The sequence below is a fragment of the Streptomyces sp. NPDC032940 genome (genome assembly GCF_040636935.1).
Taxonomy (GTDB): Bacteria; Actinomycetota; Actinomycetes; order Streptomycetales; family Streptomycetaceae; genus Streptomyces.
Genome location: NZ_JBEZVJ010000021.1, coordinates 83,424 through 124,030, shown reverse-complemented (window position 1 = coordinate 124,030; position 40,607 = coordinate 83,424). Strand labels below are relative to the sequence as shown.

Below are 40,607 nucleotides of genomic sequence, written 5' to 3'. Positions count from 1 at the left end.
TTTTGTGTTGTCCGGGGGTGGGCGCGGGTGGCCCGCCCCCCCGCCGCGGCCCCCCCCGGCGGGGGTGCGGTTACGCCGAGGCGCGGGTGTCCCGGCGGCGGCCGGCGAGGACGCCGTACGCGACGCCCGCCGCGCCGACGACGATGCCGGCGATGCCGAGGACGCGGGCGGTGGTGTCGCTGCTGTCGCCGGAGTCCGCTGAGCTGTCGGCCGCGGTGTGCTGGGCGGTGGACTCGGCGTCGGCGCCGGCCTTCGCGCCCGCCGCGCCGTGGGCGTCGTCCTCGGCGGCGGTCAGTTCGAGCACGGGCGCCGGGTTGTCGGGCTCCTCCTGGCCCTCCTGCGGCACCTCGATCCAGCGCACGACCTCCTTGTTGGAGTACGTCTGGATCGCCTTGAAGACCAGCTGGTCGGTGTCCTCGGGCAGCGCGCCGACGGACAGCGGGAACTTCTGGAAGTAGCCGGGCTCGATGCCCTTGCCCTCGGCGGTCCAGGTCACCTTGGTGACGACCTCGGTGATCTGCTTGCCGTGCGACTCCAGCGGCTTGGCCGGCTTGGCCTTGGTGACCTCGGCCTTCCAGCCGGCCACCGGCTGCGGCATCACGGACGCCAGCGGGTGGTCGGCGGGGATGGTGACCTCCAGCTTGGTGGTGGAGGCGTTGTCCCGCTCGTTGGGGACCTTGAAGTCGACGACCGCGTAACCGCCCTTGGCGGCCTTGCCCTCCGGCTGCACGCTGACGTGCGCGAAGGCGGGGGCGGACAGCGCGAGGACGGCGATGCCGGCCGCGGTGCCGGCGGCGGCGATACGGGAAACGTTCATGGACGGACTGCTCCGCTTCGTGTGTGACCGGCCAGGAGCCGGTGTCGGAGGTGCTGGGAGGAAGGCGCGCACGCGCGCGCGGGCCGCACGACGGCGGCCCCCCCTCCGTCACTCCGGCCCGTGAGGCGGAAGCGGTACGGCGGTCGGTGGTCGCGTCGTGTCAGGCGGCGAGGGCGAGGGCGCTCGGCGGACCGCGCCTGATCACGGTGTGCTGGAGAGCGGCGGTGTGCGGTCGCGGCGGCACGAGCAGGTAGGTGCGCGGCGGGCGCGGTCCCGTGCGGGGTGCGCCCGCGAGACCGCCGTGCAGGGCGCGTACCAGGGCGAGCGCGGCGCGCAGGGCGCGGACGAGCGCTCCCTCGGCCATCGACTGGGCCGAGTGCGCCGACAGCGTGACGAGCCGCGCCACGGCCAGGTCCCCGCGCCGCAGCAGCCAGCCCGCGGCGAGGGCCGCGAGGACGTGGACGAGCAGCATCGGCAGGGACGGCAGCAGCGAGACGGAAGGGCCGGCTGCCGCGGACAGGGCGTCCGCCGGGTGATGTGCCGCTCCGGTGTGGGCGCCGGCACCCGGTGCGAGCCGTGCGTCGGTGAGGATCCGCTGCGCCTGGGCCGGGCTGATCGCCGCCGCGGTGGTCCCGCAGACCAGGCGCGCGGCCTGCTGGACCAGCGAGGTGTCGGACAGCGCGCCCGCCCCGCCGGCGGAGGCCGTCGTCGTGACCGCGGCGGCCCCGTGCTGGCCGAGCCCGAACACCGTGTGCAGGGCGGTCTGTCCGACCGCCAGCAGCACCGCGATCCCGGGCAGGGAACGCTCGCGCCCGGCGAGGGGCGCGGCGACCAGGACCGCCCCGAGGAATCCCGCGCCCAGCGTCCACAGGGGAACGGTGGCGCAGGAAGCGAAGGTGTGCCCCGCCGCGGCCAGCACGACGCAGACCGCGGCGAACACCGCGGCCCGCAGAATCCGGAGGTCGTTCCCGGAGCGTGCCGAAGGCGGGTGGGGGGCAGTCATGGCGGCCTCATCATCGCACTGGCGACCCCCGCGCCGTACGGCAGGTCCGCAAGATGCGGTACGACCGGATGGCCGGTCTTGATGAGAGCTGTCCCACATACACCGTTCGGCGGGGCGCTCGCATCCGCCGTCCGGGGGTTCCGGTGCGGACACTGCGCTTACGCCCGGGGACAGGGGGCAATACGTAACGGTATGTCGAGCCGCGGCCGGGAGGCTGGAGCATGAGCATCTGGTGGTCACTCCATTTGCGGTGCGAGGCTGCGAGCGTGCCCCTGGCCCGCCGCCTGCTGCTCGGCACGATGGAGACCGCGGGCGTCGACCCCGACATCTCCTTCGACCTCTCCGTCGCGCTGAGCGAGGCCTGTGCGAACGCCGTCGAGCACGGCGGTGACGGCTCTTCCGGCGACCCCGCGCAGGCGTACCGCGTCACGGCGTACCTGGACGGCGAACGCTGCCGCATCGAGGTCGCCGACACGGGTCCCGGGTTCGAGCCCGCCCCGGGCCGCACCCGGGGCGCGCCCCGTCCGGTGCCGGCCGACGCCGAGCACGGCCGGGGGCTGTGCCTCATCCGGGAGCTGGCCGACCACGTCCACATCGGCAGCACGCCGGGACGGCCGGGCGCCGTGGTGAGCTTCGACAAGATTCTCAAGTGGCGCGAGGACGCGCCCCTCGTGGCGGTCTGACGCACGGGCGACAGCGCGAGCACGCATGCACGGGCACGGAAAGGGCCGGGCACCCGGTCGGCGCCCGGCCCTCGAAGACCCGCGGGACGTCAGCCCTTGAGCGAGGCCATCCACGCCTCGACCTCGTCCGACCGGCGCGGCAGGCCGGCGGAGAGGTTCCGGTTGCCGTCCTCGGTGACGAGGATGTCGTCCTCGATGCGGACGCCGATGCCCCGGTACTCCTCGGGCACGGTCAGGTCGTCGGCCTGGAAGTACAGTCCGGGCTCGACGGTGAGGACCATGCCGGGCTCCAGGGTGCCGTCGACGTAGGACTCCACGCGCGCGGCGGCGCAGTCGTGGACGTCCATGCCGAGCATGTGACCGGTGCCGTGCAGCGTCCAGCGGCGCTGCAGGCCCAGCTCCAGCACACGCTCGACCGGGCCCTCGACCAGGCCCCACTCGACGAGCCGCTCGGCCAGGACACGCTGCGCGGCGTCGTGGAAGTCGCGGTACTTGCCGCCCGGCCGCACGGCCGCGATGCCCGCCTCCTGGGCGTCGTACACCGCGTCGTAGATCTTCTTCTGGAGCTCGCTGTAGCGGCCGTTGACCGGCAGCGTGCGCGTGACGTCGGCCGTGTAGTACGTGTGCGTCTCCACGCCCGCGTCGAGCAGCAGCAGGTCGCCGGAGCGGACCGGGCCGTCGTTGCGGACCCAGTGCAGCGTGCAGGCGTGCGGGCCGGCGGCGGCGATGGTGCCGTAGCCGACGTCGTTGCCCTCGACGCGGGCGCGCAGGAAGAAGGTGCCCTCGATGTACCGCTCGCTGGTCGACTCGGCCTTGTCGAGGACCTTCACGACGTCCTCGAAGCCGCGCACGGTGGAGTCGACGGCCTTCTGCAGCTCGCCGATCTCGAACTCGTCCTTGACGAGACGGGCCTCGGAGAGGAAGACGCGCAGCTCCTCGTCGCGCTCGGCGGTGACCTTGTCGGTCAGGGCCGCCTCGATACCGGCGTCGTACCCGCGCACGACGCGCACCGGGCCGGTGGCCTCGCGCAGCGCGCCGGCGAGCTCGCGCACGTCGGAGGCGGGGATGCCGTAGAGCTTCTCGGCCTCGGTGAGGGAGTGGCGGCGGCCGACCCACAGCTCGCCCTGGCCGTCCAGCCAGAACTCGCCGTTCTCGCGGTCGGAGCGCGGCAGGAGGTAGATCGTCGCGGCGTGGCCGTCGGTGGTGGGCTCCAGGACCAGGACGCCGTCCTCGGTCTGGTTACCGGTGAGGTACGTGTACTCGACCGAGGCGCGGAAGGCGTACTCCGTGTCGTTCGAGCGGGTCTTCAGGTTGCCCGCGGGGATCACCAGGCGCTCGCCCGGGAAGCGGGCGGACAGCGCGGCGCGGCGGGCGGCGGTCTCGGCGGCCTGGGCGATCGGCCGCAGGTCGTGCAGCTCTGTGTCGGCCCAGCCGGACTTCATGTTCTCGGCCAGCTCGTCGGACACGCCCGGGTACAGGCCGTTCTTCCGCTGCTTGATCGGCTCGTCGGCCTCGTCCGGGGTCTCCGGTGTGAGCTCCTCCGCCACGGTCATCCTCCTTGATACGGCACTGGACCACCCCCATCGTACGGTCGTGCGGAAGGGGGCCCAGGGCCGAAGGACCTGTTACACCGTGCGGCGGCGCCTCACTGGTCGAAGCGGACGGCCAGCAGGACGACGTCCTCCTCGGAGTCCGTCTCGTCCGCGCCGTCCGGCAGCACCGTGCGCAGTACATGGTCGGCGACGGCGTCCGGGTCGTGCCGCTTGGCCCGCGGTACGCCGGCCGCCGCGGCGTGCAGGCGGGCGAAGGCGCGGTCGATCGGGTCGCCGGTGCGGTGCAGCAGCCCGTCGGTGTACAGCAGGACCGTCTCTCCAGGCGCGGCCTGGAGCTCGGCGCTCGGCGCCTCCCAGCAGGCGAGCATGCCCAGCGGGGCGGAGACGGAGGTCTCCACGAACTCGGTGCGCCGCTCGCCGATCAGCAGCGGCGGGCTGTGGCCCGCGCCGGCCAGGGTGATCCGGCGCAGTGCGGGCTCGCAGTAGCCGAACAGGGCGGTGGCCGACCGGGCGGGCTCGGTGAGCCGCAGCAGCAGCTCCAGGTCGGACAGGACCGCGACCGGGTCCTCGCCCTCCATCACGGCGTACGCCCGCAGGGACGCGCGCAGCCGTCCGGTGGCGGCCACGGCGCTGGGGCCCGAGCCGGTGACGGAGCCGACGGCCAGACCGAGCGCGGCGTCCGGCAGCGGCAGGGCGTCGTACCAGTCGCCGCCGCCGCGCGGGCCGGTGCGGCGGCGGGCGGCGAGCTGCACACCGGGCACCCGGGGCAGGCGCGAGGGCAGCAGTTCCTCGGCCATGGTCGCCATGTCGCCGCGTGTGCGCTCGGTCTCCAGGAGCCGGGTCAGGTGCTCGGCGGCGTACCGGGCGTACAGCCCGACGAGGTGGCGCTGCCGCTCGCGCGGTTCGGCCGGCTCGTCGTAGAGCCAGACGGCGGCGCCGAGGCGGCCGGCGCGGTCGGTGGACAGGGGCAGGGCGTAGCTGGCGGCGTAGCCGAGGCGGGCGGCGACCTCGCGGTGGCGGGGGTCGAGGCCCTCCTCGGCGAAAAGGTCGGGTTCGGCGATGCCGCCCTCGGCGACGGGCAGGCCCTCCAGGATCCGTCCGTACGACAGGGAGCTGCGCGGCACCGTCTCGATGTGGCCGAGGTCGGCGCGGGCCAGGCCGAGGCCGATGGTGCTGTCGGGGCCGAGCCCGTCGGCCGGTTCCAGGACGACGAGACCGCGCCGGGCACCCACCAGGGCGGCGCCGGCGCGGAGCAGTTCCTGGAGCGCTTCGGAGAGGGAGTCGGTGCGGACGAGGCGCTCGGTCAGCTCGTGCAGGGTCGTCAGGTCCGACACCCAGCCGGCGAGCCGGTCCTGGAGCAGGGCGCCCGGCCCACCCGGTGCGCCCGGGTCGTTCGGCGGGGCGGCGGGTGAGGTGCCTGCCGCGGCGGGCGGGACAGTGTGTGCGGGGGACGGCACAGTTGAATCGATTCCGGCCACTTTCGCAGGGTGCGGGGCGTTCATGGCGTCCGGCTTTCCGACCGGTGCTTACTGCTCAAAAGCATCGCAAACCCCCATGTCATTCTGCGCCGCTAGCAGTGTCTCCACATGTACACGCACTCGTAAGGAGATGTCCAGCATTGTCCTGCTGGGATTCCTGGTGTCCGTGGGGTGCGAGCGGCCTCCTTTCCGAACCCCTTGCGGAAAAGCAAAGTTGGCTTGAAACTGCCCCAGAGGACGTCTTGTTGCGGTCTTCTGGGGGTGCTCCACGGAGCGTCACAGCGGTCGTGATGGGTACGTACTCGGTGAAAGCCAGGGGTGGCTGGGGGCCACCCGGAACCTGGCGGTGGACCCGGGCGTCCTATCCACCGACGACCGTGCCCCATCCTCCCGTGGCGGAGGCGGAGAGAAATACGCGGGACGGCAAACGCCAGACTTCGCCACCCCCGCGCCAGGCCCATGCTTTTGATGGACGCAGTATGGACGCCGGCCGCCGCGGACGCAGTCAGAGTTCGGACCACAGGGGTTCCCCTTGCCCGCGGCAGGGGTGTGATGCGCCACCAGCTACGCACAGCGAGTGATCGACACATGGTGTGAGACGACCACGGTGTTGCCAGGCGTGCAACGGAAAGGAACGAGCGCTCATGCGCGAGATCCTCGGAAGGCGACGCAGGCTTCTGTCCCGGCGAGGCCGCGGACGGCCTGAGCTGATCGGTGCGGCCCTGACCTACGCGACGCAGTGGCGGTGGCCCGTACTCCCGGGCGTGGCGCCGGACCCGCAGGCCCGCTCGCGCTGCGCCTGCCCCGACCCCGAGTGCACGGTGCCCGGCGCGCACCCCTTCGACCCCGGCCTCCTCGCCGCCACCACCGACGAGCGCATGGTGCGCTGGTGGTGGACCAACCGGCCGACGGCGCCGATCGTCCTGGCCACCGGAGGCAACGCCCCGTGCGCCGTCTCCCTGCCCGCCCTGCCGGCCGCCCGCGCCCTGGCCGCGCTCGACCGCGCGGGTCTGCGGCTCGGCCCGGTCGTCGCCTCGCCCACCCGCTGGTCGCTGCTGGTCCGGCCGTACTCCATGGAGCAGCTCGGCGAGCTGCTCTACGCCAAGGACTTCGTCCCCGGCTCCCTGCGCTTCCACGGCGAGGGCGGCTATCTCGCCCTGCCCCCGTCCGAGACCGGCCGGGGCGTCGTCCGCTGGGAGCGGGCACCGCTGCCCGGCTCCGCCTCGCCCTGGGTGCCCGACGTGGAGGCCGTGGTGGACGCGGTCGTCGAGGCCCTCACCCGTACGGGTGTGAGCGCGCCCGAGTTGTAGGGGTGTCGGGCGCGCGCGGAAGTCGGCGCCCGCCCGGGTCGTTATCGTCCGCTCCATGCCGCTTCAAGCTGGGGACCACCGCGCCGCGAGGCCGCGTCGCGGTGGACTGCACCGCCGCCGCCCGGCCGGCCGCGGGTTCCGTCTCCACGGCCTCGCCGGTGCCGTGGTGTGCGCGGCCGTCCTGCCGTTCGCCGTGGCGTCCGCGGGGCCGGTGCCCCACGGGGGCAAGGACGACGACCGGGCCCCGGGCGTGGTGCGCCTGCTTCCGAGCGACGGTGACGGCACGGCGCCCGGACGGTCCGGTGGCGGCGCCACGCCGTCCGAGGGCGGCGCCACGCCGTCCGGCGCCGGGCCCGACCCCGCCACGCTGCCGCTCGGCCTGGCCACCGCCGTGCGCTGCGGCCCCGAACTCGCCTCGCCCGAGGGCGTCGAGGCACAGACCTGCGTGCTGACGCAGGGCACCGGCACCTGGGCGCGGACCTACTACCGCAACGCGACCGGTGGGGCGCTGGAGATGGTGCTGAGCCTCCTCGGGCCCGACGGTCACAGCCTGCGGATGCGCTGCGCGGTGGGCGCCGAGGACGCGCCGGGCATGTGCGAGACGCCCCGTGAGCCGTTGCGGGGCGAGCCGGCCGGGTACACCGCCGTCGCGGAGTTCGTCGGCCGGGTGGGGCAGGGGCCGCTGCTGTTGCGTACCGGCAGCAACATGCCTGCGGGAAAAGGCCGTTGATGCGAAGACCGGGACCGCGTGCACGTCGGCGGGCATGGAAAGACCCGGTTGCTGGCGACGGGGGATGCACCAGCAACCGGGCTACTGGAACGGTAACAAGAGATCGGCTGTTAGCAAATTCGATCTCTTGTATTCCGGTCACCGACTGGCCTGTCTTCGCCGGGAGTTGTGACTGGAGTCACCCCTTCCGGGGCCGGTGCTCCGGCTGACCGGTCGGTCAGCCGGACGGACACCGAGGCGTGCCGGCCGTGACTCAGCTGAGAGTGACCTGCCGGTTGACCAGGCCGCCGCGTGCCCGGCGCTCATCGGGCGTGAGCGGCGCGTCCGTGGCCAGGGCCTCGGTGAGGCGCTCGGCGAACTCGGCCGCCGGCTTCTCGACGTCTGCGGCGGTGACCCCGCTCGGCAGGTCCCAGACCGGGACGGTGAGCCCGTGAGCACGGAAGGAGCCCACGAGCCGGGTGCCCTCACCGAGGCTCGACCGGCCCGCCGCGTGCAGCCGGGCCAGAGCGTCCAGAAGCTGCTCCTCCCCGTACGGCATGACCCACCGCAGGTGGTTCTTGTCCGGCGTCTCGCACCAGTAGGCGGCGTCCACGCCCTGGAGCCGGACGGTCGGGATCGCCGCGGCGTTCGCCCGCTCCAGGGAGGCGGCCACCTCCGGCGTGGCGTTCTCCGCGTCCGGGACCCAGAACTCGAAGCCCTCGTGCACCACCGGCTCGAAAGCGCCCTCGGGCGCGAGCAGGTCCTGCAGCCGGGGACCGTCGGCCGGCGCCCGGCGACCCTGCACCGGCGTGCCCGGCGCGGCGGTGAGGGCCCGCTGGAGGGTGTCCGCGAGGTCGCGGCTGATGTCGCCCGACGCCGTGTCGTTCTGCAGGCCGAGCAGCACCGAGCCGTCGTCGCGGCGCAGGGCCGGCCAGGCCATCGGCAGCACCGTGGCCAGCGTGACCGACGGAACGCCCTCGGGCAGGCCGTCCTTCAGCGTCAGCCCGACCGTGGCCGCCGGCACCAGCTCGCGCAGCGCCACCCAGTCGCACTCGCCGGGCAGTCCCTCGAAGGGGCGCTGCACCAGCTCGGTCGTGGCCTGTGCGGCCGCCCGTCCGTGGCAGGCCTTGTAGCGGCGGCCGCTGCCGCAGGGGCAGGGCTCGCGGGCGCCGACGACCGGGACCTCCCCGTCGGTGAGCTGGGGCCGCTTGGCCTTCGTCTGGGGTCGCTTCTTGGCCATCTGGGTGTCTCCCGGTTACGGCTCTACTCGTACGGGCGCGAGCCTAGCCGTTCGCGCCCCGGCCGACGGGACCCTGTGGACGACGGGCCGCGTGTGGACACCGCCGGGACAACTCCCCCGGCGCGCCGTGCCGGACGCGTCCTGTGGGGAGTGGGTCGCCTGCACCACGCGGCCCTCCACGCGCGGAACCCGGACCCCACCGCCCCGCAGCCCGGGTGCGGCGCCCGGCCCCGCCGCGTACGGCCGGTCTCAGCCCAGCTCGTCGAAGGCGTCCGCGAAGTCCAGCCCGGGGATCTCCGACACCGCCGGGGCCGCGACCCGCGTGGCGAAGTCGTCGCGCCGGCGCCCCGCGTCCGGGTCGTGCACGTCGTCGTGGACGACGACCCAGACCGTTACGTCTCCGCAGGCCTCGTCCCGTACGCCCCAGTCGTCGGCGAGGGCCGTGATGATGTTCAGCCCGCGGCCGCCGTGCGCGGTGACCGACGGGGTCGCCGGGGCCGGACGGGTCGGTCCGCCACCGTCCGTGACCTCCACCAGCAGCCGGCCTCTCGCGTCCACCTGCCAGGCCGCGCGGACGTCGCCGTCCCCGGCCAGTGCGTCGCCCAGCGGACGGCCGTGCTTGCACGCGTTGCTGAGAAGTTCGGAAAGGACCAGCACGGCGTCGTCGATGACCGATTCCGCCACACCGCCCCTGCGCAACTGCTCCCGCATCCGGTGCCGTGCTTTCCCCACGCCCGCAGGGCCATGGGGAACGGCCATGCTCGACGACGTGGGCACCTCCTGTGCCACCACCAACGCCACCCCCGAGACCTCCTTCGCCCCACGCCACGGTGTGGATGCCCTTCTGGCCTGAACCGGAAACCGGCCCGTCCCCGCCCAGTGACGCATTCGACACGGTCGAACACGCACCGAACGCGCCGGAGCACTCCCCGTAATCGTGTGGCTGGATTTCGTCGGTGTGGCCGAGACCGGAGAATGGGGCAGACGGCTCGCCGGGTCAAGGTCTGCGGACGAATCAGCGGCCGAGATGCTGCAGGACCGCGCGTGGCCGGTTGGTGATGACGGCGTCGACGCCCAGGCCGGCGCAGAGATCCACGTCGGCGGTCTCGTTCACGGTCCAGACGTGCACCTGGTGTCCGGCAGCCTTCAGACGCTCGATGTAGGCGGGGTACCGGCGCACGATCCGGATCGAGGGGCCCGCGATCCGGACACCGGCCGGCAGCCGTCCGTCGCGCAGCCGGGGTGAGACGAACTGCGACAGGTAGACCGTCGGCAGCGTCGGGGACGCGGCCCGCACCCGGTGCAGCGAGCGGGCCGAGAAGCTCATCACCCGCACCGGCGACTCGGCGGCCGAGACGGGCGCGTCGAGACCGAACCGCTTCAGCAGCGCCAGCAGCCGCTCCTCCACCTGCCCCGCCCAGCGCGTGGGGTGCTTGGTCTCGATGGCCAGTTCCACCCGCCGCCCCGCGTCCGACACCAGCTCCAGCAGCCGCTCCAGGGTGAGGACGGAGGTCTCCTCCCGGTCCTCGGGCCGGTGTTCCCAGTCGGGCTGCTCGTCGCGCGTGCGCCAGAACTCCCGGGTCCTGCGGGCGCCGAAGTCCAGGGCCGCCAGGTCGGAGAGCTCCAGCGCCGAGACCGCGCCGCGGCCGTTGGACGTACGGTTGACACGCCAGTCGTGGACGCAGACGAGGTGGCCGTCGGCGGTCAGGCGCACATCGCACTCCAGGGCGTCCGCCCCGTCCTCGATCGCCTTCCGGTACGCGGCCAGGGTGTGCTCGGGAGCGTCCTCCGAGGCCCCGCGGTGGGCGACGACCTGAATCGGTTGCTGTCGTACGTGGGTCACCGCGTCATGGTGCCACCCGTGCGCGGGCGGACGTGCCGTCGGACCGATCGGTCCCGTGCCCGTTTAGTCTTGGATGGCCTGTGTAAGGAACAGCCGCGACGCACAGCATCCGCTTATGGTGCTCTGACGGCTCGTGGGAAAAGCTGATGGCCTGGACATGCACATGCACCACCACATGCGCAGCCGCGTCGCGCCGGGCCGTGGAGCGGCGCGCGTGTACGTGGCCGAGCACGACCCGTGCGCCCGAGCGGCAGTAGTGGATCGAGGAGAGAAGCTGTGAGCACCGAGAACGAGGGCACCGTGGTACCCCCGGCCCCGTCCGCACCCCCCGTGCCGGTGGCATCTCCCGCAGCCTCCGAGCCGGCCCCGCCGCCCCACCCGGACCAGCCGGCGCCTCAGCCGTCGTCCGCCGGCGCGGAATCGCACGGCGGTCACCCGACCTCCCCGGGCTTCGCGTCCCACCAGGCAGTCCCGGGCTCGTCGGCGCCCGACGCGTCCTGGCCGCCGCCCCCGCCGCCGGCCGGTCCGTCCTACGGCGGCGGAGGCGGGGACGGCTCCGGAGGCGGCTGGGGCGCCTCGTACCAGCCGCCGGCGCCGAAGTCCGGCCGCGGCGGCATGGTCGCCGCGCTCCTGATCGCCGCCCTGGTCGCGGGCGGGCTCGGCGGCGGCCTCGGCTACACGCTGGCCAAGAACAACGACGAGTCCGGTTCCACCACGGTCTCTGCCTCGGACACCGGCGGCTCGGTCAAGCGCGACGCGGGCACGGTCGCGGGCGTCGCCGCCAAGGCACTGCCGAGCACGGTCACCATCCAGGCCGAGGGCAGCAACGGCGAGGGCGGCACCGGCACCGGGTTCGTCTTCGACAAGCAGGGCCACATCGTCACCAACAACCACGTGGTGGCGGAGGCGGTCGACGGCGGCAAGCTCAGCGCGACCTTCCCCGACGGCAAGAAGTACGACGCCCAGGTGGTCGGCCACGCCCAGGGCTACGACGTCGCGGTCATCAAACTCGAGAACGCCCCGTCGGACCTGAACCCGCTGCCCCTCGGCGACTCGGACAAGGTTGCCGTGGGCGACTCGACGATCGCCATCGGCGCTCCCTTCGGCCTGTCCAACACGGTGACCACGGGGATCATCAGCGCCAAGAACCGGCCTGTGGCCTCCAGCGACGGCAGCGCGAGCAGCAAGGCGTCCTACATGAGCGCCCTGCAGACCGACGCCTCGATCAACCCGGGCAACTCCGGCGGTCCGCTGCTGGACGCGCAGGGCAACGTCATCGGGATCAACTCCGCGATCCAGTCCACGAGCGGCGGCGGCTTCGGCGGCGCGGGCCAGGCGGGCTCGATCGGCCTGGGCTTCGCCATCCCGATCAACCAGGCGGAGTTCGTCGCCAAGCAGCTGATCAAGACCGGCAAGCCGGTGTACGCGAAGATCGGCGCCTCCGTGTCGCTGGAGGAGACGACCAACGGCGCGAAGATCACCGAGCAGGGCGTCAGCGGCTCCGAGCCCGTCGAGCCGGGCGGCCCCGCCGCCGCCGCGGGCCTCAAGCCGGGCGACGTCATCACCAAGCTCGACGACACGGTGATCGACAGCGGCCCGACCCTGATCGGCGAGATCTGGACCCACAAGCCGGGCGACAAGGTCACGGTCACCTACGAACGCGGCGGCAAGCAGCACACGGCCGAGCTCACCCTCGGCTCCAAGACCGGCGACGACTGACCCACCCGCTCCCGCACGGACCCGCTACCCTGGTCCCGCGCGGCCGATCACCGGCCGACGCGGGGTGGGTTGCCCGAGCGGCCTAAGGGAACGGTCTTGAAAACCGTCGTGGCGCAAGTCACCGTGGGTTCAAATCCCACACCCACCGCACGGATTGACGGCCCCTGACCAGGCATCACGGTCGGGGGCCGTCGTCGTGTGCGCGGTGCCTCGGGGTGGGGGCCGGTACCTGGGTACGGCTGAGTACTTTCGCTCTGGTCGGTCCGGGGGCGGGCGGGAACCCTCGGGGTATGGGACAGGGACGATCGAAGAGCGTTGCGGAGCTGGTGTCGGGGCTCGTGGTCGCCGCGGTGGCGGTGGGGCTGTGGGCTGCCTGGCTGGGGTGGGACCAGGAGCGGGACGTGCACCCCGACGGGTCGACGACCGGGCCGTACGAGGCCTGGCAGGTGATCGGGCTCGTGGTGACGCTGCTGGTGCCGGTGTGCTGGGCGGCGTGGCGGGGGCATGGCGTGGGTGCCGTGACCGGGGTCGGCGTGGGGCTGACCGTTTCCGCCGGCTACGACTGGTCGGACGATGCCAGCGGGCTCTTCGTGGTCGGCGCCGGGATGGTCCTGGTGGGGAGCGTCGCCGTGACCAGTGCTCTGGTCGCGGTGGTCGGCGCGGTGCGGCGGAGGGGCGGGGCTGTGACACGGCTGTGACTGGAACTGTGGCTTCCGACACGGTCGGTGCGGTGTGGGACTGGTGGGGTGGGGCGATGCGTACCCTCCCGCTCCGCACGCCGCTCGCGGTCTCCGGTGTCCTCGTCGCCAGTCTGCTGCTCGGTGCCTGCGGTACCCGGACCGCGGCCGGGGAGGGTGGCTCGGAGGGGTCGTGCGGGGGCGGGACCTCCAGTGGTTCCACTGACTCCGGCGCCTCCCCCGCCTCCGGTGCCGGGCAGGGGGACAGCGGGGTCCGGGTCGTCGGCATGGCCGAGAGGGGCGGCTCCGGTGGTGGAGGAGCGGCTTGCGTGGTCGCGTACGACGTGACCAATCAGGGGGACGAGCCCTTCACCTACACCGTCACCTTCACCCTCACCGACGATCAGGGCAGGGCGATGTCCAGCAGGGAGGAGACCGTCGCCTCCGTGGGTGCGGGGCGGACCGTGCGGCGCACGCTCGACGGTGCCGGGAGCGGTCTGGCCGGCGCCGGCCCTCTGGACCCCGCGCACGTGCGGATCACCGACGTGAAGCGGGTGCCCGCCGAGGAGGCGCCGGTGCCCGCGGGGTCCTGCCCGGCGTCGGGGCTGAGGCTCTTCGCCGACGACGGGGACGCGGCCATGGGGCTGCGTGTCGTGGGCCTGCATCTGGAGAACTGCGGGAACCGTCCGCACTCCCTGGAGGGCTATCCGGCGCTCCAGTTGCTCGACGAGGAGCTGGAGCCCGTCGACGGGATCCGGGTCGTGCGGGGCGGCGAGGGCGTGGCCCTGCTGGACGGGTTCGACGCACCGCCGCGGCCGGTGACGCTGCGGCCGGGCGAGTCGGCGCGGGCCGGGCTGATGTGGCGCAACACCACTCAGTTCGGGGAGGCGGTGAACGTCCCGTACGTCCGGCTCCGGGAGCGGGACGGCTCCGCCCCCGTGGTCGTGGCGCCCGGCCTCGACCTCGGCACCACGGGCAAGCTGGGCGTGAGCGCGTGGCGCAAGGACGACACCGCGGGTACGTCGCCCGGGGCGCCGTAGGGGCCCGCCAAGGGCCCGTCAGGGGCGCCTGCCCGTCATGCGGGCCGCCGACGCGACGGTCGCGCGGGCCTCGCTCTCCGTCAGGCCGGTCGCCCGGGCCGCCTCGACCAGGGGACCGACGAGAGCGGCGTCCAGGCCGTTCTCGTAGGCGCGGCACGCCGCCCAGAACAGGCGGGTGTTGCGCTGGCCCCGGTGCGCGGCGAGGACGAACTGGACGAGGCCGCGGCCGTGCGCGTCGGCCGTCGCCGGGGTGTGCCGGTGGGCGCGGGGCGGCGGGAGCAGGAGGCGCAGCAGCGCGGGCGGGCAGGCGGCGGGCGGCAGGTGGGCGGTGCCTGGTGCCGCGGCGTAGACGCCGTGCCGGGTGCGGGAGCCGGGGCCGACGAGGTAGCCGCCGGCGCCGCGGATGTCGATGCCGGGAGCGAGGCGGCCGGCCGAGTTGGGGACGACGGCGTCGGGCGGGCCGGTCAGCCAGAGGTGGCGGCCGCCGCTGGGGGTCAGTACCACCACTGTGGGCGGGATCGTGAACAGGTGCCGCAAAGCCAGCTCGCGCAGGGCGGCCGAGGAGTCCGTGTCGCCTTTCGTGTCCAGGTCCACGCCGATGAGGTGGTGCGGCGGCAGCCCGCAGGCGATGCCGTAGCCCGAGGCCCAGGGGGCCGCGGCGAAGAGTTCTCGGATGCGGGACGGGTCGGTGGAGGCGTCGTGGACGCCGTGGCCGGGGCGGCCGCACTCGCCGTGGCAGCGGGAGGGCGCCGGGTCGTCGTGGTGGGGGGAGCGCAGGGCCGGGAGCTTCGTGCGGGACAGGGGGATGACCGCCAGTCCGCGCTCGGCGGCGGACAAGGCGTGGGCGAGGGCCAGTGTCGTGGCCTGCCGGTCGGTGGTGGCCATGACTCCATGTTCGTACGTGCGTTCGAAAAAGGGAAGGGTGGGAGCCCGCGACGCGCCGGAGTGGAGTGGCGGATGCGGAAAGTGGCGGAACGCTTCACCTCTTGTGGGGCTTGAGGGGGAGCTGTCCGTACTGCCCGTGGTGCGGCAAAAGTGCAGGCAAAGGGGTTTATCGACTTGTCCTCACGCTTGAGGGCGAATCGGTGCTTCCGGGGTGGTTCCGCGGTGATCGCTGGGCAACTCTGATCACGCGACGTCGTGCACAGCGTCGGGGCGGTCGGCCAACTGCCCTGGCACCCAGGCTGGTTCGTAAGTGCAGGTACTTCTCGCGTTGTCGGCAGGAAGCCGGTGCGCACCGTGTTCTGGAGGAACTACATGGCAAGCATCCGTACCGCTCGCGTCATCGCCGCCGTCGCCGCGCTCCCGCTGGCCGTCGCCCTCTTCGGCGGCGTCGCGGCCGCGGACAACGGCGCCATCGCGGACGACGGATCGAGTGCGACCTCCGCGGAGGCCTTCGCGGGCATCGTCGGCAGCGGTGTCGGTGACGACAACAACGGCAACTCGTCCACCACGCAGCAGCAGGCGGTCGGCTCGGGTGCCTCGAACCAGAGCAACACCGCCCAGGTCGAGGGCTCCGCGTTCACGGCCGTCAACCAGGGCAACGAGAACGTGGCCGTCAGCTTCTCCCCGCTGTGGTGGTGAGCTGAGGGGCCGGGACGGGCCGCTCCGGCGCCGGTCCCCGGTCTCCGCGCGGGTGTGCTTCATGGGTCGTTCGGCGCCTGGGCGGCGGTACTCCGGTACCGCCGCCCAGGCGTTCGTCCGGCCGTCCGGGCCGGGAGACGCGGGGGTGGCAGGGCGGACCCCAGGGGTGAACCCGCAGTACCCCTCGCCCCCTCCTCCACCCAGAGGAGGTGAGGCTGACCCCACCCCTACAACCTGAGGCGGACTCCGCTTCGGGACCTGCGGCCGATCCGCCGCGCGCCCCTTCGCTCATAGCGTTGAGACATGACCGCACCCGTCTGCACCAGCGCTTCGAACGCCGCCACAGCCGTGGCGCAGACCTTCCCGTACCCGTCGTTCGCGTCGTACGTGAAGGCCCGCCAGCCGGTGCTGCTGCGTACCGCCCGGTCGCTGACCGCGAACCCGAGCGACGCGGAGGACCTGCTGCAGACCGCGCTCACCAAGACGTACGTGGCCTGGGAGCGCATCGAGGACCACCGTGCCCTGGACGGCTATGTGCGCCGGGCCCTGGTGAACACGCGGACGTCGCAGTGGCGCAAGCGCAAGGTCGACGAGTTCGCGTGCGACGAGATGCCCGAGCCGGAGCCGGTGCCCGGCGGGGACGACCCGGCGGACCGGCAGGCGCTGCGCGACGCGATGTGGCGGGCCGTCATGAAGCTGCCGGCCCGGCAGCGGGCGATGGTCGTCCTCAGGTACTACGAGGACCTCAGCGAAGCCCGGACGGCCGAAGTCCTCGGGGTCTCCGTGGGCACGGTGAAGTCGGCGGTGTCCCGCGCGCTCGGCAAGCTCCGCGAGGACCCTGAACTGGGGATTGTTCGGTGATGGATGTATTTGTGGCGATTCGATGGGCGGATCTGTCGGGCGTCGCGCACTGATCGATCACCGGGGAGTAGTGACATACCACGCGGTATGTGCGCAGAATCAGCGCACCCCTTACCGCCGCGTAGGCAATGTCGCCCCGGGAGGACACCGTGCTGAGCACGATGCAGGACGTACCGCTGCTGATCTCGAGGATCCTGACCCACGGGTCGACGATCCACGGCAGTTCGCAGGTGACCACCTGGACCGGTGAGGACGAGCCGCACCGCCGCTCCTTCGCCGAGATCGGCGTCCGCGCCGCCCAGCTGGCGCACGCCCTGCGCGAGGACCTCCGGGTCCAGAACGACGAACGTGTGGCGACCCTCGCCTGGAACAACGCCGAGCACGTCGAGGCCTACTTCGCGATCCCCTCCATGGGCGCGATCCTCCACACCCTCAATCTCCGCCTCCCGGCCGAGCAGCTGGCCTGGATCGTGAACCACGCCGCCGACCGCGTCGTGATCGCCAACGGCTCCCTGCTGCCGCTGCTCGCCCCCCTGCTCCCGCACCTCAAGACGCTCGAGCACGTCGTGGTCACCGGCCCGGGCGACCGCTCGCTGCTGGACGGCGCGTCGGTCGAGGTGCACGAGTACGAGGAACTGCTCGCCGGGAAGCCGGAGACGTACGACTGGCCCGAGCTGGACGAGCGGGCCGCCGCCGCCATGTGCTACACCTCCGGCACCACCGGCGACCCCAAGGGCGTGGTCTACAGCCACCGCTCCATCTACCTGCACTCCATGCAGGTCAACATGACCCAGTCGATGGGCCTGACCGACCAGGACACCTCGCTGGTCGTGGTCCCGCAGTTCCACGTGAACGCCTGGGGGCTGCCGCACGCCACGTTCATGACCGGCGTCAACATGCTGATGCCGGACCGCTTCCTGCAGCCCGCTCCGCTCGCCGCGATGATCGAGGGCGAACGGCCGACGCACGCCGCCGCCGTCCCCACCATCTGGCAGGGCCTGCTCGCCGAGCTGACCGCGCACCCCCGGGACGTCTCCTCCCTCGGCCAGGTCACCATCGGCGGCTCCGCGTGTCCGCCCTCCCTGATGGAGGCGTTCGACAAGCTCGGCATGCGGGTCTGCCACGCCTGGGGCATGACGGAGACCTCGCCGCTCGGCACGGTCGCCCGGCCGCCGGCCCACGCGGTCGGCACCGACGAGGAGTTCGCGTACCGCCTCACCCAGGGGCGTTTCCCGGCCGGAGTCGAGGCACGCCTCACCGGTCCCGGCGGCGAGCGCCTGCCCTGGGACGGCGAGTCCGCCGGCGAGCTGGAGGTCCGCGGCAACTGGATCGCCGGCGCCTACTACAACGGCCCGGACGCCGAACCGCTGCGCCCCGCCGACAAGTTCAGCGAGGACGGCTGGCTCAAGACGGGCGACGTCGGCACCATCTCCCCCGACGGCTTCCTCACCCTCACCGACCGCGCCAAGGACGTCATCAAGTCCGGCGGCGAGTGGATCTCCTCGGTCGAGCTGGAGAACGCCCTGATGTCCCACCCGGACGTCGCCGAGGCCGCGGTCGTGGCCGTCCCCGACGACAAGTGGGGCGAGCGCCCGCTGGCCACCGTCGTCCTCAAGGAGGGCGCGAGCGTCGGCTTCGAGGAGCTGCGCGCCTTCCTCGCCGAGGACGGCAAGATCGCCAAGTGGCAGCTCCCGGAGCGCTGGACGGTCATCGAGGCGGTGCCGAAGACGAGCGTCGGCAAGTTCGACAAGAAGGTGCTGCGCAGGCAGTACGCCGAGGGCGGGCTGGACGTCACCCGGCTCTGACCCGGGCGCACACGTACGGAGGCCGGGCGGTGTGCGCCGCCCGGCCTCCGTACTCGCCCGGCCTCCGTACCGCCCGCTCCGCTCACCGCTTCCGTACCGCCCGCTCCGCTCACCGCTTCCGTACGGCCGTCGTCGCCCACCCGAGGGCCAGCCACGCTCCCGCCACCGCGCACACTCCGCCCCAGCCCCAGTGGCTGAAGGCGGTCCCCGCGAGGGCGGAGGCCAGCGCGCCGCCGGCGAAGCCCGCCACGACGTACGCCGTGTTGGCGGTGGCCGGGGCGGACGTGGTGGTCAGGGCGAGGGTCTGGTTGGCGACGTGGGAGGCGACCAGGGCGGCGTGTACCAGGACGGCCGCCGCGCACAGGGCCGCCATCACGTGCCCGCCCAGCCAGAACAGCGGCACCGACAGGGCGGCGAGCAGATACGCGGACCGTACGGTCCTGGCGGCGCCGAACCGGTCGACCAGGCCGCCCGCGAGCGGCGCGACGACGCTCGCCGTCAGCCCGAACAGGCCGAACAGCCCGGCCGCGGCCGTGGCGAGGCCGTAGCCGTCGTTCTGGGTGAGGAGCAGTGCCAGCGAGGTCCACAGGGCACTCCAGGCGCCGTACATCCCGGCCTGGCGCACGCACGCCCGCCACAGGTCCGGCGAGCGGCGCACCACACCGGGCAGCGCGGCGAGCCCGGAGAACAGCGAGCCCTGCCGCCGCGGCCGCTCGGCCGGCAGCACGTACGCGGTGGCCAGGCCGAGTGCGGCGGTCAGCGCGGCGGCCCCGACGAACACCGCGCGCCAGCCGAAGGCCTGCCCCGCCAGCCCGCCGAGCACCCGGGCGGCGACGATGCCGGTGAACAGGCCCGCGATGACGGCCGCGACATGACGCGCCCTGCGGTCGGCGGGGGCGCGCGCGGCGACCAGCGGCACCAGGAGCTGCGGGACGACGGTCGCGGCCGAGGCGACCAGGACGGCGGCCGCGAGCGCCCCGGTCCCGGACGCCACCGCGCCCACCACCAGGGAGGCCGCCGCGACCAGCGCGAGGACGGCGACCAGGCGCCGCCGGTTCACCCGGTCCCCGAGCGGGGCGAAGAAGAGCAGGCCCGCCGCGTACCCGAACTGGGCGACCGAGGCGAGCCAGGACACCGCCGACGGGGTGGAGCCGAAGTCGTGGGCGATGAGGGGCAGCAGCGGTGCCGCGAGGTAGATGTTGGCGGCCGTCACGGCGGTGCAGACGGCGATCAGGGGGAGGAAGAGGCGGGAGGCGACGGACGGCGTCTGCCGCGGTGCGGTGCGGGGCTCGGCGGGCGTGGTCCGGACGGCTGCTGCTGACGGTGAGGACATGGGCGGAGCTGCTCCCTGGAGGCGGAGACGCTAGCAACTAACTGGTTGGTTATAAGGAACTCCCGGATTCTGCTCGGCATTCCCGGGTCCTGTCAACCAAACGGTTGGTTGCCTCCCGTGCCGCCGCTACCCTGTCCCCATGGCAGCAAGGGACCCCGAGGCCACCAAGGCCCGGATCTTCGAGGCGGCGGTCGCCGAGTTCGCCCGCCACGGCATCGCCGGCGCCCGCATCGACCGCATCGCGGCCGAGGCGAAGGCCAACAAACAGCTCATCTACGCCTACTACGGCAACAAGGGCGAGCTGTTCGCGTCCGTCCTCGAGAAGAAGATGCTCGACCTCGCGATCTCCGTCCCCGTCGACCCGGACGACATCGAGGGCTGGGTCGACCGCCTGCTGGACTATCACGCCGCCCACCCCGAGCTGCTGCGCCTCCTCTTCTGGGAGGGCATGGAGTACGGCGCCGCCGAACTGCCCGACGAGGCCGAACGCCAGGAGCACTACGCCCGCAAGGTCGCCGCCGTACGGGACGGCCAGGAACGCGGCGTGGTCACCGACGCCATCCCCGCCCCCGACCTGCTGTTCCTGCTGATCGCCATGGCCAACTGGGCGTCCGTCATGCCCCAGATGAAACGCATCCTGGTCGGCGGCGACGACACCGACGCCGACCGGCTGCGCGCCTCGATCAAGGAGGCGGCGCGCAGGATCGTCAGCCCCTAGGTCCGGCCCGGTGCGGCGTCAGTTGGTCCCGATCCGCGCGAGCAGCTCGACGATCCGGGACTGCACCTCGCCGCTGGTGGACCGCTCCGCCAGGAACAGCACGGTCTCGCCGGACGCCAGCCGCGGCAGGTCCGCCTGGTCGACGGCGGCGGTGTAGACGACGAGCGGGGTGCGGTTGAGCTGCCCGTTCGCGCGCAGCCAGTCGACGATCCCGGCCGCGCCCTCCTGGCCGCGCTGCACCCGCATCAGGTCCATCACGACCAGGTTCGGCCGGAACTGCCCCGCCAGCGTCACCGCGTCCGTGTCGCTCGCCGCCCGCGCCACCTGTATCCCCCGCCGCTCCAGCGTCGAGGTCAGCGCCAGCGCGATCTCCGCGTGCTCCTCGATCAGCAGGACCCGCGGCGGATGCTGCTCGCTGTCCCGGGGCGCGAGCGCCTTCAGCAGGACGGCGGGGTCGGCGCCGTAGGCGGCGTCGCGCGAGGCCTGCCCGAGCCCGGCCGTCACCAGCACCGGCACCTCGGCCGCGACGGCCGCCTGCCGCAGTGACTGGAGCGCCGTACGCGTGATCGGCCCGGTCAGCGGGTCCACGAACAGCGCGGCAGGGAACGCCGCCATCTGCGCGTCGACCTCCTCGCGCGAATGCACGATCACCGGCCGGTAGCCGCGGTCGCTGAGCGCCTGCTGCGTGGAGACGTCCGGCGCGGGCCACACCAGGAGCCGGCGCGGGTTGTCCAGCGGCTCCGGGGGCAGCTCGTCGTCCATCGGCTGCGGACGCGGCGGGTCCGCCACCTCCACGGCTCCGCCGGGCCCGTCCAGCGGCTCGGGCCCCTCGGCGGCGTTCCGGTCCGGCGCCCCTATGGCGTACGACCGTCCCGCGGCCTCGGTCGCCGGCGCGAGACGTCCCTGGCCGCCCGCGAGGGACGGCTGTTCCGGCCCCTGGGGGGAAGGAGGCTTGGGGGACGCGGCCGGGGCCGGCTGCTCCGCCGTCGGGTGCGGGCGGGCCGCCTGTTCCGGGCGGGCGGTGGCCGCCGGGTCGGGCGGGGTGCCCAGCTTGCGGCGCCGGCCGGACGCGCCCGGCTGATGCGGGGGCGGCGTGGCCGACGGCTGCTGCACCTGGAGCGCCTGCCGGTTGAACGGCACGCCCTGACCGAGCGTCCGCACGCTGATCGCGCGTCCCTGGGTGGAGTCGGGGTCGACCGGGACGGAGGCTTCCGCGGGCAGCGGCTGGGCCACGCGCGGTGTGCTCTCCGGGGGCAGGGGGGTGCCGCGGCTCGGCGTGGTGGCGGGGATCCGGGGGGCGGAGGGTGCGGCGGCGCTCGGCGGAGCAGGCGTGCCCGCCGGGGCCGCGCTGACCGGGGTGGTCGGGGAGGCCGTGCCACCCGCGTCGCCGGGCGGCACGGGCGTCCCGGCACCCGAGGTCTCGGCGGCTGCGGGCCACGGCTGCGGGGCCGGCGCGGGGGCGGCCGGGACCTGCGCGGGGGCGTCGGGCCCGGCGGCCTCGGCTGCGGCGGACGCGGGGCTTGCGGCGCCTGCCGCGGGGCCGAGGGGCTGGGCGGGGCCGGTCGGCGGGGCGGGTTCGACGGGCTGCTGCCCCGGCCCGACGGGCTGAGCGGGCACGCCCGGGTGAGCGGGTCCGGCGGCCTGGGCCGGGCCGACGGGCTGGCCGGGTGCGACGGTCTGGCCTTGGCCGGTCTGGCCCGGGCCGGTCGGCTGTGCGGGCCCGACGGGCTGGCCGGGGCCTGCGGGCTGGGGTCCGGTGGGCTGGCCGGGGCCGAGCGGCTGACCTGGCCCGGCGGACTGGGCCGGTCCGGTGGGCTGGACCGGGCCGAGGGGCTGACCTGGCCCGGCGGGCTGGGCCGGTCCGGCGGCGGGTGTCGGTCCCTGCGCGGCCTCCGGCGCGGTGGGTGCGCTCGGACCGGCTGCGCCGCTCTGCGCGGGTACCGCGGCACTCTGCCGGGGCACGGGCGCCCCCTGCACCGGACCGCCCTGGGCGGGGATGCCGTGGGCCTGTGCCGTCTGTGCCGTCTGCGCTGCCTGTGCCTGTGGTCCGCCGACGGCCCTGCGGCGGCGTCCCGTCGGCGCCTCGGCCGGGTGCGGCTGCGGCGGGGTGTGGTCGTCGGCCTGATCGTGCGGCACGGCGTCGTGCCGGCCCTCGTCGATCAGGGCGTCGCCGGAAGCGGCCGGACCGGGCACCTGGACCTGCCCAGGGGCGCCCACCGGACCGGCCGTCGCGGTCGCGCCGTCGGACGGACGGTCGGCCTCGGCCGGCGGCAGGGCGAACACCTGACGCGGCGCCGCCTCCTGCGCCGCGGCACGCTCGTTCGCGGAGGCCAGGGCACGCCGTCGGCGCCCGGTCGGCCGCGAGGCGTCCTCCGGGTCCGACTCGCCGGCCTGTGCGGGCAACGCCGCCGGCAGCGCGTGCTGCTCGTCCCCGGCCCGCCGGGCACGCCGCCCGGTGGGCGCGGGCAGGGCCTGCGCAGCTGCGGGGGCACCCTGCGGAGAGGCGGGCACGCCCTGCGGAGAGGCGGGCACGCCCTGCGGCGGTACGGTCCCGCCCAGGCCGGTGTTGGAGGCCGCGGCCCCCGCGCCGTGCTCGCCGGCCATGACGACGGCGCCCTCGGAGACACCGGCGGACGCCGCTCCGGACTGGGCGTCGCCCGCGCCCTCGGCGGGACGACCCCGCCGGCGCCCCGTACCACCGGAACCCTCCGCCGACGTCGCCTGTGCCGGCACCGGAAGGGCGACCGCCGCCGGCTCCTGGGCCGCGCGTCGCCTGCGCCGCCCGGTCGGCGTGCCCGGCTCCGCCTCGGGAGCGGCACCGCCCTCGGCGCCCTTGGCGGACGGACCCTCGGCCTCGCTCTCCAGGAAGGCGTCCACGGAGGACCGCCGGGCCCTGCGCCGCCCACCGCCGGCGGGCTCCTGGGCCGGGGCCTCCTGCGCGCCCTCCGCCTCGGCGGCCGGGGCCACGGCCGTGACGGCGCCCGCCCCGCCCCCGATCGGCACCTCCAGGACGTACGCGCTGCCGCTCATGCCCGGCACCTCGTGCGTCTGCAGCACGCCGCCGTGCGCCCGGACGATCCCGCGCACGACCGGCTCGTGCACCGGGTCTCCCCCGGCGTACGGCCCGCGCACCTCGATCCGTACGACGTTGCCGCGCTGCGCCGCCGCCACGACGACGGTGTTGTCCAGGTAACCGCCCGCCGACACCGGCGAGTTGCCGGTCGCGTCGACGCCCGCGACGTCCGCGACGAGATGGGCAAGCGCGGTGGCCAGCAGCCGGGCGTCGACCTCGGCCTCGATGGGCGGCGCGTGCACGGCGAACTGCACCCGTCCCGGCCCGATCAGCTCGACGGCCCCGTCGACACCGGAGGCGACGACGGCGTCCAGCATCACCTTCGTACGGGAGACGCTCTCGCTGCCGACGTCCAGGCGCTGGTAGCCGAGGACGTTGTCGATGAGGGTCGTGATCCGCGTGTATCCGGCCGACAGGTGGTGGAGCACCTGGTTGGCCTCGGGCCACAACTGCCCGGCGTCGTCGGCGGCGAGCGCGGCCAGTTCCTGGCGCAGCTCCTCCAGCGGCCCCCGCAGGGAGGTCCCGAGGAGGGTGAGGAGCTGCTCGTGCCGGGCGGCGAGTGCCTCGTACCGGTCCTTCTCCCGCTCGCCGAGCGCGGCGTAGCGGTCCTCGTTCGCGGCGAGCTCCTCCGCGTGCTTCTCGCGGAGCTCCTCCAGTTCGGTCACGTGCTGCTGGCGCAGCGAGGTCAGCTCGGAGCCGTGCTCCTCGGCCAGCCGCTCCAGCTCCTCGGCGTGCCGCTGCTGTGCCGCCTCGTGGTCCTTGACGAGGGCGTCGTAGGGCCGCCGGTCGGTGAACGTCATCACGGCGCCGACGAGCTGGTCGCCGTCGCGCACGGGCGCGGTCGTCAGGTCGACCGGCAGCTTGTCACCGCTCTTGGAGTACAGCACCTGCCCGCGCACCCGGTGCTTGCGCCCGGAGCGCAGGGTGTCGGCGAGCGGGGACTCGTCGTACGGGAAGGGGGAGCCGTCGGCGCGCGAGTGCAGGACGAGGGTGTGCAGCTCACGGCCGCCGAGGTCGCTGGCCCGGTAGCCGAGGATCTGGGCGGCGGCCGGATTGACGAGGACGATGCGTCCGTCGGTGTCCGTGCCCACGACGCCCTCGGAGGCGGCGCGCAGGATCATCTCGGTCTGCCGCTGGGAGCGCGCCAGTTCGGCCTCGGTGTCGACGGTCCCGGTGAGGTCGCGGACGACGAGCATCAGCAGCTCGTCGCCGGTGTAGCCGTAGCCGTCGTACGCCTGCTGCCCGTTCTCCAGGTTGGCGCTGGCGACCTCGACGGGGAACTCGGTGCCGTCCGTGCGCCGGGCGACCATCCGCGTCGGCTTGGTGCGCGCGCGGGGGTCGATGTGGTCCGGTCGCCGCATGGACCCGGGGATGAGCCGCGAGTCGAACTGGGGCAGCAGGTCCAGCAGCCCGCGTCCGACCAGCGCGGTGCCCGGCGCCTCGAAGGCCTCCAGCGCGATGGAGTTCGCGTTGACGACGGTGCCGTTGGCGTTGACCAGGACCAACGCATCGGGCAGGGCGTCCAGTATGGCTGCGAGGCGAGCAGCGCCTCGGGATGGCCTGCTGCTCACGAGACGCTTCCCTCCTGTTACCGCACTTGCCGACCGCCTGGGCCATCTTGCCAACCGGCCCGCAGCGTGTCACGCGAGGGAGTCTAAGCGCTGGGGCCCTGCCGGGGGCGCGGGACGGGAGGGAGGTCGCACGAGGAAGTGACGTAGAACGTGTGACCGGGTACCGACCCCTGCCCCGCACCCGGCTCCCCGCCCGGCCCTACGCCCCGCTCCGCGCCCGGAGATCGGGCAGCAGCGGCACCATGCGGTTCCAGCGGGAGACCTGGCAGCCGTCGCTCCGGTCGTAGCGCGCGTCGACGGGGCGCCCGGCCCAGGTGCCGGTGACGTGCGCGGTGGCCGGTCCGCCGTACTGCATGGTGCAGACGCTGCCCATGGGGACCGGCGCGAAGGTGTCCTGGCCCCAGCGCGTGCCCTGGTCGAGCGCGGCACAGGCGCCGGCCGGGTCGGGGTGGCTGCCGCCGTCCGGGTGGCAGTACAGCTCGTACGTGCCGTCCGCGCCCGGGCCGGCGTCCCGGACGGTGACCGTCAGGTGATCACCGGCCCGGTCCTCGTCGCGGACCGGCGGCGGCACCAGTGCGCCGGTGGTCCGGCCGGCGCGGGGGCCGCCGGTGTCGGCGTGCGCGGCCGTGGACACGGTGGCCAGGGAGACGAGGGTGGCGACGGAGGCGGCGGCCACGCCGAGAAGGCGGGCGGTGGCGTTGCGGGTGATCAGGAGCATGACCTGACTAACGCAGCGTCCGGCCGGACGTTGCGCGACCACGCCGAAAGGGCTTTGCCCTGCGCCCCGCCCGCCTAGTACCGTGGGGGTCGATTGGTGACAGCGCGCTCAACTGTGTCATCATCGGCACGCGCCACTCGCGCTCGCACGCGAGGGGTGATGTTGTCTGGAGGCGTCGCCTAGTCCGGTCTATGGCGCCGCACTGCTAATGCGGTTTGGGTCTTAAAGCCCATCGAGGGTTCAAATCCCTCCGCCTCCGCACATGATCGACGAAGCCCCGGCCCCTGCGGTCGGGGCTTCGTCGTTGTCCGGGGGCCGGTGGCCACGCTTGGTGCCCTGCGCGGGCCTGTGGAAGCGTTTCCGCAGGTCACAAGGGGTGGGGGAATCGGATTTCACATGACGGCGGCAGTCATGTAATGTTCTTCCTGTCGCCGCGAGCGGGCCGAAAGGACCGGGAACGGCGGGAAAACAGAAAAGACAAGCACTCGTAGCTTAACGGATAGAGCATCTGACTACGGATCAGAAGGTTGCAGGTTCGAATCCTGCCGAGTGCACACAGGTGAGAGGCCCCGGAGAGATCCGGGGCCTCTTGCGTTTCCGGGGCGTACAGCGGCGAAGTACGGCAACCGCGTCAACCGGTGGGGCGCACCGTGTCCGTCGGCTTGCCGGCGCGGGCCGCGGCCGGAGTCGTTGCCTCGGGCGGGGTGGCCGGATCCCTCACCCCCCGGCCGGCCGCCGACTCGACCGGACGCCGTTCGCCAGCAGCACCACACCGACGAGGACCATCACAGACCCGGAAAGGCCCGCGATCAGCCCTAGGGACGTCTCGCCGTCCGGATCGCCGACACCGCCGGGGACCGGGTCAGCGCCGAGCCAGTGCACCACTGCCCACGCCTGGGTCACGACCAGTGCGCCCGAGGCGACGAGCAGGGGACCCACGGACAGATCGTAAAGACGGAGAGGCCCGCCCTTCCGTGCGCGCGCCCGAACGACTCCACCGATCAGCGATGCCGGGACGGTGAGGAGTTGGCCCGCCAGCAGTCCCGTCAGCATGGCGAGACGCACGTGGCCGGGTCCGTCACCCCGGGGATCGAGGACCAGGGTTCCGGCGCCCCCGGCAAGAAGGCCGATCGCCATCGCGCGGATCGATGTCATGCCGGACAGGATGCCTCCAGATGCACCGTGCCGGGCCGAGGTCCCGCGGAACCGTCCGCGGGACCTCGGCCCTTTCGTGGCTCAGGGTCAGACGCCGTCCGTGGCCCTGCGGCGGCGTGCGGCGAAGACCGCCCCGGCGCCGAGGGCGGCGGTGAGGGTGCTCGCGAGGGCGAGCGTCGTCGTGGAGGAGGCGCCGGTCGCGGCGAGGCTGCCGTCCGTGCCGGTACCGGTCGTGGTGGTCACCGCCCGGTCGGACGTGCCGCCCTGCGGCGAGGTGCCCGTGCTCCCTGGCGTGCCGGTGCCCGCTCCCGTGCCCGTGGCGGGCTTGGTGTCCGGTCGCTTGTCGTCGTTCTCGCCGGGCTTGCCGGGCTCGGCCTCGTCGACCGGGCCGGGCTCGCTGCCCGCGGGCAGCAGCTCGAAGTCGTAGCGCTTCATCGGACCCAGGACGCACGGGTTGTACGCGTCGGAGGCGTCGCCCGCGAACAGGGCGAAGGCGTCGGCGGAGGGGGCCTTGGGGTCGACCTTCATCCGCAGCTTCACGTCGCTGTGCTCGCCCGGCCTCATGGCCTCGATCGGGGCGGTGTGCGCGGACCCGTCGGAGGGGAGGGGCTGCCAGCCCGACCCGTTGGACCACGACACGTCCAAGGCGCGCTTGCCGCCGATCTGTTCACCGTCCGCGTGGATGAAGACCAGGGGGTCCACGGTCAGCGTGCGCGCGGTGCCGTTGGTCACGCGGAGCGTGAAGTCGACGGTGGTCCCGGCGACGACCTTGGCGGGCAGCCCCAGCGCGAGCGAGGTCAGCCCGTTCTCGCGGACGCACTCCTTGGCGGTGGCGAGGGCCGCCTCGGCGGCGTCCTTGGCCTCGAGGGCCTTGCCGAGGGTGTCCTTCAGGACGCCGTACTCGCGGACGGCCGCCACCCTGGCGTCGTCCAGCGCGGTCTGGGCCGCCTCGGCGTCCGCGTCGGCCTTCTGCTGGGCCTGGACGGCCTTCGTCAGATCGGCCTCGGCGCTTTCGAGGGCCTTTTGCGCCTCGGCCTTCTCGGTCTCGTTCCCGGCCGCTTCGAGTTCGGCCTCGGCGTCCGCGACGGCCTGTTCCGCGGCGGTTTTCGCATCCGCCGCGTCCTTGGCCGCCTTGTTCGCGGTGAGTACGGCCGCCTTGAGCGGGTGAGTGTCGGAAGCGAGGGAGTTCAGGGCGGCCTCGACCGTCTTCCGGCCCTCCGCCTCGGCGGTGACGGCGTCGTCGTACGCCTTCTTCGCGTCGGTGGCCGCCTTGGTCAACTCCGCGTACGTCGGCTGGTTCTGCGTCTGTGCCGTGGGGGTGCCGGCGGCGACGGCCGGGGTGGCGGCGAAGAGCGCGACGGGCGCGGCCACCGCGACGGCGGCGGCCACGGCGAGGGGACGGCGAAGCTTCACGTAGAACCTTTCCTGCTGGCCTGGTGGGAGAGAAAGGGAATGGCCACCGGCTCATGGCGCAGGGTGGCCAGAATTCCGTTTAGTTTATATGGCAAGTAAAATTCGGGATCCTTTTTTCCGCGCTCCCCTTTCCTGGGTGCGGATATTCGCCGGGATAAAGTGGACGGACGGGGACGGTTGTTCCGGGTGGCCGATTTTTTCTGTGACTCATGTCACTTTGCGGGGGTTGTCGGTGGTGGCCCGTACGCTCGGGGTGATGGCACAGGCATGGAAGTGCGCGGGGCTGCGGTGGACGGCCGGCGGTCCCGTGCTGACGTGGGTCGGTGGGCGGCGCAGTGAGCTGGCCAGGGGGAAGCGGGTGTCCTTCGGGGTCGCGACGGGGGGTGTGCGGACGTGTATCGGGGCGCGGGGGCACGCGTGTCCGGCCGGGGTGGCCGTGCCGGGCCGGAGCACGGGGGCCCGGTGCGAGGAGTGCGCGCGGCTGGACCGGGCGCACTCGGTGGCCGCGGACACGATCGCCGACGACCCGCGGCCGTACCGGGTGTATCTGGCGTGGTTCGGCCCGGGACTCGTCAAGGTGGGGATCACCGGGGCCGAGAGAGGCCCGGCCCGGCTGCTGGAACAGGGTGCGGTGTGCTTCAGCTGGCTGGGGACCGGACCGTTGATGGCGGCGCGGCGGACCGAGGAACTGCTGCGGGCCGCGCTGGGCGTGCCCGACCGGATTCCCTACGCCCGGAAGCGGGCGGTGCGGTCCGTGCTGCCCGCGACGGAGGAGGAGCGGGCGGCGGAGATCGCCGGGCTGCACGGGCGGGCCGTGGCGCTCGGGGGCTGGCCGGAGTCGCTGACGCCGGAGCCGTTCCGGGGGGTGGACCATGTGCGGGCGTTCGGGCTCGAGGAGGGGGAGCGAGCGGGCCGGGGGCCGGACGTCGTGGGGGAGGTGGTCGAGCTGACGGCGGGAGGTGCGGTCGGGGGCGAGCTGGTGGCGGTCGCCGGTCCCGATCTGCATCTGGCCACGGAGCGGGGCGTCGTCGTGCTCGACACACGGCTGATGACGGGATGGGAGCTGGTGGCCGCCGAGGGGGACCGGTGCGACGTTCCCGTGCGGGGGTTCAAGGAGGCCGCCGGCGTGCAGGACGGGCTCTTCTGAAGCCGGCGTCGGCCTCGCCCTGTGTCTTCCTCCGTCTGTGTCCTCTTCGCCAGGGGTGGACCCCGGGCGGCCTCCGGGGAGATCGTGGGCCGCATGAGTGATCACCGCACCGTGCCGGGGACCGGCCCCGAAGAGGTCCGGCACGTCCGCGGCTTCTGGGAGGAGCTCGGACTGCCCGGCCTCGTCGACGTGCACACCCACTTCATGCCCGAGCGGGTGCTGCGCAAGGTCTGGGGCTACTTCGACGCGCTCGGTCCGCTGACCGGCGGGATGGAGTGGCCGATCGCCTACCGGCGGGAGGAGGAGGAACGGACGGCGCTGCTGAGGGAGTTCGGGGTACGGGCCTTCACGGCCATGCTGTACCCGCACAAGCCGGGCATGGCGCAGTGGCTGAACGACTGGGCGGTGGACTTCGCCCGCCGGACCCCCGACTGCCTGCACACCTCCACCCTCTTCCCAGAGCCCGGCGTCGAGACGTACGTCGGCCGGGCCGTCGAAGCGGGGGCGCGGGTCTTCAAGGCCCATGTGCAGGTGGGCGCGTACGACCCGGCCGACGAGCTGCTCGACGGGGCCTGGGGGCTGCTCGCGGACGCGGGCGTCCCGGTGGTGATCCACTGCGGTTCCGGGCCCGCGCCGGGCAAGCACACCGGGCCCGAGCCGATAGCCCGGGTACTGGCGAGGCACCCCCGGCTGCGGCTGGTCGTCGCGCACATGGGGATGCCCGAGTACGAGGACTTCCTGGACCTCGCCGAGCGGTACGAGCAGGTGCGGCTGGACACGACCATGGCGTTCACCGACTTCAGCGAGCGTCTCGCGCCGTTCCCCCGGCGGGCCCTGCCCCGCCTGGCCGGCCTCGGCGACCGCGTCCTGCTCGGGACGGACTTCCCCAACATCCCGTATCCCTACCTGCAGCAGCTGCACGCGCTGGAGCGGCTGGGGCTGGGCGACGCGTGGCTGCGGGGCGTCTGCCACGACAACGGGGCCCGGCTGTTCGAGCTGCCCGAGGGCTGACGCGCCCACGGGACGGGCTGACGCGCCCACGGGACCGGCTCAAGCGCCCAGGGGACGGGCTGACGCGCCCACGGGGGCGGGCTGACGCGCCCACGGGGGCGGGCTGACGCGCCCATGGGATTCCTGAGAGGCCCCTGTGGGTTTCTCAGAGAAATCACAGCCTGGAGAAAGGGCCTTCTCAGAGCGCCCCGACATCGTGTCCGGTATGACCACGACCTCGCCCCAGGGGCGCACCGAACTGCTGAGGCCGGACGGGAGCCCCGTCCGGGTGCTTGTGGTGGACGACGAGCTGTCCATCACCGAACTGCTGTCCATGGCCCTGCGCTACGAGGGCTGGCAGATCCGCAGCGCGGGTGACGGGCACGGTGCCGTGCAGGCCGCGCGCGAGTTCCGGCCCGACGCCGTCGTCCTGGACATGATGCTGCCCGACATGGACGGGCTGAGCGTGCTGGGGCGGCTGCGCCGCGACCTGCCGGACGTGCCGGTGCTCTTCCTCACCGCGAAGGACGCGCTCGAGGACCGTATCGCCGGGCTGACCGCCGGCGGGGACGACTACGTCACCAAGCCCTTCAGCCTCGAGGAGGTCGTCGCCCGGCTGCGCGGACTGATCCGCCGCTCCGGCGCCGCCGACCGGCGCTCCGACTCCGTCCTGGTCGTCGGCGACCTCACCCTCGACGAGGACAGTCACGAGGTCACCCGCGGCGGCGAGGGAATCCACCTCACGGCCACCGAGTTCGAGCTGCTGCGGTTCCTGATGCGCAACCCGCGGCGCGTGCTCAGCAAGGCGCAGATCCTGGACCGCGTCTGGTCCTACGACTTCGGCGGGCAGGCCAACGTCGTCGAGCTGTACATCTCCTACCTGCGCCGGAAGATCGACGCCGGACGCGAGCCGATGATCCACACCCGGCGCGGCGCCGGATACCTGATCAAGCCCGCGGTGTCATGAGCCGGCGACGACGCCCGCGGCCGCGGACCCTGCGGACGCGGCTCGTCGTCGCGTCCGTGGCGCTGATCGCCGTCGTGTGCGCGGTGATCGGCACGGTGACGACGCTGGCGCTGCGCTCGCACCTGTACGAGCAGCTGGACGGGCAGGTGCACGAGGTCGCGATGCGGGTGTCCGGATTCGGGCCGCCCGGTGATCCGGGGGCCGGCGGAGCGGCCCCGCAGCGGATGGACCTCGACGAGTTCGTCCGGCACGGGCCCCAGCCGCGCGGCACGATAGTCGCCGAGGTGCGGGGCACCGCCGTCACCGACGCCAAGTACGGCAAGGAGGACCAGGAGAGCACCGACCTCAGCCGCACGGCGGCCGTCTCCCTCGACGAGACGCAGCGCGGCGCGCTGGCCTCCGTCCCCCGGGACGGCGACGCGCACACCGTCGAGATCCCCGGCCTCGGCGACTACCGCGTGGAGTACCACGACGGCTACTACGCCGCCCTGCCCACCTCGGACGTCACCGGCACCATCAACACCCTGGTCCTCGTGGAGGCCAGCGTCACCGCCGCCGGCCTCATCGCCGCCTCCCTCGCCGGCACCGTCATCGTCGGCGTCGCCACCCGCCCCCTGCGCCGGGTCGCCGCCACCGCCGGACGCGTCTCCGAACTCCCGCTGCACGCGGGCGAGGTGAACCTAGACGAACGCGTCCCGGAGTCCGAGTGCGACCCGCACACCGAGGTCGGCCGGGTCGGTGCCGCGCTCAACCGGATGCTGGACCACGTCCACGGGGCCCTGCACGCACGGCAGGAGAGCGAGACACGGGTACGGCAGTTCGTCGCGGACGCCAGCCACGAGCTGCGCACGCCGCTCGCCTCCATCCGCGGGTACGCCGAACTCACCCGCCGGGGACGCGAACAGGTCGGCCCCGACACGCGGCACGCGCTGGGCCGTATCGAGTCCGAGGCCGGGCGCATGACCCTGCTGGTCGAGGACCTGCTGCTGCTCGCCCGCCTGGACGCCGGGCGGCCGTTGCAGTTCGAGCGGACCGACCTGGTCCCGCTGGTCGTGGACACCGTCAGCGATGCCCGCGCGGCCGGCCTCGGCCACCTGTGGCGGCTCGACCTGCCCGACGAACCGGCACTGGTCACGGCGGACGCCGCCCGGCTCCAGCAGGTGCTGGTCAACCTGCTGGCCAACGCCCGCAACCACACCCCGCCCGGTACCACCGTCACCGCGCGGGTGCGGCACAGCGGGCCCTGGCTGTGCGTGGACGTCGAGGACAACGGGCCCGGCATCCCGCCCGCGCTCCTGCCGCACGTCTTCGAACGCTTCGCGCGCGGCGACTCGGCGCGCTCCCGGGCCACCGGCTCGACGGGCCTCGGGCTCGCCATCGTGCAGGCCGTGACGACCGCGCACGGCGGCGGGGTGACCGTCGACAGCGTGCCTGGGCGGACGCTCTTCACCGTGCACCTGCCCGCGCCGGCCCCCCGGCCCGAGGCCCGGCCGCACTCACAGGTACGGCACAGCCTCACCACACGGGCGCGACAGGGGAGTTGAGAAGAGTCGGTCCCATGCGAACCGACTCTTCTCCCGGCTCCCTGCCGGCGCGGGAGCACCTCCCGGCCGCAGGAGCCGGTACGCCTGTCCTGGACGTGGTGATTCCCGTCTACAACGAGGAGAAGGACCTGAGGCCGTGCGTCCTGAGACTGCACGAACACCTCACACGCACCTTCCCGTACGCCTTCCGCATCACGGTCGCGGACAACGCCTCCACGGACGCCACCCCGATGGTGGCGGCGCGGCTGGCCGCCGAGCTCGCCGAGGTCAGGTCCTCCCGGCTGGAGCAGAAGGGCCGGGGCCGGGCGCTCAGGACCGTCTGGTCGGCGTCCGACGCCCCGGTCCTCGCCTACATGGACGTCGACCTGTCCACCGACCTCAACGCGCTGCTGCCGCTCGTGGCCCCGCTGATCTCCGGCCACTCGGACCTCGCCATCGGCTCCCGGCTCGCCCGCAGCTCACGGGTGGTGCGCGGCGCCAAGCGGGAGTTCATCTCCCGCAGTTACAACCTCATCCTGCGCGGCTCCCTCCAGGCCCGCTTCTCCGACGCCCAGTGCGGCTTCAAGGCGATCCGCCGGGACGTGGCCCAGGTGCTGCTGCCGCTGGTGGAGGACACCGGCTGGTTCTTCGACACCGAGCTGTTGGTCCTCGCCGAGCGGGCCGGGCTGCGCATCCACGAGGTGCCGGTCGACTGGATCGACGACCCCGACTCCACCGTGCACATCGTCAGGACGGCCACCGACGACCTCCGGGGCGTGTGGCGGGTCGGCAAGGCACTGGCCACGGGGTCGCTCCCGCTGGACCGGCTGGCCCGGCCGTTCGGCGACGACCCGCGTGACCGGGACATCGAGGACGTGCCGCAGGGCCTGGCCCGCCAGCTCGTCGGCTTCTGCGTCGTCGGCGCCCTGTCCACCCTCTTCTACCTGCTGCTCTACAGCGGCTTCCGGGTCCTCGCCGGTTCCCAGCTCGCCAACGCCCTCGCCCTGCTGGTCTCCGCGGTCGCCAACACCGCGGCCAACCGGCGACTGACCTTCGGGGTGCGCGGCCGGGGCGGCGCGGTGCGCCATCAGGCACAGGGGCTGGTCGTCTTCGGCATCGGCCTGGCCCTCACCAGCGGTTCGCTCGCCGCCCTGAGCGCGGCGACGGCCGAGCCCGCCCACTCCACGGAGCTGGCGGTACTGATCGCCGCCAACCTCGCCGCCACCGTGCTGCGCTTCCTGCTCTTCCGCGCCTGGGTGTTCCCGGACGCCCCGCCCGCCGCTCAGACCCCGCGGCAGGCCCCGCGGCCGTACGCGTCGACGCCGTACGCCGCACCGCCCTGCCCGACGACCCCCTTCCGCGCCGGTGATGCCGCGGAACACCCCCGGGGTGACGCCACCGCGCGACTGACGCCGGTACGCCCCGCCGACACCGACCCTAGGGACGGACGATGACGACGCACTACGACCGGACGGCGTACGAGGGGGAGGCGCGTCCCGCCGACAGCGGCGCCCCGCCCCCGGTGCAGCCGCCCCGGCCGCTCGTACGGGCCCTGCCGCGCAGACTGTGGCGGGGCCGCCCCGAGGATCCGGCCTGGGTGCGCCCGGCCCTCCTCGGCCTGCTGCTGGCCACCGCTCTGCTCTACCTCTACGACCTGAGCGCGTCCGGCTACGCCAACTCCTTCTACTCGGCGGCCGTGCAGGCGGGCAGCCAGTCCTGGAAGGCGTTCTTCTTCGGCTCCCTCGACGCGGGCAACGCCATCACCGTCGACAAGCCCCCGGCCGCGCTGTGGCCGATGGCGCTGGCGGTGCGGATCTTCGGGCTGAGCTCCTGGTCGGTCCTCGTCCCCGAGGTGCTGATGGGCGTCGCTACGGTCGCCGTCGTGTACGCGGCCGTGCGCCGCCGCTCCAGCCCGGCCGCCGGGCTGATCGCCGGCGCTGTGCTGGCGCTGACGCCGGTCGCCGCGTTGATGTTCCGCTTCAACAATCCCGACGCGCTGCTGGCACTGCTGATGTCCGTCGCCTGCTACTTCGTCGTGCGGGCGCTGGAGGACGGCCGGACCAAGTGGCTGCTGTGGGCGGGCGTCGCGATCGGCTTCGCCTTCCTCGCGAAGACCCTCCAGGCCTTCCTCATCCTGCCCGCGCTCGCCCTGGTCTACGGCGTCTGCGCCCCGGTCGCGCTGAAGAAGCGGCTGGGCCAGCTGGCGCTGGCGGCCGTCGCGATCGTCGTCTCCGGCGGCTGGTGGGTGGCGGTCGTCGAGCTGTGGCCGGCGTCGTCGCGGCCGTACATCGGCGGCTCGCAGAACAACAGCTTCCTGGAGCTGACCTTCGGCTACAACGGCCTCGGCCGGCTCAACGGCGAGGAGACCGGCAGCGTCGGCGGCGGGGGCGGTCCCGGCGGCGGGGCCGGCGGGCAGTGGGGCGAGACCGGCTGGGACCGGATGTTCAACTCGGAGATCGGCGGCCAGATCTCCTGGCTGCTGCCGGCCGCGCTGATCCTGCTCGTCGCGGGCCTGATCGCCACGCGCGGCCGCGGCCGCACCGACGCTGTCCGGTCGTCCTTCCTCGTCTGGGGCGGCTCGCTGCTGATGACCACGGCGGTCTTCAGCTACATGGCGGGCATCTTCCACCAGTACTACACGGTGGCCCTCGCCCCCTACCTCGCTGCCGTGGCCGGCATGGGCGCGGCGGCCCTGTGGGAGCGCCGCGACCGGCTCTGGGCGTCCCTCACCCTCGCGGCGGCCGCCACGGCGACCGCCGCCTGGGGGTACGTCCTGCTGAACCGCACGCCGGACTACCTGCCGTGGCTGAGGTGGCTGGTCCTCGTCGGCGGCCTGGTCGCCGCGCTCGGGCTCGTCTTCGCCGGCCGGCTGGGGCGGCGGACCGCGTTCGCGGTGGCGGGGCTCGGCCTCGTGGCGGCGCTGGCCGGTCCGGCGGCGTACACGCTCAGCACCGTCCAGGAGGGGCACAGCGGCTCCATCGTCACCGCCGGTCCGTCCGGCGCGAGCACCATGGGCGGCCGGGGCGGCGGCCCCGGGGGCGGCGGCTTCCCGGGCGGCGGCAGCCCGCCGGGGCAGGGACAGCAGGGCCAGGGCAACGGCGGTTTCCCTGGCGGCACGCCGGGCCAGGGCGGCCGGCCGGGCAACGGCTTCCCCGGCGGCGGCCAGAACGGACAGACGGCACCGAACGGCCAGACGGCACCGAACGGCCAGAACGGCACCACCGGCGAGGGCGGCCGCACGGGCGGCGGCATGGGCGGGGGCGGCATGGGCGGCCTGCTCAACGGCGCCCAGGTCGACGCCGAGGCGAAGAAGCTGCTGGAGACCGACGCGGACCGGTACACCTGGGCCGCCGCGGCGATCGGCTCGCAGAACGCCGCGAGCTACCAGCTCAGCACCGGCGACCCGGTGATGGCCATCGGCGGCTTCAACGGCACCGACCCCTCACCCACGCTGGCCCAGTTCAAGAAGTACGTGGAGGACGGCCGGATCCACTACTTCGTCTCCGGCGGCGGCATGGGTGGCGGCATGGGCGGCGACTCCGGCAGCTCGTCGCAGATCACCTCCTGGGTCGAGGCCAACTTCAAGGAGGTCACGGCGGGGTCGGCCACGTTCTACGACCTCACACAGCCGGTCAGCGGCAGCTGAGCGGCAGAGCCTGAACAGCGGCAGGGGGCTCCTCCACGGTGTTGTACGCCGTGAAGGAGCCCCTGTGCGCCGCAAGGCATGACGACGTCCCCGCAGCAGCAGGCGCCGGTCGAGCCCGAGGTCCGGGCCCACCCGCAGCGCGTCGCCGGACACCGCGGGCGTCGTCGAGGAGTCGCGGGACATCATGGCGGCCCGCGGCGTCGACACCGTGGCGGAGATGCTGGACCGGGACTTCGACTTCGCCCTGGAGCTCATCATCGCGGGCATCGAGGCGATGGTGGAGCGCTCGTGGGCCCTGTCACGCCGGCCGCTCAGTCGTCCTTCGCCAGCCGCGCCGGGAAGCCGCCCGTCGCCACCGGCCCCCACTTCTCCGGCGTCACCCGGATGATCGACTTGCCCTGCTCGACCATGGCCCGCCGGTACTCGTCCCAGTCGGGGTGCTCACCGGCGATGTTGCGGTAGTACTCGACGAGCGGCTCCACGGAGTCGGGCGCGTCGATGACCTCCGCCGTGCCGTCGACCTGAACCCAGGGGCCGTTCCACTCGTCGCTGAGCACGATCACGCTGACCCGCTCGTCCCTCCGGGCGTTGCGCGTCTTGGCCCGCTCCGGGTAGGTGGAGACCACGATCCGGCCCGAGTCGTCGACCCCGCAGGTCAGCGGCGACCCCTGCGGGCTGCCGTCGGCCCGCCGGGTGAGCAGGACGGCCCGGTGCCGGGGGCGTACGAAGTCCAGCAACTCGTCGAGGGACACGCGGGTGTTGGTCGCGATGTTCGGTGCCATGCCGCCCACCCTAGGCCGAAGCCGCGCCGTCGGCCCGCAGCGCCTCGGCGAGGTCGTCGTGGACCGGTACGTCGCGGCGCAGGCCGGTCACTTCCACGACCCGGCTCGGCGCGCTCCCCGGGGTCACCACCACCCGCAGACCCGCCCGGCCGCGCAGCCGGCGGCGTACCTCGTCGAGCAGGCGGACGCCCTGGGAGTCCATGAAGCGGGTCGAGGTCAGGTCCAGGACGAGCAGGCGCAGACCGTCGGCGTGCCGGTCCACCGCGGCCATGACCATCGGCAGCAGCCCCTCGGCGTTGCCGTGGTCGATCTCCGGGGGCAGGGTGAGCACCGCGCAGCCGGGCGGGTCGCACGGCTGGCAGGGCTGGGGAAGGAAGGTCACGTCACTCACCTGGCAGACGTCCGTCCGGCTTCCGGCAAGGCCGCTTCCTGACCCGGCCCTCATTCCACCACGCGGGAGCGGGTCCCGAAAGGTGCCCGTCCGCTCCGTCGGCCGGGCGTCACCGGTGCGCAACCGAACAGCTAAAGTGCTGTTCGTCCTGTGCTCGCAGTCGGGAATGTGCTGCGGAGCTCTCCTGCGCACGGCCAAAGGGCCGTGCATGCCGAAGAGGTTCGTGGTGGCTGCGTCCGAATTTACTGATTTGCTGCGTTTCCCGGTGGCTTTCGAGCTGGCCGAGGCCCTGACGGCGGCGGCCCGGCAGCTGCACGAGACGGGCACCGCGGACAACACCCTGCGCACCGCGGTCGAGTTGGCCGTGCATCTGATGCCCGGCGCCGAGCACGCCGGCATCTCGGAGATCGAACGCGGCAGCGAGCGCCGCACGCTCGCCTGGACCGACGACATCGTGCGCGCCGCCGAGTTCGGGACCGGGGGCCGCGGGCCGCATCCGGAGTGGGAGCGGTTGTGGACCACGCCCGTGGTGCGGATAGCGGACACCGAGGCCGACGGCGGCGGCAACGCCCTGGCCGACCTGGGCCTCCGCTCGGCGCTGTCCCTGCGGCTGCGCGCCGACCGGCGCCGCCTGACGGTGCTGACGGCGTACGCCCGCAAGCCGCGCGCCTTCGACGAGGCCGCCACCCGCGTGGGCCGTCTGTTCACCGCGCACGTCAGTCTCGCCCTGGACTCGGCGACCGTGCGCGAGCAGCTCACCGAGGCGATGCGCACCCGGGATCTGATCGGCCAGGCCACCGGCATCCTCATGGAGCGCATGTCCATCGACGCGGCCGGTGCCTTCGACTCCCTGGTCAAGGCCTCGCAGCGGGAGAACGTCAAACTGCGCGACCTGGCCCGTCGCATCGTCGACGCGAACGGCGCCTCCGGGTGAGGGAACGCGAAGCGGCCCGCACCCGGAAGGTGCGGGCCGCCGGCGCGAACGGCGCGCGGTGCCTCACGCGGCCGGCAGCGACTCCCCCTGCACGGCCTGGATGTCCAGCTCGACCCTGAGCGTGGTGCCGATGGCGGCGATGCCCGCCTGGAGGACCTGGTTGTAGTTCATGGCGAAGTCCTCGCGCCGCAGTTCGGTGGTGGCCCGGAACGCCGCCCGGGTGCCGCCCCACGGGTCGGCGCCGGTGCCGAGGTAGGACAGGTCCAGGTCGACCGGGCGGACGACGCCGTGCAGGCCCAGCTCGCCGTGGACGGTCCAGCGGTCGGTGCCGGCCTGCGTGACGCCGGTGGACCGGAAGGTGATCTCCGGGTGGCGCTCGACGTCCAGGAAGTCCGCGGAGCGCAGGTGGGTGTCGCGCATGCCGTTGCCGGTGTCGATGGAGGCCGCCTGGATGACCGCCTCCACGCGGGACTTGGTGACGTCGTCCGGGGCGATCTCGACCGTGCCGGCGAAGTCGGTGAAACGGCCGTGCACGCTGGAGATGCCCAGGTGCTGGGCGACCGCGGCGACGCTGGAGTGGGCCGGGTCGATGGTCCACGGCCCGGGCGGCGGCAGCTCGGTGCCGCCCTGGCGGGCCAGCGTCACGGTGCCTGCCTCGGCCCGGCCGCTCGCGGTGACGATGGCGCTGGAGGCGGCGGGCGCGTAGCCGACGGCCGTGACGATGACGGTGTACGCCCCAGGCGCCAGATGTGTGGTGTCCCGGACGGCGCCCTCCGCGTCCGCCTCGGCGCGCAGCACCTGCGTACCGGTCATGTCGGTCACCGTGACGACCGCGTGCGACACGGCCCATCCGTCCCGCGTACGGATCCTCGCGGTCAGTCCCATCCCGTTTTCTCCCTGCAAAGGCTCAGAAAGTGGTCGTGAAGAGACCGGCCCGTGGGGGCGGGCGCACCTCCGCTCGGAGCGCGCACGCCACCACGGGCCGGGGTCCTGCTACTCGCCGGGGTGGGCGAGCTCGATGTCGTGGCCGTCGACGCCCTGGCCGGCGACCGTGAGGGCCGTCGCCACCGGCGGGTAGCCGGTCGCGATGACGGTGTACTCACCGGCGTCCAGGTCGGTGAAGGCGTACGCCCCGTCCGAGCCGGTGGTGGCCGTGCCGACCACGTTGCCGGCCGCGTCGACCAGGGTGACGCGGGCGTCGGCCAGCGGGCCGTGCGGCGCCCGCACCACGCCCTGGACCTCGGCGCCGGCCTGGAGGTCGACCTCGACGCGGGTGACACCGGTGCCGCCCACCTCGACGGGCAGCGCGCGCGGCCGGTACCCGGCGGCGTTCACCGCGACGGTCACCGTGCCCGGCACCAGCTCGGCGAAGGTGAACTCGCCCGCCTCCCCGGTGGCGGCGGTGGCCAGCAGGTCACCGCGCACGTCGGTCACGATCACCATCGCGTCCTTGACCGGCTGCCCGCTCTCCACGGCCCGCACCAGGCCGGTGAGCCCGCTGGTGCCGCTGAGCAGGATGTCGTAGGCGACCGGTTCACCGTTGACGACGATCGTCGACGCCTGCGGCTGGAAGCCGTCGGCGGAGGCGATCAGGACGTACGACCCCGCGCTCGGCGCGTCGACGGCGTAGGAGCCGTCGGCCTGGGCGACCGACCGTCCCAGCTGCCGGCCCGACAGCGAGATCAGGGTGACGGCGGCCTGCGCGACCGGCGCGGACTCGGCGCCGCGGACGAAGCCGCGGACCGGGATGCCGCCGGAGACGGGGGCCTCGGGGCTCGCGGCCGTGGCGACCGCGGCGAGCCGCTGCGTTGCCGCGGGCTGGGCGGCGGCACCGGAGTCCTGCACGGCGGCGACCGCACCGGCCGGAACCGGCTCGGCGACCCGGGCGGCCTCGGCCGGGACCGGGGCGGCCGGGGAGGCCGTC

34 protein-coding genes, 3 tRNA genes and 1 pseudogene (1 of these 38 only partly in view) are annotated in these 40,607 nt (G+C 73.8%); 21 read left to right on the top strand and 17 right to left on the bottom strand.

The window, feature by feature from the left end; genetic code table 11:
• Positions 1–70: 70 nt before the first annotated feature.
• Together AB0E77_RS23895 and AB0E77_RS23890 are read right to left on the bottom strand one after the other, a co-directional pair.
• Positions 71–817 carry a YcnI family protein gene (locus tag AB0E77_RS23895; protein ID WP_361573772.1) on the bottom strand — a complete coding sequence of 249 codons (747 nt, stop codon included), beginning with the start codon at positions 815–817 and terminating at the stop codon, positions 71–73.
• 160 nt (positions 818–977) lie between these two features.
• Positions 978–1,820 (bottom strand): hypothetical protein, encoded by an 843-nt coding sequence (locus AB0E77_RS23890; RefSeq protein WP_361573771.1) that lies wholly within the window; start codon positions 1,818–1,820, stop codon positions 978–980.
• Between the two features lie 221 nt (positions 1,821–2,041).
• Here AB0E77_RS23890 and AB0E77_RS23885 point away from each other — a divergent pair, with 221 nt between their 5' ends.
• Positions 2,042–2,503: an ATP-binding protein gene (locus tag AB0E77_RS23885; RefSeq protein WP_361573770.1), complete on the top strand. Its 462-nt coding sequence runs from the start codon at positions 2,042–2,044 to the stop codon at positions 2,501–2,503.
• 89 nt (positions 2,504–2,592) lie between these two features.
• Here AB0E77_RS23885 and AB0E77_RS23880 read toward each other — a convergent pair whose 3' ends face one another.
• Both AB0E77_RS23880 and AB0E77_RS23875 read right to left on the bottom strand, forming a co-directional pair.
• A complete protein-coding gene (locus AB0E77_RS23880; RefSeq protein ID WP_361573768.1) occupies positions 2,593–4,050 on the bottom strand; it encodes an aminopeptidase P family protein in 1,458 nt (485 codons plus the stop codon).
• 98 nt (positions 4,051–4,148) lie between these two features.
• Positions 4,149–5,558, bottom strand: a complete 1,410-nt coding sequence (locus AB0E77_RS23875) for a PP2C family protein-serine/threonine phosphatase (RefSeq protein WP_361573767.1) — start codon at positions 5,556–5,558, stop codon at positions 4,149–4,151.
• Positions 5,559–6,178: 620 nt separating this feature from the next.
• Here AB0E77_RS23875 and AB0E77_RS23870 point away from each other — a divergent pair.
• Together AB0E77_RS23870 and AB0E77_RS23865 are read left to right on the top strand one after the other, a co-directional pair.
• The gene (locus AB0E77_RS23870) at positions 6,179–6,844 is read left to right on the top strand and encodes a bifunctional DNA primase/polymerase (protein ID WP_361573765.1); all 666 of its coding nucleotides are present in this window, start codon (positions 6,179–6,181) and stop codon (positions 6,842–6,844) included.
• 55 nt (positions 6,845–6,899) lie between these two features.
• On the top strand, positions 6,900–7,574 hold the full coding sequence (locus tag AB0E77_RS23865) for a hypothetical protein (RefSeq protein WP_361573763.1): 675 nt from the start codon (positions 6,900–6,902) through the stop codon (positions 7,572–7,574).
• 253 nt (positions 7,575–7,827) lie between these two features.
• Here AB0E77_RS23865 and AB0E77_RS23860 read toward each other — a convergent pair whose 3' ends face one another.
• From AB0E77_RS23860 to AB0E77_RS23850, 3 genes are all read right to left on the bottom strand, one after another.
• Positions 7,828–8,793 carry a DUF5926 family protein gene (locus AB0E77_RS23860; RefSeq protein WP_361573761.1) on the bottom strand — a complete coding sequence of 322 codons (966 nt, stop codon included), beginning with the start codon at positions 8,791–8,793 and terminating at the stop codon, positions 7,828–7,830.
• 249 nt (positions 8,794–9,042) lie between these two features.
• Positions 9,043–9,594: an ATP-binding protein gene (locus tag AB0E77_RS23855; RefSeq protein ID WP_361573760.1), complete on the bottom strand. Its 552-nt coding sequence runs from the start codon at positions 9,592–9,594 to the stop codon at positions 9,043–9,045.
• A gap of 214 nt (positions 9,595–9,808) precedes the next feature.
• Positions 9,809–10,636 (bottom strand): glycerophosphodiester phosphodiesterase, encoded by an 828-nt coding sequence (locus tag AB0E77_RS23850; RefSeq protein ID WP_361573758.1) that lies wholly within the window; start codon positions 10,634–10,636, stop codon positions 9,809–9,811.
• Positions 10,637–10,912: 276 nt separating this feature from the next.
• Between AB0E77_RS23850 and AB0E77_RS23845 the strand changes: the two genes are divergently transcribed.
• The 4 genes from AB0E77_RS23845 (at position 10,913) to AB0E77_RS23830 (ending at position 14,072) form a co-directional block, all read left to right on the top strand.
• Entirely contained in the window at positions 10,913–12,355 is a 1,443-nt protein-coding gene (locus AB0E77_RS23845; RefSeq protein ID WP_361573756.1) for a trypsin-like peptidase domain-containing protein, read from the top strand.
• Positions 12,356–12,418: 63 nt separating this feature from the next.
• Positions 12,419–12,503, top strand: a tRNA-Ser gene (locus AB0E77_RS23840).
• Positions 12,504–12,645: 142 nt separating this feature from the next.
• Positions 12,646–13,053 (top strand): hypothetical protein, encoded by a 408-nt coding sequence (locus AB0E77_RS23835; RefSeq protein WP_361573754.1) that lies wholly within the window; start codon positions 12,646–12,648, stop codon positions 13,051–13,053.
• 308 nt (positions 13,054–13,361) lie between these two features.
• A complete protein-coding gene (locus AB0E77_RS23830; protein WP_361573752.1) occupies positions 13,362–14,072 on the top strand; it encodes a DUF4232 domain-containing protein in 711 nt (236 codons plus the stop codon).
• Positions 14,073–14,090: 18 nt separating this feature from the next.
• On the opposite strand, the gene AB0E77_RS23825 is transcribed toward AB0E77_RS23830, so the two are convergent.
• Positions 14,091–14,957 carry a bifunctional DNA primase/polymerase gene (locus tag AB0E77_RS23825; RefSeq protein ID WP_361573750.1) on the bottom strand — a complete coding sequence of 289 codons (867 nt, stop codon included), beginning with the start codon at positions 14,955–14,957 and terminating at the stop codon, positions 14,091–14,093.
• Between the two features lie 372 nt (positions 14,958–15,329).
• Between AB0E77_RS23825 and AB0E77_RS23820 the strand changes: the two genes are divergently transcribed.
• The 3 genes from AB0E77_RS23820 (at position 15,330) to AB0E77_RS23810 (ending at position 18,322) form a co-directional block, all read left to right on the top strand.
• The gene (locus AB0E77_RS23820; protein WP_361573749.1) at positions 15,330–15,656 is read left to right on the top strand and encodes a hypothetical protein; all 327 of its coding nucleotides are present in this window, start codon (positions 15,330–15,332) and stop codon (positions 15,654–15,656) included.
• Between the two features lie 303 nt (positions 15,657–15,959).
• The gene (locus tag AB0E77_RS23815; RefSeq protein ID WP_361573747.1) at positions 15,960–16,517 is read left to right on the top strand and encodes a SigE family RNA polymerase sigma factor; all 558 of its coding nucleotides are present in this window, start codon (positions 15,960–15,962) and stop codon (positions 16,515–16,517) included.
• Positions 16,518–16,645: 128 nt separating this feature from the next.
• Positions 16,646–18,322 carry a long-chain fatty acid--CoA ligase gene (locus AB0E77_RS23810; RefSeq protein WP_361573745.1) on the top strand — a complete coding sequence of 559 codons (1,677 nt, stop codon included), beginning with the start codon at positions 16,646–16,648 and terminating at the stop codon, positions 18,320–18,322.
• Positions 18,323–18,431: 109 nt separating this feature from the next.
• Here AB0E77_RS23810 and AB0E77_RS23805 read toward each other — a convergent pair whose 3' ends face one another.
• Positions 18,432–19,655: an MFS transporter gene (locus tag AB0E77_RS23805; protein WP_361573743.1), complete on the bottom strand. Its 1,224-nt coding sequence runs from the start codon at positions 19,653–19,655 to the stop codon at positions 18,432–18,434.
• A gap of 139 nt (positions 19,656–19,794) precedes the next feature.
• Between AB0E77_RS23805 and AB0E77_RS23800 the strand changes: the two genes are divergently transcribed.
• Complete coding sequence (locus AB0E77_RS23800; RefSeq protein WP_361573741.1) at positions 19,795–20,373, top strand: TetR family transcriptional regulator; 579 nt, start codon at positions 19,795–19,797, stop codon at positions 20,371–20,373.
• 18 nt (positions 20,374–20,391) lie between these two features.
• On the opposite strand, the gene AB0E77_RS23795 is transcribed toward AB0E77_RS23800, so the two are convergent.
• The gene (locus AB0E77_RS23795; protein ID WP_361573739.1) at positions 20,392–25,017 is read right to left on the bottom strand and encodes a PAS domain-containing protein; all 4,626 of its coding nucleotides are present in this window, start codon (positions 25,015–25,017) and stop codon (positions 20,392–20,394) included.
• A gap of 199 nt (positions 25,018–25,216) precedes the next feature.
• A complete protein-coding gene (locus tag AB0E77_RS23790) occupies positions 25,217–25,735 on the bottom strand; it encodes an SSI family serine proteinase inhibitor (RefSeq protein ID WP_361573737.1) in 519 nt (172 codons plus the stop codon).
• A 168-nt stretch (positions 25,736–25,903) separates the two neighbouring features.
• Between AB0E77_RS23790 and AB0E77_RS23785 the strand changes: the two genes are divergently transcribed.
• Together AB0E77_RS23785 and AB0E77_RS23780 are read left to right on the top strand one after the other, a co-directional pair.
• Positions 25,904–25,994: transfer RNA gene (locus tag AB0E77_RS23785), tRNA-Ser, on the top strand.
• 222 nt (positions 25,995–26,216) lie between these two features.
• Positions 26,217–26,289 (top strand) — tRNA-Arg (locus AB0E77_RS23780).
• A gap of 163 nt (positions 26,290–26,452) precedes the next feature.
• On the opposite strand, the gene AB0E77_RS23775 is transcribed toward AB0E77_RS23780, so the two are convergent.
• On the bottom strand, positions 26,453–26,890 hold the full coding sequence (locus AB0E77_RS23775; protein WP_361573736.1) for a hypothetical protein: 438 nt from the start codon (positions 26,888–26,890) through the stop codon (positions 26,453–26,455).
• An 87-nt stretch (positions 26,891–26,977) separates the two neighbouring features.
• Entirely contained in the window at positions 26,978–28,303 is a 1,326-nt protein-coding gene (locus tag AB0E77_RS23770) for an LPXTG cell wall anchor domain-containing protein (RefSeq protein WP_361573734.1), read from the bottom strand.
• 256 nt (positions 28,304–28,559) lie between these two features.
• On the opposite strand from AB0E77_RS23770, the gene AB0E77_RS23765 reads away from it, so the two are divergent.
• From AB0E77_RS23765 to AB0E77_RS23735, 7 genes and pseudogenes are all read left to right on the top strand, one after another.
• On the top strand, positions 28,560–29,450 hold the full coding sequence (locus AB0E77_RS23765; RefSeq protein WP_361573733.1) for a DUF2797 domain-containing protein: 891 nt from the start codon (positions 28,560–28,562) through the stop codon (positions 29,448–29,450).
• Positions 29,451–29,543: 93 nt separating this feature from the next.
• A complete protein-coding gene (locus AB0E77_RS23760) occupies positions 29,544–30,461 on the top strand; it encodes an amidohydrolase family protein (RefSeq protein ID WP_361573731.1) in 918 nt (305 codons plus the stop codon).
• A 205-nt stretch (positions 30,462–30,666) separates the two neighbouring features.
• Positions 30,667–31,407 carry a response regulator transcription factor gene (locus AB0E77_RS23755; RefSeq protein ID WP_361573729.1) on the top strand — a complete coding sequence of 247 codons (741 nt, stop codon included), beginning with the start codon at positions 30,667–30,669 and terminating at the stop codon, positions 31,405–31,407.
• Positions 31,404–32,951 carry a HAMP domain-containing sensor histidine kinase gene (locus AB0E77_RS23750; RefSeq protein ID WP_361573728.1) on the top strand — a complete coding sequence of 516 codons (1,548 nt, stop codon included), beginning with the start codon at positions 31,404–31,406 and terminating at the stop codon, positions 32,949–32,951. The genes AB0E77_RS23755 and AB0E77_RS23750 overlap by 4 nt, the downstream gene beginning before the upstream one ends.
• A 14-nt stretch (positions 32,952–32,965) precedes the next feature.
• On the top strand, positions 32,966–34,384 hold the full coding sequence (locus tag AB0E77_RS23745) for a bifunctional glycosyltransferase family 2/GtrA family protein (RefSeq protein ID WP_361573726.1): 1,419 nt from the start codon (positions 32,966–32,968) through the stop codon (positions 34,382–34,384).
• Positions 34,381–36,576 carry a glycosyltransferase family 39 protein gene (locus tag AB0E77_RS23740; protein WP_361573724.1) on the top strand — a complete coding sequence of 732 codons (2,196 nt, stop codon included), beginning with the start codon at positions 34,381–34,383 and terminating at the stop codon, positions 36,574–36,576. The genes AB0E77_RS23745 and AB0E77_RS23740 overlap by 4 nt, the downstream gene beginning before the upstream one ends.
• Before the next feature lie 145 nt (positions 36,577–36,721).
• Positions 36,722–36,964 (top strand): annotated as a pseudogene (locus AB0E77_RS23735) (hypothetical protein); the annotation flags it as partial.
• On the opposite strand, the gene AB0E77_RS23730 reads toward AB0E77_RS23735, so the two are convergent.
• Together AB0E77_RS23730 and AB0E77_RS23725 are read right to left on the bottom strand one after the other, a co-directional pair.
• Entirely contained in the window at positions 36,888–37,358 is a 471-nt protein-coding gene (locus AB0E77_RS23730) for a PPOX class F420-dependent oxidoreductase (RefSeq protein ID WP_361573722.1), read from the bottom strand. The pseudogene AB0E77_RS23735 and the gene AB0E77_RS23730 overlap by 77 nt on opposite strands.
• A 10-nt stretch (positions 37,359–37,368) precedes the next feature.
• Positions 37,369–37,740 carry an STAS domain-containing protein gene (locus AB0E77_RS23725; RefSeq protein ID WP_361573720.1) on the bottom strand — a complete coding sequence of 124 codons (372 nt, stop codon included), beginning with the start codon at positions 37,738–37,740 and terminating at the stop codon, positions 37,369–37,371.
• A gap of 217 nt (positions 37,741–37,957) precedes the next feature.
• On the opposite strand from AB0E77_RS23725, the gene AB0E77_RS23720 reads away from it, so the two are divergent.
• Positions 37,958–38,683 carry an ANTAR domain-containing protein gene (locus AB0E77_RS23720; RefSeq protein ID WP_361573719.1) on the top strand — a complete coding sequence of 242 codons (726 nt, stop codon included), beginning with the start codon at positions 37,958–37,960 and terminating at the stop codon, positions 38,681–38,683.
• Positions 38,684–38,746: 63 nt separating this feature from the next.
• Here AB0E77_RS23720 and AB0E77_RS23715 read toward each other — a convergent pair whose 3' ends face one another.
• Positions 38,747–39,568, bottom strand: a complete 822-nt coding sequence (locus AB0E77_RS23715; protein ID WP_361573717.1) for a YceI family protein — start codon at positions 39,566–39,568, stop codon at positions 38,747–38,749.
• Between the two features lie 108 nt (positions 39,569–39,676).
• Positions 39,677–40,607, bottom strand: partial view of an MFS transporter gene (locus AB0E77_RS23710; protein WP_361573715.1) — the 3' end only. 1,604 nt of this gene lie beyond the right edge of the window; only the last 931 of its 2,535 coding nucleotides appear in the window; its start codon lies off the right edge, out of view — the gene reads right to left on this strand; the stop codon is at positions 39,677–39,679.

Coding starts and splice junctions, on each gene's coding strand:
- AB0E77_RS23890 (WP_361573771.1), bottom strand. CDS start 1,820: ATGACTGCCCCCCACCCGCCTTCGGCACGCTCCGGGAACGACCTCCGG.
- AB0E77_RS23720 (WP_361573719.1), top strand. CDS start 37,958: ATGCCGAAGAGGTTCGTGGTGGCTGCGTCCGAATTTACTGATTTGCTG.
- AB0E77_RS23820 (WP_361573749.1), top strand. CDS start 15,330: ATGGCAAGCATCCGTACCGCTCGCGTCATCGCCGCCGTCGCCGCGCTC.
- AB0E77_RS23865 (WP_361573763.1), top strand. CDS start 6,900: ATGCCGCTTCAAGCTGGGGACCACCGCGCCGCGAGGCCGCGTCGCGGT.
- AB0E77_RS23715 (WP_361573717.1), bottom strand. CDS start 39,568: ATGGGACTGACCGCGAGGATCCGTACGCGGGACGGATGGGCCGTGTCG.
- AB0E77_RS23860 (WP_361573761.1), bottom strand. CDS start 8,793: ATGGCCAAGAAGCGACCCCAGACGAAGGCCAAGCGGCCCCAGCTCACC.
- AB0E77_RS23760 (WP_361573731.1), top strand. CDS start 29,544: ATGAGTGATCACCGCACCGTGCCGGGGACCGGCCCCGAAGAGGTCCGG.
- AB0E77_RS23835 (WP_361573754.1), top strand. CDS start 12,646: ATGGGACAGGGACGATCGAAGAGCGTTGCGGAGCTGGTGTCGGGGCTC.
- AB0E77_RS23875 (WP_361573767.1), bottom strand. CDS start 5,558: ATGAACGCCCCGCACCCTGCGAAAGTGGCCGGAATCGATTCAACTGTG.
- AB0E77_RS23805 (WP_361573743.1), bottom strand. CDS start 19,655: ATGTCCTCACCGTCAGCAGCAGCCGTCCGGACCACGCCCGCCGAGCCC.
- AB0E77_RS23750 (WP_361573728.1), top strand. CDS start 31,404: ATGAGCCGGCGACGACGCCCGCGGCCGCGGACCCTGCGGACGCGGCTC.
- AB0E77_RS23745 (WP_361573726.1), top strand. CDS start 32,966: ATGCGAACCGACTCTTCTCCCGGCTCCCTGCCGGCGCGGGAGCACCTC.
- AB0E77_RS23870 (WP_361573765.1), top strand. CDS start 6,179: ATGCGCGAGATCCTCGGAAGGCGACGCAGGCTTCTGTCCCGGCGAGGC.
- AB0E77_RS23775 (WP_361573736.1), bottom strand. CDS start 26,890: ATGACATCGATCCGCGCGATGGCGATCGGCCTTCTTGCCGGGGGCGCC.
- AB0E77_RS23885 (WP_361573770.1), top strand. CDS start 2,042: ATGAGCATCTGGTGGTCACTCCATTTGCGGTGCGAGGCTGCGAGCGTG.
- AB0E77_RS23810 (WP_361573745.1), top strand. CDS start 16,646: ATGTCGCCCCGGGAGGACACCGTGCTGAGCACGATGCAGGACGTACCG.
- AB0E77_RS23895 (WP_361573772.1), bottom strand. CDS start 817: ATGAACGTTTCCCGTATCGCCGCCGCCGGCACCGCGGCCGGCATCGCC.
- AB0E77_RS23755 (WP_361573729.1), top strand. CDS start 30,667: ATGACCACGACCTCGCCCCAGGGGCGCACCGAACTGCTGAGGCCGGAC.
- AB0E77_RS23765 (WP_361573733.1), top strand. CDS start 28,560: ATGGCACAGGCATGGAAGTGCGCGGGGCTGCGGTGGACGGCCGGCGGT.
- AB0E77_RS23825 (WP_361573750.1), bottom strand. CDS start 14,957: ATGGCCACCACCGACCGGCAGGCCACGACACTGGCCCTCGCCCACGCC.
- AB0E77_RS23815 (WP_361573747.1), top strand. CDS start 15,960: ATGACCGCACCCGTCTGCACCAGCGCTTCGAACGCCGCCACAGCCGTG.
- AB0E77_RS23730 (WP_361573722.1), bottom strand. CDS start 37,358: ATGGCACCGAACATCGCGACCAACACCCGCGTGTCCCTCGACGAGTTG.
- AB0E77_RS23740 (WP_361573724.1), top strand. CDS start 34,381: ATGACGACGCACTACGACCGGACGGCGTACGAGGGGGAGGCGCGTCCC.
- AB0E77_RS23800 (WP_361573741.1), top strand. CDS start 19,795: ATGGCAGCAAGGGACCCCGAGGCCACCAAGGCCCGGATCTTCGAGGCG.
- AB0E77_RS23790 (WP_361573737.1), bottom strand. CDS start 25,735: ATGCTCCTGATCACCCGCAACGCCACCGCCCGCCTTCTCGGCGTGGCC.